Origin of the sequence: Photobacterium galatheae (genome assembly GCF_000695255.1) — a bacterium.
Classification (GTDB): domain Bacteria; phylum Pseudomonadota; class Gammaproteobacteria; order Enterobacterales; family Vibrionaceae; genus Photobacterium; species Photobacterium galatheae.
Genome location: NZ_JMIB01000018.1, coordinates 57,672 through 111,517, shown reverse-complemented (window position 1 = coordinate 111,517; position 53,846 = coordinate 57,672). Strand labels below are relative to the sequence as shown.

Annotated in this window: 50 protein-coding genes and 1 pseudogene (1 of these 51 only partly in view); 20 read left to right on the top strand and 31 right to left on the bottom strand. The window is 48.8% G+C overall.

The genetic code is table 11. The annotated features are described in order from the left end of the window. Nucleotides 1-353: 353 nt before the first annotated feature. From EA58_RS09495 to EA58_RS09475, 5 genes are all read right to left on the bottom strand, one after another. Nucleotides 354-758, bottom strand: a complete 405-nt coding sequence (locus EA58_RS09495; protein ID WP_036751750.1) for a hypothetical protein — start codon at nucleotides 756-758, stop codon at nucleotides 354-356. A 200-nt stretch (nucleotides 759-958) separates the two neighbouring features. After that, complete coding sequence (locus tag EA58_RS09490) at nucleotides 959-1,501, bottom strand: hypothetical protein (RefSeq protein WP_036751749.1); 543 nt, start codon at nucleotides 1,499-1,501, stop codon at nucleotides 959-961. A gap of 244 nt (nucleotides 1,502-1,745) precedes the next feature. After that, the gene (locus EA58_RS09485; RefSeq protein WP_036751747.1) at nucleotides 1,746-2,045 is read right to left on the bottom strand and encodes a hypothetical protein; all 300 of its coding nucleotides are present in this window, start codon (nucleotides 2,043-2,045) and stop codon (nucleotides 1,746-1,748) included. 96 nt (nucleotides 2,046-2,141) lie between these two features. After that, a complete protein-coding gene (locus EA58_RS09480) occupies nucleotides 2,142-2,702 on the bottom strand; it encodes a hypothetical protein (protein ID WP_036751745.1) in 561 nt (186 codons plus the stop codon). A gap of 463 nt (nucleotides 2,703-3,165) precedes the next feature. Then, nucleotides 3,166-3,555: a DUF805 domain-containing protein gene (locus tag EA58_RS09475; RefSeq protein WP_036751743.1), complete on the bottom strand. Its 390-nt coding sequence runs from the start codon at nucleotides 3,553-3,555 to the stop codon at nucleotides 3,166-3,168. A gap of 571 nt (nucleotides 3,556-4,126) precedes the next feature. On the opposite strand from EA58_RS09475, the gene EA58_RS09470 reads away from it, so the two are divergent. Then, complete coding sequence (locus tag EA58_RS09470) at nucleotides 4,127-6,943, top strand: FAD-binding and (Fe-S)-binding domain-containing protein (RefSeq protein WP_036751742.1); 2,817 nt, start codon at nucleotides 4,127-4,129, stop codon at nucleotides 6,941-6,943. A gap of 287 nt (nucleotides 6,944-7,230) precedes the next feature. Here EA58_RS09470 and EA58_RS09465 read toward each other — a convergent pair whose 3' ends face one another. Both EA58_RS09465 and EA58_RS09460 read right to left on the bottom strand, forming a co-directional pair. Then, nucleotides 7,231-8,901, bottom strand: coding sequence for a methyl-accepting chemotaxis protein (locus EA58_RS09465; RefSeq protein ID WP_235199588.1), 1,671 nt, complete (start codon nucleotides 8,899-8,901; stop codon nucleotides 7,231-7,233). Nucleotides 8,902-9,215: 314 nt separating this feature from the next. Continuing rightward, nucleotides 9,216-10,007, bottom strand: coding sequence for a THxN family PEP-CTERM protein (locus EA58_RS09460; RefSeq protein WP_152547978.1), 792 nt, complete (start codon nucleotides 10,005-10,007; stop codon nucleotides 9,216-9,218). Between the two features lie 505 nt (nucleotides 10,008-10,512). Here EA58_RS09460 and EA58_RS09455 point away from each other — a divergent pair. From EA58_RS09455 to EA58_RS09425, 7 genes are all read left to right on the top strand, one after another. Then, the gene (locus EA58_RS09455) at nucleotides 10,513-11,331 is read left to right on the top strand and encodes a phosphate ABC transporter substrate-binding protein (RefSeq protein WP_036751738.1); all 819 of its coding nucleotides are present in this window, start codon (nucleotides 10,513-10,515) and stop codon (nucleotides 11,329-11,331) included. Between the two features lie 93 nt (nucleotides 11,332-11,424). Then, nucleotides 11,425-12,336, top strand: a complete 912-nt coding sequence (gene pstC, locus EA58_RS09450; protein WP_036751736.1) for a phosphate ABC transporter permease subunit PstC — start codon at nucleotides 11,425-11,427, stop codon at nucleotides 12,334-12,336. Between the two features lie 5 nt (nucleotides 12,337-12,341). Beyond that, nucleotides 12,342-13,229, top strand: coding sequence for a phosphate ABC transporter permease PstA (pstA, locus tag EA58_RS09445; protein WP_036751734.1), 888 nt, complete (start codon nucleotides 12,342-12,344; stop codon nucleotides 13,227-13,229). 17 nt (nucleotides 13,230-13,246) lie between these two features. Further along, complete coding sequence (gene pstB / locus EA58_RS09440) at nucleotides 13,247-13,996, top strand: phosphate ABC transporter ATP-binding protein PstB (protein ID WP_036751732.1); 750 nt, start codon at nucleotides 13,247-13,249, stop codon at nucleotides 13,994-13,996. 240 nt (nucleotides 13,997-14,236) lie between these two features. After that, nucleotides 14,237-14,623 carry a hypothetical protein gene (locus tag EA58_RS09435; RefSeq protein ID WP_036751730.1) on the top strand — a complete coding sequence of 129 codons (387 nt, stop codon included), beginning with the start codon at nucleotides 14,237-14,239 and terminating at the stop codon, nucleotides 14,621-14,623. Between the two features lie 80 nt (nucleotides 14,624-14,703). Continuing rightward, on the top strand, nucleotides 14,704-16,374 hold the full coding sequence (locus tag EA58_RS09430; RefSeq protein ID WP_036751728.1) for a mechanosensitive ion channel family protein: 1,671 nt from the start codon (nucleotides 14,704-14,706) through the stop codon (nucleotides 16,372-16,374). A 71-nt stretch (nucleotides 16,375-16,445) separates the two neighbouring features. After that, entirely contained in the window at nucleotides 16,446-16,880 is a 435-nt protein-coding gene (locus EA58_RS09425; RefSeq protein ID WP_036751726.1) for an META domain-containing protein, read from the top strand. Between the two features lie 84 nt (nucleotides 16,881-16,964). On the opposite strand, the gene EA58_RS09420 is transcribed toward EA58_RS09425, so the two are convergent. Continuing rightward, the gene (locus EA58_RS09420) at nucleotides 16,965-18,644 is read right to left on the bottom strand and encodes a CHASE domain-containing protein (RefSeq protein WP_036751724.1); all 1,680 of its coding nucleotides are present in this window, start codon (nucleotides 18,642-18,644) and stop codon (nucleotides 16,965-16,967) included. A gap of 214 nt (nucleotides 18,645-18,858) precedes the next feature. On the opposite strand from EA58_RS09420, the gene metR reads away from it, so the two are divergent. Further along, entirely contained in the window at nucleotides 18,859-19,770 is a 912-nt protein-coding gene (gene metR, locus EA58_RS09415) for an HTH-type transcriptional regulator MetR (protein ID WP_036751775.1), read from the top strand. A gap of 98 nt (nucleotides 19,771-19,868) precedes the next feature. Here metR and EA58_RS09410 read toward each other — a convergent pair whose 3' ends face one another. Both EA58_RS09410 and EA58_RS09405 read right to left on the bottom strand, forming a co-directional pair. Further along, on the bottom strand, nucleotides 19,869-20,057 hold the full coding sequence (locus tag EA58_RS09410; RefSeq protein ID WP_036751722.1) for a DUF4250 domain-containing protein: 189 nt from the start codon (nucleotides 20,055-20,057) through the stop codon (nucleotides 19,869-19,871). Between the two features lie 174 nt (nucleotides 20,058-20,231). Next, nucleotides 20,232-20,903: a hypothetical protein gene (locus EA58_RS09405; RefSeq protein ID WP_036751720.1), complete on the bottom strand. Its 672-nt coding sequence runs from the start codon at nucleotides 20,901-20,903 to the stop codon at nucleotides 20,232-20,234. A gap of 232 nt (nucleotides 20,904-21,135) precedes the next feature. Here EA58_RS09405 and EA58_RS09400 point away from each other — a divergent pair, with 232 nt between their 5' ends. Then, a complete protein-coding gene (locus EA58_RS09400; RefSeq protein ID WP_051641986.1) occupies nucleotides 21,136-22,359 on the top strand; it encodes a GGDEF domain-containing protein in 1,224 nt (407 codons plus the stop codon). Nucleotides 22,360-22,515: 156 nt separating this feature from the next. On the opposite strand, the gene EA58_RS09395 is transcribed toward EA58_RS09400, so the two are convergent. From EA58_RS09395 to EA58_RS09385, 3 genes are all read right to left on the bottom strand, one after another. Next, a complete protein-coding gene (locus EA58_RS09395) occupies nucleotides 22,516-24,180 on the bottom strand; it encodes a S1 family peptidase (protein ID WP_036751718.1) in 1,665 nt (554 codons plus the stop codon). Nucleotides 24,181-24,626: 446 nt separating this feature from the next. Next, on the bottom strand, nucleotides 24,627-25,319 hold the full coding sequence (locus EA58_RS21815) for a hypothetical protein (RefSeq protein ID WP_152547977.1): 693 nt from the start codon (nucleotides 25,317-25,319) through the stop codon (nucleotides 24,627-24,629). A gap of 318 nt (nucleotides 25,320-25,637) precedes the next feature. Then, complete coding sequence (locus EA58_RS09385) at nucleotides 25,638-26,117, bottom strand: nuclear transport factor 2 family protein (protein ID WP_036751716.1); 480 nt, start codon at nucleotides 26,115-26,117, stop codon at nucleotides 25,638-25,640. 140 nt (nucleotides 26,118-26,257) lie between these two features. On the opposite strand from EA58_RS09385, the gene EA58_RS09380 reads away from it, so the two are divergent. Beyond that, nucleotides 26,258-26,656, top strand: a complete 399-nt coding sequence (locus EA58_RS09380) for a winged helix-turn-helix transcriptional regulator (RefSeq protein ID WP_081819608.1) — start codon at nucleotides 26,258-26,260, stop codon at nucleotides 26,654-26,656. A 436-nt stretch (nucleotides 26,657-27,092) separates the two neighbouring features. On the opposite strand, the gene EA58_RS09375 is transcribed toward EA58_RS09380, so the two are convergent. Then, nucleotides 27,093-27,548, bottom strand: a complete 456-nt coding sequence (locus EA58_RS09375; protein ID WP_036751714.1) for a GNAT family N-acetyltransferase — start codon at nucleotides 27,546-27,548, stop codon at nucleotides 27,093-27,095. A 489-nt stretch (nucleotides 27,549-28,037) separates the two neighbouring features. Between EA58_RS09375 and EA58_RS09370 the strand changes: the two genes are divergently transcribed. Next, nucleotides 28,038-28,994, top strand: a complete 957-nt coding sequence (locus EA58_RS09370; RefSeq protein ID WP_036751712.1) for a transposase — start codon at nucleotides 28,038-28,040, stop codon at nucleotides 28,992-28,994. Nucleotides 28,995-29,430: 436 nt separating this feature from the next. Here the strand turns inward: EA58_RS09370 and EA58_RS09365 are convergent, their stop codons facing one another. After that, nucleotides 29,431-30,639, bottom strand: a complete 1,209-nt coding sequence (locus EA58_RS09365) for an MFS transporter (protein ID WP_036751767.1) — start codon at nucleotides 30,637-30,639, stop codon at nucleotides 29,431-29,433. A 113-nt stretch (nucleotides 30,640-30,752) separates the two neighbouring features. On the opposite strand from EA58_RS09365, the gene EA58_RS09360 reads away from it, so the two are divergent. Both EA58_RS09360 and EA58_RS09355 read left to right on the top strand, forming a co-directional pair. Further along, nucleotides 30,753-31,646 carry a LysR family transcriptional regulator gene (locus EA58_RS09360; RefSeq protein WP_036751710.1) on the top strand — a complete coding sequence of 298 codons (894 nt, stop codon included), beginning with the start codon at nucleotides 30,753-30,755 and terminating at the stop codon, nucleotides 31,644-31,646. A gap of 280 nt (nucleotides 31,647-31,926) precedes the next feature. Then, the gene (locus tag EA58_RS09355) at nucleotides 31,927-33,117 is read left to right on the top strand and encodes an amino acid aminotransferase (RefSeq protein WP_036751708.1); all 1,191 of its coding nucleotides are present in this window, start codon (nucleotides 31,927-31,929) and stop codon (nucleotides 33,115-33,117) included. A gap of 106 nt (nucleotides 33,118-33,223) precedes the next feature. Here EA58_RS09355 and EA58_RS09350 read toward each other — a convergent pair whose 3' ends face one another. Continuing rightward, entirely contained in the window at nucleotides 33,224-33,529 is a 306-nt protein-coding gene (locus EA58_RS09350; RefSeq protein ID WP_036751706.1) for a hypothetical protein, read from the bottom strand. A gap of 226 nt (nucleotides 33,530-33,755) precedes the next feature. Next, a complete protein-coding gene (locus EA58_RS09345) occupies nucleotides 33,756-34,151 on the bottom strand; it encodes a hypothetical protein (RefSeq protein WP_036751704.1) in 396 nt (131 codons plus the stop codon). A gap of 359 nt (nucleotides 34,152-34,510) precedes the next feature. On the opposite strand from EA58_RS09345, the gene EA58_RS09340 reads away from it, so the two are divergent. Then, nucleotides 34,511-35,176 (top strand): DUF2982 domain-containing protein, encoded by a 666-nt coding sequence (locus EA58_RS09340; RefSeq protein ID WP_036751702.1) that lies wholly within the window; start codon nucleotides 34,511-34,513, stop codon nucleotides 35,174-35,176. Nucleotides 35,177-35,185: 9 nt separating this feature from the next. Here the strand turns inward: EA58_RS09340 and EA58_RS09335 are convergent, their stop codons facing one another. From EA58_RS09335 to EA58_RS09305, 7 genes are all read right to left on the bottom strand, one after another. Further along, nucleotides 35,186-35,839 (bottom strand): MBL fold metallo-hydrolase, encoded by a 654-nt coding sequence (locus EA58_RS09335; protein WP_036751700.1) that lies wholly within the window; start codon nucleotides 35,837-35,839, stop codon nucleotides 35,186-35,188. Between the two features lie 90 nt (nucleotides 35,840-35,929). Continuing rightward, on the bottom strand, nucleotides 35,930-36,481 hold the full coding sequence (locus EA58_RS09330; RefSeq protein ID WP_036751698.1) for a YcbK family protein: 552 nt from the start codon (nucleotides 36,479-36,481) through the stop codon (nucleotides 35,930-35,932). Nucleotides 36,482-36,636: 155 nt separating this feature from the next. Beyond that, nucleotides 36,637-38,433 carry a L,D-transpeptidase family protein gene (locus EA58_RS09325; RefSeq protein ID WP_081819607.1) on the bottom strand — a complete coding sequence of 599 codons (1,797 nt, stop codon included), beginning with the start codon at nucleotides 38,431-38,433 and terminating at the stop codon, nucleotides 36,637-36,639. A 135-nt stretch (nucleotides 38,434-38,568) separates the two neighbouring features. Beyond that, a complete protein-coding gene (locus EA58_RS09320) occupies nucleotides 38,569-39,690 on the bottom strand; it encodes a DUF1513 domain-containing protein (protein WP_036751696.1) in 1,122 nt (373 codons plus the stop codon). After that, nucleotides 39,671-40,681, bottom strand: coding sequence for an imelysin family protein (locus EA58_RS09315; protein WP_036751694.1), 1,011 nt, complete (start codon nucleotides 40,679-40,681; stop codon nucleotides 39,671-39,673). Before EA58_RS09315 ends, EA58_RS09320 begins: the two co-directional genes overlap by 20 nt. 10 nt (nucleotides 40,682-40,691) lie before the next feature. Then, entirely contained in the window at nucleotides 40,692-42,065 is a 1,374-nt protein-coding gene (locus EA58_RS09310) for a di-heme oxidoreductase family protein (protein ID WP_036751764.1), read from the bottom strand. Between the two features lie 159 nt (nucleotides 42,066-42,224). Next, a complete protein-coding gene (locus EA58_RS09305; RefSeq protein WP_412177940.1) occupies nucleotides 42,225-43,484 on the bottom strand; it encodes an imelysin family protein in 1,260 nt (419 codons plus the stop codon). A gap of 519 nt (nucleotides 43,485-44,003) precedes the next feature. On the opposite strand from EA58_RS09305, the gene EA58_RS09300 reads away from it, so the two are divergent. Together EA58_RS09300 and EA58_RS09295 are read left to right on the top strand one after the other, a co-directional pair. After that, nucleotides 44,004-44,504 carry a MarR family winged helix-turn-helix transcriptional regulator gene (locus tag EA58_RS09300; protein WP_036751691.1) on the top strand — a complete coding sequence of 167 codons (501 nt, stop codon included), beginning with the start codon at nucleotides 44,004-44,006 and terminating at the stop codon, nucleotides 44,502-44,504. A gap of 123 nt (nucleotides 44,505-44,627) precedes the next feature. Next, nucleotides 44,628-45,494 (top strand): LysR family transcriptional regulator, encoded by an 867-nt coding sequence (locus tag EA58_RS09295; protein WP_036751690.1) that lies wholly within the window; start codon nucleotides 44,628-44,630, stop codon nucleotides 45,492-45,494. On the opposite strand, the gene EA58_RS09290 is transcribed toward EA58_RS09295, so the two are convergent. Beyond that, nucleotides 45,424-46,203: a TSUP family transporter gene (locus EA58_RS09290; protein ID WP_036751688.1), complete on the bottom strand. Its 780-nt coding sequence runs from the start codon at nucleotides 46,201-46,203 to the stop codon at nucleotides 45,424-45,426. The two genes, EA58_RS09295 and EA58_RS09290, sit on opposite strands and share 71 nt — an antisense overlap. A gap of 179 nt (nucleotides 46,204-46,382) precedes the next feature. Between EA58_RS09290 and EA58_RS22120 the strand changes: the two genes are divergently transcribed. Continuing rightward, nucleotides 46,383-46,517, top strand: coding sequence for a hypothetical protein (locus EA58_RS22120; RefSeq protein WP_268748942.1), 135 nt, complete (start codon nucleotides 46,383-46,385; stop codon nucleotides 46,515-46,517). A gap of 57 nt (nucleotides 46,518-46,574) precedes the next feature. On the opposite strand, the gene EA58_RS09285 is transcribed toward EA58_RS22120, so the two are convergent. The 5 genes from EA58_RS09285 to EA58_RS09265 form a co-directional block, all read right to left on the bottom strand. After that, entirely contained in the window at nucleotides 46,575-47,426 is an 852-nt protein-coding gene (locus EA58_RS09285; protein WP_036751686.1) for a PEP-CTERM sorting domain-containing protein, read from the bottom strand. A 135-nt stretch (nucleotides 47,427-47,561) separates the two neighbouring features. Continuing rightward, on the bottom strand, nucleotides 47,562-48,008 hold the full coding sequence (locus EA58_RS09280; protein WP_161781026.1) for a globin domain-containing protein: 447 nt from the start codon (nucleotides 48,006-48,008) through the stop codon (nucleotides 47,562-47,564). Between the two features lie 159 nt (nucleotides 48,009-48,167). After that, entirely contained in the window at nucleotides 48,168-48,992 is an 825-nt protein-coding gene (locus EA58_RS09275; protein ID WP_081819606.1) for a tetratricopeptide repeat protein, read from the bottom strand. A 322-nt stretch (nucleotides 48,993-49,314) separates the two neighbouring features. Continuing rightward, on the bottom strand, nucleotides 49,315-50,367 hold the full coding sequence (locus tag EA58_RS09270; RefSeq protein ID WP_152547976.1) for a hypothetical protein: 1,053 nt from the start codon (nucleotides 50,365-50,367) through the stop codon (nucleotides 49,315-49,317). Between the two features lie 313 nt (nucleotides 50,368-50,680). Beyond that, a complete protein-coding gene (locus tag EA58_RS09265) occupies nucleotides 50,681-52,021 on the bottom strand; it encodes an aminotransferase-like domain-containing protein (protein ID WP_036751682.1) in 1,341 nt (446 codons plus the stop codon). Between the two features lie 254 nt (nucleotides 52,022-52,275). Between EA58_RS09265 and EA58_RS09260 the strand changes: the two are divergent. Both EA58_RS09260 and EA58_RS22115 read left to right on the top strand, forming a co-directional pair. Next, nucleotides 52,276-53,184, top strand: a pseudogene (locus EA58_RS09260) (NAD(P)-dependent oxidoreductase); the annotation flags it as partial. Between the two features lie 51 nt (nucleotides 53,185-53,235). Beyond that, entirely contained in the window at nucleotides 53,236-53,358 is a 123-nt protein-coding gene (locus tag EA58_RS22115; RefSeq protein WP_268748941.1) for a hypothetical protein, read from the top strand. A gap of 158 nt (nucleotides 53,359-53,516) precedes the next feature. Here EA58_RS22115 and mukB read toward each other — a convergent pair whose 3' ends face one another. Next, nucleotides 53,517-53,846: the final stretch of a chromosome partition protein MukB gene (gene mukB, locus EA58_RS09255; protein WP_036751678.1), read on the bottom strand. Its footprint extends 4,134 nt past the window's final position; only the last 330 of its 4,464 coding nucleotides appear in the window; its start codon lies beyond the right edge, outside the window; the stop codon is at nucleotides 53,517-53,519.

The window sequence follows — 53,846 nt, the reverse complement described above, 5'->3', positions numbered from 1 at the left end:
AATAATTAAGAATATGTAACTTTTATCAACTTCAATAAATAAACTCTTCCCAATTAATTCCGCAGACACCTAACAAATAACATAGGCTCCCCCTCATCAGAGCTTTGCCACTGGGTAAGTCTGACCACGAAACCACTGGAGGCCACCATGTCACTATCTCTATGCATTGATTTAGCCACATACAGCCTCAGTATCTACGGCGAGGATCATCAAGACAAGCAATTGCTCCACAAAACAATCGCGCGATCGAAAGTCTTTGAAACTTTTGCAAACATACCAGCAGGCCATCATCCACACACCCTTTAGAGTGACTGTCCCGGTAGTTCATTCAAACGAACAAATAAACGAATGTCTCACCGTGCATCCCAGAAAATCATGCCGAGATAACCAACACCAATCAGACTAACTATAACAATCAACCACCAAAAGCATGATGTTTCGCCAAAATCGCACAGAGCTCCGATAATACCAACCAGTAAAATTAGCCCAACTCCTATATAGAAGGCTAATCCAGGAATAAATACTAACATCAATACAGCACCAATAAGCCCAGCGCCAAAACCAACATAATACCAACCTATAATCCCCCCAATAATCGCCAATAGGCATATAATCACACTACATAACACAGATGACTTTTTAAATAAGTAAGGGTAGACGATAAAGAAAGTCGCATAAATCGAACTAAAGACACATACGATCACTACGATAGGGAGTAAACCTTCCTTACCAAGAAGAGTTATAATTATACCGTTCATTGACTCTACTCAGTCATAGAAAAAATGACAAACAAGGACAGGTACCTCAGAGATTACTGCATATCTGTGCTTCCGGGAAAAGTTCTAAAGTAATTGAAAAGGCAGACAGTGAGATCAGAAATGGTCACACTGAACACCTTGCCATGAAGTATCTTTCCTTCACTGTTAACCGTCTACCTCAGAACGTGTTGTCATGTGAATTATGCACGCTTGCCTAAACCCGGCGCACCACCAGATACAAATAGACCACATCTCTTATCAAATTCTCCGCCAAGAGCACTTCCCTGAGTCCGATCTCGTTTTGCTTGACCCTTTACCTTTTTTTGCTCAGCATCTCTCTTTTGCTGCAACTCAACTTCCATTTTTATCTTGACTGAAATCGCTATTTTCTGCTTGAGCAAGTGTGATGCTACGATTTGACGGTTTAAACACTTCTCAGAGTCTGATTTTCCAAAGATAATTTCTCGCTCTAGACGAAGAACTTCTTTTTCTAAGTCTGCTTGACTATATTTTTCATCCATAGCCATTAGAAATTTCTTTGAATTTTTGGGTAACGGCATTCTCAATGCCCACTCAAACGATCCTTGCACTGAAGCTCGCAATTGTCGTTTTTTCTTGGAATGTTTTATTTTGAATGATGGCTCTATTTTTAGAATGTAATTCTGACACTCAGACTGATGCTGATTGTTATCTACTTCCGAAGAAAATAATAAGCCACACCCAGTACATTTAAATTGCTTCATACTACTCCACCACAGAATATTTCATTTAATTTGTCATATATCACGACAAGCAAAAGTACGTATAATCTACTGTTATATAACTTAATCAGCAGCGCTAATCGCAGGACAGGCACCTCAAGACTGCATTTCTTTATGGTGTCTGTCCCTATAATTCAAGATAATGATATTAACTATTGACCGTCCATCTCAGGGCGAGTTGTTAGTTGCCATTTTATTGGCAATTAATGAGGGAAGTAGCTAACACTCAATCTACGTTTTTCTCTAGCGTTTGTTGACTGATTTCAGCCCAACCATTTGCGTGCATCAATATTTTTGATTGTATCTTTGCGTCCCCACTCTCTGGGCATTTTATAAACACACAATCAAGCTCATCAACTGACCTAAATCTAGAAGACCAATTCAAAAAGTTTTGATTACTTCCGTGTTTAGTCCGGTCTTGAATAACTTTTAAAAGTTCATCTTTTGACTTGTCGAAAAACTGCTTATTTCCTGATGCGTAAGCTGTATTAGTAACTTTATGCACCAAGATGACCATCTCTTTCATTTAATCTCCAACTCCTTAGGAACATACTTTGGCAACTAACGCCCTGCTCAGCGGGCAATTGAAGCGCAGCGTAAATTGATCCGCTGCAGCAGTTTGTTATGCATTGAACAGCCCCCGCCTAAACACTCCTAGTTGCTCCGCCCACTTTTTTGAAACTTTGTGTAGAAGATGAGCAAGCTCTCTACAGCACTCTGGAGTAAAAAAAGCATTATCTTCGCCAAAATCAGTATTTATGTATTCAAGAATATTGCCATGGCAAAGATTGTGGCGAACACGCACGATCTCAGTATTGACTTGATTTTGCTTCTTACTTTCTAGCTTTTCTAGAAAATCACCCTCTTCTGGAAAAGCCAAAGCCTCTACTGGCAAACCTGCATCTTGCGCGGATTTTAGAAGCCTGTTGCTCAAAGTTTTAACAGGATCAAAGACTTCCACTCGAGCTGGGTTCTCTACCTGAGATATTGTAACTCTCAGCGAGGCTTCGATACCGTTAATGAAACTTGTACATGCTGGTAGGTAGAGTTCGCTTTTCAGTGCTTGAACTGCTTGCGTAAAAAACCAATGGACTTCAGCGCCCAGGCCTTGTTCAGCGAAGAATACTTTCTCTTGATGTTCCCTACGCCCGCTCTCTATGAATTCCTGAATTTCTTCATCCATTCCCTGACCTCAAGATGCATAACATTTTATTCAACGACATCATGTCATATAACTCTGTCATATACCCCCACAGACCAAATAAAACATAAGCATCTGATAAATAAAGATATAACTAAGAGTATTACATCAACAACTCAATAAGATATACGACATCATGTCGTGTATCTCCTCTTACCCCAAATTCAGCCCAACGCCACAACATCTCAACTCGCCACCAAACACGCTACCGCCCATAACACTGAAGTCACTGAAGAAAATAAAATTACACTGATCACCACACTTTTCAGTTATGGAACAGGTTTCTTCAAAAGGCATATTCGGGATTGCATATCTGTGCTTTGGGGCAAAGTTCTGAGGGGATTGAAAAAGGAAATGATGCGGTTGGCAGCCGTCGTACCAACGTCTTGCCAATGCATAGAGATTTGCGATGAAAACAGGGTTTATAGGGGCACCTGCCGGCAACTCACACCGTCATGTGCCCCATATCGTTCTCTTCTTTTGGATTGGGGCCATATTCGTTGGTGCCGGGTTGGCCGTCCTGTACGAAAAAGTAAAGTAAGATGAGGAAGCCCAGAACCGGGAGCAGGCTCAGCAGCATCCACCAGCCTGTCCGGCCAATGTCGTGCAACCGTCGGACACCGACAGCCACAGAGGGCAAGAGTATAGCCAACGAATACACCCCACCCAGCAACCCGGTGCCTTCTTCCGAGCCGGGGGTACTCAGCAGATGATCGGCAAAGCCCAATACCAGTGTGATCACCAGATTGATCAGGAAGAAGTACCAATACTCCTGTCGCTGAGCGCGTCCTGAAAATACGGCGTACTTTTTGAGTGCGTATAAATACCAGTTCATCTGAATCCCTCTGGGCGATTGACCTTTCAGGTATCTCTCATCACGAGCTGATGGACATTTACACTCAAGTATAGAGGCGGATCACAAATTTATCGGATCTCATGGTTAAAAATAATGAAAAATCGCCTGATATGCCTGACGAATATGTTCAATCAGTCAGCGAATTTTTTGTGATGGCCGGAATCGTCGGGACAGACATCTTCACAGGTCCGCTCAGGCTTTCCCCAAAACCACTCACGGCGTAACGGCTTCGGCTGCTGCCTGACGTGTTTTGCGCCCTGAGACATCGACCACCTGTACAACTAAGATCAAATCATCGGTCTTGCCCATCGGGATTCATCACTTTTGGAATGGATGTTGTTCATTGCATTCATTTATTCCCGAAAAAGAAAGCGATAGGGTTCACAACCACTTCACATGGATGAAAACAAAATGCAAACCTGGGATCCCAAACACTCATTCCTGTTGCAAGCACGCTAGACTCAAAGTCAGCACTGAATATCCATCTGATTCATAAACAAAAGATTTTCTCAGAAAACAGGAACAGCCTCAGAGCAAAGGCAGACCAATCATGACGAACAACGATCAGCAGCTGATTTCCCGGCTGGAAGCAATTCTCACCCCCGAACAAATCTTGACCGACGAAGCCAAACGGCTGGCCTACGGCACTGATGCCAGCTTTTACCGCATGGTGCCCAAGGTCGTGTTACGGCTGAACACGCTGGAAGAAATCATTCAGGTGATTGGCCTCTGTGCCGAGCTGCACGTGCCCTACACCTACCGGGCCGCTGGCACCAGTTTGTCGGGACAGGCAGTGTCTGATTCCGTGCTGATCACCCTGAGCGATCAGTGGCGTCATCATCACATTGAAGAGGAAGGACAGAAAATTACGCTCCAACCCGGTGTGATCGGAGCCGATGCCAACCGCTATCTGGCTCCTTACGGCCGGAAAATCGGGCCGGACCCGGCGTCCATCAATACCTGTAAAATCGGTGGAATTGCAGCCAATAACGCCAGTGGCATGTGCTGCGGCACCGCACAGAATTCCTTCCGTACGGTGAATGGCATGACCCTGGTGCTCACCGATGGCACCGTGCTCAATACCCGGGACGAAACCAGTCAAGCAGCATTCCGGCAAAGTCATGCTGAGTTGCTGACTGGGATCGCGGCGCTCAAAGAAAGCGTCGAATCCAATCCCGACCTGAAAGCCCGAATCAACCACAAATACCGGCTGAAGAACACCACGGGCTACGCGCTCAATGCCCTGACCGATTACAGCGATCCCATCGACATCATCGAACACCTGATGATTGGCTCTGAGGGCACCTTAGGCTTTATTGCCGACATCACCTATAACACAGTCATTGAGCATCCGCACAAAGCGTCCACCCTGCTGGTGTTCAGCACGATTGAGCAGGCCAGCGAAGCGACGTCTGTCCTTGCAAAAACACCGGTCTCAGCGGTCGAAATGATGGATGGCCGCGCCATGCGTTCCGTCGCCGACAAAGCCGGGATGCCTGCTTTTATGGCCGGACTAGATCTCGAAGCCGCGGCCTTGCTGGTAGAAACTCGAGCCGGAACCGAGCAAGACCTGATGAAACAATGCCAGACAGTGATGGACAGTCTGGCAGATTTTCATATTCTCGAATCTGTCCCCTTCACAACCGAGCCGACGACGGTCAATACCCTCTGGGCAATCCGCAAAGGAATGTTCCCTGCAGTCGGGGCGGTGCGGGAAACCGGCACCACAGTGATCATTGAAGATGTCGCCTTTCCGGTTGCCGATCTTGCCCGTGGCGTTCGGGATCTGCAGGCGCTGTTTGATCAGTTCCACTACGATGAAGCCATTATTTTCGGCCATGCGTTAGAGGGAAACCTGCACTTCGTCTTCACTCAGGGGTTTGAGGCACAGGATGAAATCGACCGATACGGTGCGTTCATGGATGCGGTCGCTGAACTGGTGGCGGTGAAATATCAGGGGTCACTCAAAGCCGAACATGGCACCGGACGAAACATGGCGCCTTATGTCGAGCTTGAATGGGGCAAAGATGCGTATCAGTTGATGCTGCGGATCAAACAGCTTTTTGATCCACAGGGGCTGTTAAATCCGGGCGTGATCATCAATGACAATCCGCATGCCCATATCACACACCTGAAACCCATGCCTGCCGCAGATCCAATTGTAGATCGCTGTATCGAATGCGGCTTCTGTGAGCCTGTTTGCCCGTCCAGAACGCTGTCGCTGTCTCCCCGACAGCGGATTGTGCTGTACCGTGAATTGCAACACCGCCGACGCAACGGACAAGCTGAGCAGGCGGCCTCACTCGAAAAGGTCTTCAACTACGAGGGCATTGATACCTGCGCCGCCACCGGCTTATGTGCCGAGCGCTGCCCGGTGGGCATTCATACCGGCGAGCTGGTCAAAAAACTGCGCACTGAAAAATACCAGCGCTTTACCCCGATAGCCCGCTGGACTGCCAAGCATTTTTCAACCACCACACGCCTGGCGAAAACCGGTCTGGGAGCGGCCCACGCGCTGCAATCCATGCTGGGAGAACCCCGAATGCAGACACTCAGCGGGCAGGCAAGAAAACTCACCCGAGGTGCGGCCCCGCAATGGCTCCCAGAGCTGCCGGTGCTGAACCGCCACCCGCTCAGTGAAGCCGACAGCACTCAGGTGCATGGCGAGAAAAAAATTGTTTACCTGCCGTCCTGTGCCAGTCGCATCATGGGGCAGCAGTCGGATAATCCAGAAACCCGCCCCCTTACAGAAGTGACAATGTCACTGATTGAGAAGGCAGGCTTTGATGTCATTGTCCCACCACAGGTAAACGACCTGTGCTGCGGGATGCCCTATGACAGCAAAGGAATGACGGAACCGGCTCTACAGAAAATCCAGCAGCTGGAAGCATCGCTCTGGCAAGCCAGCGAGCACGGTAAGTACCCGATTCTGATCGATACCAGCCCCTGTGCCAAACGCAGCATCGAGCACTTTACAAAGCTGATGAATATTGTCGAACCGGTCGGACTGGTGCTTCACTATTTACTGCCTCATCTGGCGCTCAAGCGGAAGCAGGAAACCGTCATGCTACACATCACCTGCAGCAGCCGCCGGATGGGCCTTGAACATGAAATGATTGAGCTGGCCAATGCCTGCGCCAGTCACGTTGTCGTGCCGGAGCATATTCAGTGCTGTGGCTGGGCGGGTGATAAAGGCTTTACCACACCAGAACTGAACGCTGCCGCGCTGGCACCGCTGAAGGCACAGGTGCCGGACGAATGCACCCGAGGTTTCAGTAACAGCCGGACTTGCGAAATCGGCCTGTCACACCATAGCGGGATTCCTTATCAGTCTATCCTTTATCTAGTCGATGAAGTGGCAAGCTAAGCTGGGCCGCGGCTGTAGCGAAAAGCTGTAGCAGAAAGAAAAGCTATAGCAGAAATTTGTTGCGCTGTTGTACTTTCTGTTCATCGTGGTACACAGCGCTCATTTCTCACCCTTAAGACAGTCAGAATGAAAAGTGACCACTAAGATCAGTAATGCCTTTAGGTCTTACAACTAGCGATAAAAAACCCGCCAATGGGATTCCAATGGCGGGTTTCTTCTTTTACTTTTTTATTTGTTGATTCTGCCTATTGATTTTCCAGTGTTCAGAAACATACCTCTGCGTCGTTTCAGGACACCCGGAAGAAGCTGACCTGTGCCTTCACTTCCTGACTGACCCGCTGCATATCGTCGCTGCACTGCACCGTATCGGCAGCAATCGAGGCTGTTTTGTCTGACAGTGACTGCACGACATGAATATTCTGACTGATGTCCGCAGCCACAGCGCTCTGCTCTTCCGCCGCTGTTGCGATTTGCTGCGTCTGTTCGTTCACTTGATGAATCATATGCATGATATCGTCGAGCAACTGATTCGTCTCAGCCATTCGGGATTCAGCCTGATCCGCTTCTGCGGTACTGTCAGCCATCATATCGACAGCACTACCGCATGCCTGTTGCAATTGTGTCAGCATCTGCTCGATTTCATTTACCGAGGTTTGCGAGCGCTGCGCCAGTCCGCGCACTTCATCCGCAACAACCGCAAAGCCACGGCCCTGTTCACCAGCGCGGGCCGCCTCAATGGCCGCATTGAGCGCCAGCAGGTTCGTTTGCTCTGCGATTCCGCGGATCACTTCCAGAATGCTTTCGATTTTTCTCGACTCGCCATGCAGTTCGTTCACAACGCCCGACGTCTGCTGCAGGGTTGTCACTAAACGTTGCACCACTGACTGTGTGTGATTGGACGATTCAATGCCCCGCTCTGCCAGCCCCATCATCTGATCCGATGCTCGGGCAGAATCTGAGGTATTCGAAGCAATACTTCGGCTTGTGGTCGACAATTCTTCGATGGCCGTAACGGCCTGAATGGTGTGCTCCGACACTTCACCGGCAGCAACCTGAATATTATTGTTCGCTTCCTGCAGAATATGACTGTTTTCCGCAACCAGTGCACTGGAACTGACAATCCCGCTGACCGTATTTTGCAGACGGTGAACCGTGCTGTCGATGGCACTGCTGAGCTGTGCGACTTCATCCCTGCCCTCAACATGAGACAGTACATCCAGATGACCACTCGCCAGCGCTTCAGCCGTGGCTTTCACCCGGCTGATCCCGTTCACCAGTCCGCGTGCAATCCAGTGACTCAACACAAAGGCCATCAGCAGCGCCAGCACAATCGAAATGTAAAACACCATGTTGGCATCACTGATTGCATTGACCGTGTCATGATTCGCGCGAACTGCACTTTCCTGGCTGGCTCGCTGAATGCGATCAAACTGCAGATTCAGTTCGGCATAGCTGTCCACAAATGCCCGGAACACTGGATAAGGCGCCCGGTGATTGGGAGAGCTTTGCATGTCACTGACAAATTGCTGCGTGTTTTTCTGATAAGTATTGAGTTTCGCTTCGAACTCAGAGAACAGCGCCGGATCACCGCTGTAATCTTCTTTTAAGGTTCGAACGAGTGCCGGTGTCTTCGCGCTGTTTTTATCAATGATGGCGCGAAACTCTGGCACCTGCTCTTTCAGGCCGAGCAGGTAAACCACCTGCAATCCCCGGACATTCCCGAGAATATCGGCCTGTGCCTGCCGGATCTGCCCGATCAGTGAAGAGACTTGATAATTGTGCTCATAAAACTCACTGAAATTTCGGCCAATGCGATCATTGGCTGACTTAATAAAAAGCATTGCAACCACAAACAGCAGGGAAACAGCGCTCCCTAAAACAAGAATTTTGTTACGAATAGATAAATGACTCAGCTGCATCGAAGCATCCCAATAACCAGTTGATGTTATTTTGTGCATCAACTATTCATAAATTGGACACTAAAGGCAATAAAATGCTGAATAGGAATGCTGGAATATCCCTCGGGCTCAAATTTTCTTATAAAAATTATCAAATTTATTCATTCGCTCTTGAATATCAGTCAAGCATTTGCTTCGGTATTGTATACAAAAATGTATATGCATCACGCTGATTAAATTTAAAAATTGCAGCCACAGCACCGTGGCTGCTGCACTTAAGGTGAATACAATAGTCGAGTGTAAAGCTTCTGTGCTGACCTCTTTTCAGCGCAATTGATGCGTAAGCCTTCTGTATCAGAGATGCTTTGCTCAAATCATCTTGACTGAAATTTTTGCTTCAGGCGCAGCACAGCCCCACCGATAAAAAATGCGCCGAATATAGCCAGACCTGAAGGCTCAGAGACCGGTGTGTCGATCTGCATCGCCGAAATGTTCGCCCGGATAATGGCACTGTTCGTACTTTTCTCCATGGTTTCAAAGTGGTCGGTAAACAGGCCATTCACCAGGAACCCCTGAATGTTCAGCGTGTATTGAATGCCATTGATCTCCGTCACATCGCTGAAATCTGAAGTGGTCACGGAAATAATATCCGCACAACCATGTGCATTCACACCCTGCCCATTCGCTTCACCATTCGCACAATGTTTGGCGCTGTTCAGGGTTTCGTCATGGTGAAAGTGAAAAACAAACTGCACGTCAATCGGGGCTGCACCATCGATGGCAACCGTCGTGCTGAGCTGCAGATCAACAGTCTTTAACCTGGCCCCGCTGCTGAGAATCATGTTGTTCAGATGTGTAAACTCGCCCAGCAGAAAGTCGTCACTTGTCCCTGTATCCGTATCAAACTGAGTCTGAAACCCTGCTGTTGATTCAAACTGATAACCACTTTGCTTCCCCGGATGATGATATAAAGGCTTCCCCCAGCGAAGCGTTGGGTTCACCGTGCCATTGCCTGAAGTGACAGGCTGCCCTTGACCTGGCTCAGCCACGGCATTGACCCATGAACCGGTAAAGTCCCCAAAATCAACATCCACTATCGCAGCACTCACATGTGCACTCACCAGTAGTATCAGGCCCGACATCACAGCTTTTGCGAAAGACTTCATACATCCCCCCAACCAAAAGATTTTGTTCGGGGAACAGGTATCAACATATATGCCGTTTCTGCCCAGCCTCATCTGCACGACAGATTGGGAAATCAGACATTTCAGAAGAATGATTAAAAAATCATGCAATTAAGTTAGTTATCATTAACGAGATCGGTGATGTATTTCAGACGCCTTTTTCAAATAGCCCGATCTGAAAATTCTTCTTTCTATCGCTGTCAAAAAAGCTGACACCTCACGCAGTAAGCACAACAACACGAGAGATCCTTCCCAAAATGAAACCGCTTTTTTAGAATGAAATATTCTTAAGTGGTATATTTTAAGCGCTTTTCGTAATCTAAGGTTGCAGTTCGACTTGCTTTCCCTTCGCTTTTCAGCGACTTAGATTTCCCTTCATAGAGTGTTCAATAAACTGCAACAAACCTGTCATAAAACTCTCCTAACCTGTGCCTCGTTCGTTAAACACTTGATTGGCAATTTCGCCAAAATCGAAAGGATTAGGAAAATGAAAGCAAAGGTTCTCGGCGCAATCGCACTCGCAGGCTCAATGATTTTCAACCCGGCTATGGCGGCTGAAACAGTTTCTGTCGTCGGTTCATCTTCTGTAAGCCCGCTGATGGAAATTTTTGGCGAAACTTATGCTAAAACTCATGACGTTGTCGTTGAAGTGCAAGGTCCTGGCTCTTCTGCTGGTGTCCGTGCTGCACACGACGGTTCCGCCGACCTGGGCATGAGCTCACGTGATCTGAAATCTTCTGAAAAAGCTTCAGACATCAAAGAAGTTGTGATTGCTCGTGACGGAATCGCTGTCGTGGTTCACAACTCAAACCCAGTCAAAGACCTGACCAAAGAACAGGTTTCGAAAATCTATAAAGGCGAAATCACCAACTGGAAACAAGTTGGCGGTGAAGACAAACCAATCGTGGTTGCAACCCGTGATACGGCTTCTGGTACTCGTGGCGCATTCGAAGACATCATGTCTCTGAAACGTAAAGTCAACGGTAAAAAAGTTTCTGCAATTTCTCAGCGTGCTCAGGTTGCCAGCGGTAACGGTCAGCTGAAAACCATGGTGGCCAGCAACCCATTCTCAATCGGCTATATCTCTCTGGGTTCTGTCGACAACTCTGTGAAACCGCTGGCGATTGACGGCCACAAACCATCTGTTGATGCCATCAAAGCCGGTGACTACGGTGTTCAGCGCCCATTCCTGGTGATTTACAAAGAAGGCCGTCCATCAAAAGCTGCTCTGGACTTCCTGAACTGGATTAAAACAGCCGACGCTCAGAAAATCGTTGCTGACAAAGGCTTCATCGCAACGCACTAATCTGCAAAACCTTTATGTCCGGTCTGATTACAGACCGGACATTTCATTCCTCAGTACCTGAATGTTTTGGTTCAGTGTCTGGAGTAAGTAACAATGACCATCGCGAACAACGTAGAAAGCGCCAACAACAAAAACCCGCTGACCGAAGCGGATAAAATCGACTGGCGTGAACTCTTCTTCAAATATCTGTTTCTGGCAAGTGCCGTTCTGGGCATTTTGTCTCTGATCACCATCGGCTATTTCATCTTCCGTGAAGGCTATGCGGCTTTCGCAGAAGCTGGCGTGACCGGCATTGTGCTAGGTGACGAATGGCTGCCACCTGCACTGTTCGGTATTTTCCCGATGATTGTGGCTTCTGTTGTCTCCACAGCCGGTGCCGTTATTCTAGGGGTTCCCGTCGGTGTGATGACGGCGATTTTCATTGCTGAAATTGCCCCGAAACGTCTGTCGGATGTGATCCGTCCGATGGTGGAATTGCTGGCCGGGATTCCATCTGTCGTCTACGGCTTCTTCGGTCTGGTGATTATCGTGCCACTGATTCAGGACGTATTCAACGTTCCTGCCGGGAACACTGTCCTGGCCGGGATTATCGTTCTGGCGGTAATGATTCTGCCCACTGTGATTACGGTTTCAGAAACCTCCATTCGTGCCGTGCCCCGCAGTTATAAAGAGGGTTCTCTGGCACTGGGTGCTTCGCATATTTTCACCATTTTCAAGCTGCTGGTTCCTGCTGCCCGTTCAGGCATCATGACCGGTGTGATTCTGGGGATTGCCCGTGCACTGGGTGAAACCATGGCCATTATCATGGTGATGGGGAACTCCCCGGCAATGCCACAAGGGATTCTGGATTCCGCACGAACACTGACCGCAAACATTGCGATTGAGATGTCATACGCGACCGGTATCCATGCAAGCGCACTCTACGCGACCGGCATTGTCCTGCTTGTTTTCATCATGATGCTGAATGCTGCCCTGCTCTATCTGAACCGTGAGCGTGCGAGGTAATCACAATGACTTTATCTTCATCAAATACAATCCAAATGGCAGGAAACCCTGCCAGGCAACAACTGAAAGACAAAATCTATCTGGGACTGATCTGGACATGCGCGACCATTACTGTCGGTTTCCTGCTGTGGGTGGTTTGGTACATTCTGAGCAATGGCCTGGCCTATGTAGACTGGACTTTTATTTCCAGTAATTACACCACACTGGGCGAAGAGTCCGGCATCTGGCCGATGATTGTCTCCACAATTTATATGGTGCTGGCCTCCATTCTGGTCGCAGCGCCGCTGGGCATCATGACCGCCATTTACCTGACCGAATATGCCAAAGTTGGCAGTCGTCTGGTGAAAGTGATTCGATTCTGTACCGAGTCGCTGGCGGGCATTCCATCAATTATCTATGGTCTGTTCGGGATGACCTTCTTTGTGGTGGTTCTGGGCTTTGGTTTCTCGATTCTGTCAGGTGCGCTGACCCTGAGTATCCTGATCCTGCCCGTGATCATCCGGACCACAGAAGAAGCCCTGATGGCTGTACCGCAAACCTATCGTGAAGGTTCTTACGGTCTGGGTGCTTCAAAAATTTACACCATCTGGCGTTTGATACTGCCAAGTGCAATGCCAGGTATCGTTACTTCTATCATCCTCAGTGTAGGTCGTGTTATCGGTGAATCAGCGCCGGTCTTCATGACAGCAGGGATGGTGGCGCGACTGCCGGAAAGTCTACTGGACTCTGGCCGAACGCTCACCGTTCACCTGTACAAGCTGACTCAGGAACTCTACACCATTCATGAATGGCACCAGGCTTACGCCACGGCCACCATTCTGATTGTTGTGGTTCTGGTCATCAACCTGTGTACCAAGCTGATTGCAAAACGTTTTAACACTGCGACTTACTGATTTCGAGGAAAGAGAAAATGAACAAATTCAACATTGAAAATCTGGACCTGTTCTACGGTGAAAACCAGGCACTGAAAAAAATTAACCTGCCGATTCCAAACCGTCAGGTCACTGCATTGATCGGCCCTTCAGGCTGCGGTAAATCAACGCTGCTGCGCTGCCTGAACCGCATGAACGACCTGATTGAAGGCGTTAAAATCAAAGGCAAACTCACGATGGACGGTGCCGATGTTTACGGCAACGTGGATGTTTCCAAGCTGCGGATTAAAGTCGGCATGGTATTCCAGAAACCGAACCCCTTCCCGATGAGTATTTATGAAAACGTCGCCTATGGCCTGCGTGCACAAGGTGTGACCGACAAGAAACAACTGGATGAAGTCGTGGAGCGTTCGCTCCGTGGTGCTGCGCTGTGGGATGAAGTGAAAGATCGCCTGAAATCTCATGCCTTCGGTCTCTCTGGTGGTCAGCAACAGCGTTTGTGTATTGCCCGGACGATTGCCATGGAGCCAGAAGTCATTCTGATGGATGAACCAACATCCGCACTGGATCCAATTGCGACCAAAAAAATCGAAGATCTGATGGAGTCGCTGAAGAAAGACTTCACCATTGTCATTGTCACCCACTCCATGCAGCAGGCACGCCGCATTTCAGACCGCACCGCCTTTTTCCTGATGGGTGAGCTGGTCGAACACGATGAGACTTATGCGCTGTTTAATAACCCACGTGATGATCGTACCCGTGGTTATGTGAACGGTGACTTCGGCTGATCCTCCCGAAATCAGCAGTGTTCAAATCAATGATTCCCGGCTGGTTTTGGCCGACTGTCCCGGGAACAACCGAATAATAATAGCGATGGTAAATACTTGCCCCCTTTTCAGGGGGCTTTTTTTTGCGTGATTTTTTACCCATTTCTGACATTGAAATCAATGGCCGGACATAGACTCCAAATGAACACTGATTAATTCCCTGAAAGCCACGTTTCTGGCTCATGTTATACAGGTGAAACGATGCAAAAGAGCCATGAAATATCACATGCAAAGTCCTGGATTGACATGCTCTCAGCAATGGATGCTCAACCGAAACTCACTGGCATTCTCCAGTCCTCAAGAGTCATCACCCAGCAGTTAGCCGCATTTTGCCGGCTTCAGCACCTGATGGCCTTTGCCTATACCCGAAAAAATCACCAGCAGTTACTGGCCGAGACGATCGCAGCTTCTGGCTGCGATACCCTGATCTGTGACCAGCACCACTACCCTGCGCTCTGGTATATGCTGCATCAGGTGAAACGTCCTATGCTGATTATTCTGAATCAAGAGATGTGGACACCAGACTGGTGCTGGCAGTTCAGCCACCACCGCTTTCTTTGTCAGCAAGATCTGCTTTCAGCACAATAACTGTCCACAGTTGAATCGCGGCACGGCTATTGCTGCGATTTCCTGTTTCTACCGCGCCACAAGCATCCGGAACCCATTCAATGATACGCAAGTTTTTACTCCTTTTTACGCTGTTGGCATTGAGCTTCAGCACACTGGCAGAACCTGAAACCGCTCAGTCAAAACTGGATGACCTCGCTCAGCTCAACCAGGAAGTCATGGCGCTGTACCAGACCAGCAAGTCTCGCACTGGCTCCACACGAGATGTCCTGCGAATGCAGGTGCTCAATAAAAATGATGATCTCCGGGACCAGCTCGGGCAACTGATCAGCGCCCCACCAGAGGGTGCCGAAGGCAAGCTGATTGACTATGTGAGACATCAGATCCGCTATACAGCTGCGACGGCAAGATACCTGGATCAAAAAATCAAGGTCGATGAGAAAGCACTGGACAGTGCACCGCAGGAAGAACAGCTTCTCAAACAAAAACAGCTGGATGAAGAGCGGCAGTTATCCGTTCAGATGCTGGGGGATCAGTGGACAAACTACCACTGGCTTGAGCAACTGGGCATCAAGACCGCAAAAGACAAAACCAAACTGGCCAAAGATATCAGCGAGCGGCTGGAATTTGTCTCTGCATCACTGGAGTACAATCACCAGCAGGAAAAAGAGCTGTCGAAGCAACTGAAAGACGCCTCAGACAGTGAAAAATCTGCACTTCAGCTCATGCATATTCTGACTCAGCGAAAAGTTTCCAGTGACATTGATCGCCTCAACTATCTGGCAAGCCTGGGGGACAAGGCAGAGATTGACACGTCTGACTACAAAAAACAGCAATTTGAAGTCACCGGAGACCTGACCAACGATATTTTGAACATTCAGGTCATTTACTCTATTTTTTCCGCCTGGACGGACAACCTGAAAAAATGGCTGGTCGACTATACGCCGCAGGTACTGTTCAAGATTTTCATCTTTATCCTGGTCATTCTGGTGTTCCGGTTGCTGAAAAATCTGACCCGCAGAGTGGTAAAACGGGCGGTCTCCTCACCAAACCTGCGAATGTCACAGCTAATGCAGGACTTTTTCATTTCGATGTCCGGTAAGGCGGTGTTTTTTATCGGCCTGCTGATCGCCCTGTCGCAAATTGGACTGAATCTGGCCCCGGTTCTGACCGGTTTCGGGGTGGCGGGTGTGATCGTCGGTTTTGCGTTGCAGGATACGCTGTCGAACTTTGCATCCGGCATGATGCTGCTGATTTACCGCCCATTCGATGTCGGAGACTTTGTTGAGGCGGGCGGTGTTTCAGGCAAGGTCAGCCACATGAGTCTGGTCAATACCACGATTCGGACCTTTGATAACCAAATCATTATTGTGCCAAACAGCAAGATCTGGGGCGATACCATTAAGAACGTCACCCACGAGCGTGTGCGTCGTGTCGATATGGTCTTCAGCATCGGATACAGTGACAGTATTGAGCAAGCCGAAGCTGTGTTGCATGACATTATTGACAGCCACCCGGCCGTTCTGCGGGCACCGGAAAAAACAATCAAAGTTCATACCCTGAACACCTCATCTGTGGACTTTATTGTCCGCCCTTGGGTAAAAACAGATGACTACTGGGATGTCTACTGGGATGTGACCCGGGCCGTCAAACTCAGGTTTGATCAAGCAGGACTGACCATTCCTTTCCCGCAACAGGATGTGTATTTACACATGGTCAAACAGGAAAACCTCAACGCATCACCAAGCGTGCACAATTCGCTTCTACAATAAAGTGAAGTTGTGTACGGAATTTTTTGCCTCGACACAAGTCATAAGTATTCAAATCCATCAGGGGAAATACAATGAAAAAACACCTGCTGACTGCAATGGGCACCGCCCTGTTTTTATCTGCCTGCGCCGGAACAGGTGGCAGCACGGCCTCTCAATCGTCAGGTGACCTGACTCAGTACGAATGGGAACTGACGAAAATTGATAGTCAGGCGATCACCGTACCTTCCATGGGCGCCGTGCCGACACTGGGCTTTGAAAACCAAACGATGGCGCACGGCCATTCCGGCTGTAATCGCTATTTTGGCAATGCTGAAATGAAAGACGGTCAGTTCCGCATTGAGAAAATGGGCATGACCATGATGGCCTGCCCTGAAGATGCAATGAAACTGGAGCAAGTGATGAGCAAAACACTCAGCCAGTGGAGTAAAGCGGAAATGAAAGGGAACACCCTGACGCTGTCAAACAGTCAGCACACCCTTACCTTCAAAGCGACTCAGCCAATGTAATCTCTGATTGTGCTGGTCTGTCTGCTCCGATATGAGCAAATCCGAGATGAGCAAGACGGCCTCTGAAGCGTAAAAAACATCCCATCAGCTGAGTACTTGCTCAGCTGATGTCTCCCCCTCAACCCGATCCGAACAGATCTTATTGATCCCTTCTTCCTGAGCACGACGGAGCAATGCCTCTGTCTGATGGAATAAGGCTTCCGCCGTTGTCTCCCGGATATCAAACACAGTCAGAACCCCAACCGATACCGTCAGGTACGGGTTGGCACTCATATCAGGGCTGGCGAGATTCAGTCTTTCTGCTGCCGCCCGCAGATAACGTGCGACGATTTCACCGTTATTGGTGTTCGGCAAGACCGCAGCAAATCGGTCATCATCCAGACGCGCCATCTGATCTGCCGGGCGTTTCAGAGTCCGGTCCAGTTCATTGGCCAACTGTCGCAAACTGGAATCCAGTGTCTCGGCTGAGCACTGGCTGGCAAAGTGCGCATAATCATCAATCTCGACGACCAGCAATGCCAGCGGTGTTTTTTCCCGTCGGGCGATCCGAACCGCTTTATCCAACTCTTCTTCAAAGGCACGTTGATTCGCAATACCGGTTAATGGATCAACCCGGCTCATGCGCGCCAGTTTTTCATTCACAAGCAGCAACCGGTCATTCTGCTGATTCAGATTATCCAGATACACCTGGCCACGTTGAAATACAAAGAAGCTTACCAGCGCAGCCAGCACAAAGAACGCATTCACCCCAGCAAATACCCACCATGGCGTTGCGGAATAATGGCTGGTGACATACGCCTGCAACGGAACAGCTTCAATCACCCACCGGCGGCCACCTTTGCTCAACACCTGATGTACATAACGGAAATTTTCATCATATTGCTGTGCCAGCACATCCGGTGTCAGTGTTTTCTGAACATAATGATATCGCTTCTGCTGGCTGACCAGCCCGGTTTCCGCTTCCGGCACCAGACTGAATACCACACGGTGCCCTGAAGGGGCCTGAGTATCAATCAGCGTCAGGGAAAAAGCATTGGCCTCATGGGCACCGGATGAAGATAAAAAGATTTCGGCCGGGTGAAAGACGCCCCCCACAAATCCCAGCAAACTATCCTGACGTTCCACCGAAGTCATGGGCTCCGGAAACTCATAAACAGGCAACAGGCTCATCACACCCTGCGCGTCCATGTTATTTCGGCGAATCTGCAAAGGCACCGTCAGTTGTAGCTGACCACTGTCACGGGCACGTTGTACCGCTTCAAACCGAAATGCGTGTGATCCTAAGTCATACCCCATCACCGCTTCGTTCCCGGCAACCGGTTCAACATAATAAACCGGGTAGTACAGATTCCGATCACTGGCAGCGACCCGCTCACCGGACGCCACCTGCTCGGTAATCACATAGCCCGGCAGCCAGGTGCTGCCCTCGGCTTCATGATCAGCACGCGCCTGATGTTCAACTTCAGGAATCCACTCTAGCGCGGTGATTGCCGGATAACGTTGCAGGATTTTACCGGTCAGGGTCTGAAAGCGCGTTACATCCGGAATGCCCTGGGTGTCCAGGTTCAACTGAAGGGAATACAGCGCTTCAAAATGGTTGTTGATCGCCTGAACAAAAAAATGCGCCGTTTCGGTGACATCCGACTGAAACTCCCGCTCGACCCGCTTTGTTTCCAGGTGAGAAAAAATAAACAGCAGAACCACGGACAACAACATCCCGGCGGCTAACAGTAAACTGATAAAGGTAAGGCGTTGTCGCTTCATTGATTTCCCTTACACGCGCTACATTCCACTCGGCCTACCCCTATTTGTATGCGAGTTACATGATATTTGCCAATGAGTCATCGGAATACGGATCCAAGATCAATATGCGGCAGCCTTTCAGGTCAGATGTAATCATTTGTAGACGTCTAGATGTTTACACTGCTTTCAATAACCAGTACCCTGATTCGCAGAAAACTTCAGGGACTGAGTGGACATGATAGAAATTAAGCACCTTCGTACTTTAGCGGTATTGAGAGACACGGGCTCCCTGACTGCAACTGCCAACACGTTGTGTCTGACGCAGTCAGCGTTATCCCACCAGATTAAAGATCTGGAACAGCGGATCGGTGCGCCTCTTTTCCTGCGTAAAACCCGCCCGGTAAAATTTACGGCAGAGGGAGAGATTTTGCTCAAGTTGTCGGATGAACTGATGCCCCGCATTGCACGGGCTGAGCATGAGCTGGCGAATTTGAAGGAAGACGCCAAAGGCCGTCTTCATATGGCGATTGAATGCCACTCCTGCTTTCAATGGTTGATGCCAGCGCTGAAGGAATATCAGATCCACTGGCCGGCCGTCAGTCTGGATTTTTCTTCCGGCTTCAGTTTCGAACCCATTCCGGCACTGGCTGCCGGGGAACTTGATCTGGTGATCACCTCAGATATCAACCCGCGTTCAGAAGTCCATTACGAACCATTATTTGACTTCGAAATGCGTCTGGTCGTTTCGCCACAATCCCCCCTGGCTGAACTGAGCACCATCAAACCGACCGACCTCGCCAGCCAGACCATGCTGACGTATCCGGTTCATAAAAGCCGCTTGGATGTGGTGAAACATTTTCTGCAACCCGCGGGGATTGAACCTCAGGTATGGAAACAGGCCGACAACACCCTGATGCTGGTCCAGATGGTTTCTGCCGGTTTGGGCGTTGCTGCACTGCCAAACTGGGCGATTCATGATTTTGCCCGACAGGGACTGATTGTCAGCAAACCACTGGGCAAAGGGTTATGGCGCAGACTGTACGCCGCAATTCGGGCGTCTGAACGGGATCGGCACTATCTGCAGGCATTTTTTGCCACTGCCCGGCAACAATGCCAAACCCACCTGGAAGGCATTAAAGCGGCCTGATAGCGAATACCTGCATCCCAGTTTCTGAATCCCTGTACCTGAACTTTCCAACAAAAAACGGGCACCATCATCGGTGCCCGTCCATCTGACATCACTGATTATTTAAACTGATTCGAGATTGGATCATACCGGTAACCCAGCGATTCCATTTTTTCTCTCAGCGCGTTCTGGTCCAGTTCATACCGGGTTGAAAGTTCCTCAATCGTATCGCATTCAAGCCGCAATCTTTCGTTCACGATTCCCAGGACAATGTTGGCATCCATGTTCAGCAGGTTTCTGATTTCCACAGTCCCTCCTTCGGCGACAGCCGTCCGATCATCCGCAAAAGGGAAATGGCTTCCCCACAATGCATTCCAATCATTCAATTGACATGACCTGTTAATAGCATAGTCGCAGATGCGGATATCTCACCAACAGAACACCTTCACAGCATTATTCGCCCACCATTGCCCGGCCAGTCGCTAGAAAACGGCGAGCTGCAAACCTGCCGAAACAGACAGCAGGAACGATGCGCAGGCAAGCTGCCAGAAATGAACGGTTTTTGCCAGAACGATGTGGCCGACCCAAACCAGTTGCGCAACAATCAGCAGTAACAGAGCCGCACAGATCACCAGCAACTGACTCTCAACAACGGCCTGAGGCAAGGTGTAAAGCTGCCACAGCATAAGCAAGACACTCAGCATGGCGCTGACCAGACCAACCGCTGGCAACAAGCGGTGAAATGCCTGCAACCGGGTCCGGGCCTGAGTCAGCAGTAAATGTGCAAAAGAAGCACCCAATAATGCAATGGCAACCAGACTCATGCCAATCGCAGGCAGTGAGAGAGAAGGCAACAACAGCAACCAGTTAAGCAGCGCCAGTCCACAGGACACATAAAGGACCCACAATGGGCCGGCATCGCGGGTTTTGCCGGTTTTCACCTGAAAGGTAAACCAGGCCAGCGTCAGTAACGGCAGCAACGCGGCTGCCTGGCTGACCGCCACCAGAACCCAGCCAAGCAGGAGCACCGGCAGGGTTTTATGAATCCGCCCTCGTTGGCCCGGGCATATTTCGCCCTTCGTCAGGACCAGAGACAGAATGAGCTGCACCCCAAGCAGGGCAGGAATCAGAAAAGTGGTATAAGCAATATTCATGACAGGCTAACAAAGAAGACAAGGAATAAAGCCGCGGATTATATCAGATGGCTGATGTAAATACCCAGTGCTCATCTTTCGTACAGCAACCCGGTTTCACATACATTATATGAATCAAGATCACGGTTTTGGGCTGCATCCTGTAGAATAATTGCCCAATAATAAAAATAAAGGACGAGTAGCGTCTGTTTTTCTTCGTCAAAAACAGGTGTCAGATGGGCTGGAAGCAAAGATGATATCAACCTATAACCATTTTTACCGGCAACTGTGCCATTCCCTCAAGCTCTATGTCCCTGATTTATGGAGTGCAAAGGCACACACGCAAAACTTTCAGAATACCCGAAGCGGTTATTTGCGCAGTCGCATCTCGTTGCTTTGTATCGTCTGGGCGGTCCTGATCATCGCCTGGATCCCGTTTGATTTTTTTTACCTGAACACCGGAGAAGACACTCGTATTGCCACTGCCCGGCTGATTTTGGCAACATTTCTGATTCTGGTTGCTCGGCTGAATGAATCTCACACCACCCTGCGCCAGTCGCAGTTTTGCATGGTCCTCTTGGTCACCGGACTGAACTTGTTTTACAGCTATTGCATCTGGGTACTCGGTTTTCCGAAAGTTTACAGCGGGTTTGAATACGGCTATACCCTGCTCCCCATTTTGCATGTCGCCATTCTGACGATTTTGCCGATCACATTAAAAGAGAGTCTGTGCTTACTGGCGATTACTGCGATCACTGAAATTAGTGTGGATGCGCAGGCAGGCAGTATCCAAACCCCGGAAACGCTGGCCAATTACTGGCTGCAAAATATTCTGGCTGTCATTGTGATCTGGTCACAGCTATCGAAGCTTTACATGCTGATGCGTCTGTACCGTCAGGCAACACTGGATCCTCTCACCGGTATTTACAACCGCCGCATGCTGTTACAGCAAGCCCAGAAGGCCCTTGAGATCTGTCAGGCAAAGCGACAGCCGTTTGCGCTGCTGCTGTTTGATATTGACCGGTTCAAGCGAATTAATGACACCTGGGGACATGGTGTCGGAGACAAAGTCCTGCGGGGATTTGCCGAGCACCTTCAGCAGTCTTCCCGTAAGACCGATCTATTCGGTCGCTATGGCGGTGAAGAATTCATCCTCTGCCTGCCGTTTTGTGACACCTTAACCGCTCAGAAAATTGCTGGCCGCATGCTTCAGGATATCCGGGACTTATCATTACCAACCGATATTGAAGACACCCAGATTTCTGTCACCGCTTGTATTGGCATTTCGGCCTACACGCCGGGTGACAGCCTGATGACCATGATCGACCGAGCAGACCGAGCACTGTACGAATGCAAAGATGCCGGTCGGGACTGTTTTCGTTTTCTTCCGCATGGCTGCGAACCTTCCAGTCGTGATCGGCGAAAACCACTTGAAGTACACACGAAGAAAACCCCAAGAATTGCTGTGGTTGAGTAGGGGGAGGAACTTACTCACCTCCCCTTCAAATCATCTTCGACTCATCAATTGCTCACCTATAAAGAAATACAGGCGTCAATCATTCATCACAACCGGACTTCGGTTAAAGTACATAAGTTGGTATCGAATACCCAGACTTCCTGAAATCGAATAAGCCTATTGATATCGTGAACGACGTATCCAAGCCAAAACGAGTAACCCAAATCCGACGCCGAAATCTATGCTGCCACCGCCACTTTGACTGGCGTTCATGGCACGTAGCAGCTCGAGTTCTTCTCGTATCAGATCAAGTGTGAGCTTTTGATGTTTGATATTCGTTAAACTTACGTGGCTATCTAATTGCTGACTGTATTGATGCCTATGATAGACAAGACGAACAATGTTGCGTTGATCATACATCTCGACCGATTGAGGCCCTCGGTTCAATACATCACCTGATTTACTGCCACGAATCGTTTGGTTGACTACACCATTCACATAAATAGTCAAAGAATCGAGAAACTCAGTAGAATGCACCCAGTAATTAAACGTCAGTTCCCCTCTTGGCAAGCCTTCTAGGACTAACTCTGAAACTTGATCTTTTCCCAAATTGGTAGCACTTCTTAGATCATCACCACTCACTCGCCATACATTGCCATTATCGTATGCTCTGTGGCCGGGCAACGTAGAAAGATATTGGCTGACCTCTTGAGGTGCATCTTGCAATGCGTGATAGTCAAGCCAAGCGGTAACTTTGCCTGCCCTGAAATTGTCCGAATCAAATTCCAGCAGAACTCTTCCCTGTTTATATCTTGGAATCAAATAAGATATTTCGATGCTACACTCAGCATCGGGTTCTAAATCACCACTACATTGATCTTTATTTGGGTCAATATAACCAAGCTCCAGGCCATCCACAGTCACTTTCGGGTTGTTTAGCCTGATCGTTTCACTAGAGTGATTCGTAAACGTAAATGTGTGGAAGTAGTTACCCATTTGAATGATGCCGAGATCTTCACTTTGACGATAAGAGAGCCCTTTTATATGATCGGCAATCCAATCATTGTAGTGACTAACTTCGGTATACACACCAGGGTAAATACCACATCCGTTGCCCCAACTCACGATGCCCATCTGTTTAGGACCATCGTTAGTGTCGAATAAAACAGGGCCACCACTGTCACCCATACAAGTATCCTTACCTGTTTCTCCTGCGCAAAATACACCCTCACGCAAGTTTTGGTAACTACCGGGAAATTTTTTACATTGCGTCAATGGAACAAAGGGAACTCCGACTTGGTGCAAAACTGGCGAACTATCACTGCCTGCTTTTAGAATCGGATCATATTTGCGATAACCAAAGCCGATCGCTGTCAGTAAATAGCTCTCTTTAAGCTCATCAAAATTATTCTGACTCGCTAACTCTATACGTGATTTTTCTACCGATTTGGTTAATTCAAGAATTGCAATGTCATCGCCTTTGGTTTTGAAAGCACTTTGGTAATCTTTATGTTGATAAATATGTTTAATCGTGACACGTTCGGCTGATGACAAATCATTCATATCATAAGCACCAACCACGACTTCAGCGTCGGCTGGCTTTAACCCCTGAACACAATGAGCAGCGGTAAGGACATATCGATCTCCTAAAAAGCTACCGCCACAGAAGGCGTGATTTTTATTGGGGCGATTTAATGCGACCATAAATGGCCAAGTATTTAATTTCGACTTTTGACCGCCAATAATTCGACTCGTGATGTCAGATTCCATTCCAGAAGCAGCAAAGGAGAACGATGCCAACAAGAGTGCTCCAATCACTCCTGGCAAATAGAATTGCGTCATAGATACCTCAAGAAATATCCCACAGCCGTTGTGGGAACGGTACCATAGCATGATTAAATAAAAAGTAAATCAAAGAGATTTAGGCTGAAAAAATTCACGATCTTTATACTTTAATAAAACATATTGATTACGAAATAGTAGGAGAGCCCCTCTGAAAATCAGGAAGCTCTTACTGTTTCAAGTGCTCACTACACTGAGCACTGCAAAATCCTGACTGGATGTTGTGGAAAGCGACCGAATGACAGCTTGAAGACCATGTTCGGCAAAGCAGAGCGGGCGTTGTACAAATGCAAAGATGCTGACCGTGACTGCTTTCGTTATCATCGACATGGTTATCGGCCATCGAATCGTAACCACTGAAAACCACTGGAAGTACAAAAAGAAGGCCATTGAAACAAATGAAATTAGTGTCGCACACTCAGCCTTCCCTCAATAGGAATAGATTTTCATCTACTCAACTCATCAGGCAATAAAGTAATTGTGCCATGATTTACCACGATTTTTCCCGCTAAAATCAATTCTATCGCTTGTTGTGGTGCAATCTGATGTCTTTGCAACCAGAAAGAAAGAGAATTCAATTCAAAATCTTCAAGGTTCTCAGACAATAAATAAAACTCTTCTTTTGTTAGTGTGTCATTAATATGCTTACTCAGCAGTTTCGTTAATTCATGTTTTGATAAATTTGTCTTTTTATAGTTTAAAACAAAATCTACAATTTCATCTGCAGTTGGCTCTTCTTTATGAAATCCGGGGACGTGAGTAGGCCAGAAAATTAAATCAGAGATATCGGGATAAGGAACATTTTTTGAGAAAATTTCCAAGTATGCTTCAAAATCATCATCATTCTCAGGCATACAACGATGCGCCAATTCAACCAACTCATCACGTGTAACATTCTCCGCGGGTTGAATGATCACTGAATATAAAACCAGCCGAACCCAGTCAATATGCTCACCGCCACCGTAAAGGCCCTGGAAGTCTTCAAATTCATGTGATGTTTCAGAGAGTTGATTAAATTCAGACAGCCATGCTTCACTTTCTTCACGTGATGCGCCGTCAATCCAATCTGCTAATTGAGCCAATCGATGTAGTCGCTCATCATCAAGTACGGGAGGTAACAATTCAGCTCTGAGATTCACAATTTGCCTCATGTTTAAAGTTAACCTAAGAGAATAACGGTATGCCAAACAAATACAACCGCCATTGATACCCTTATGCGGCTTCAATGAAGAAAACAATAAGAGTTGCGATCAAAATTCGAATCCACTCAAATGAAAAATGTCGTTAACTACTCTAACTTCAGTTCAATCTATGACAAAGAATGCCGGGTTTAATACAGGACAGACACTAAAGAAAAATACGCCCAGGAATTCAACTCATTGAAATCAGATAACGTCTAAAATTATTTTCCTATCGGATGACTGTCCCATCATTTTATGCACTGGATTCATTCATATTTAAAACACGCCATTTCCATTGCGAATCTGACCACCTGTCATAAGTGCATACAACCGCATTGAGAAACTGATCCCCTGCACCGCATCCCAGTGTTCAACCAATCGGCCGTCTACGACTTTCCACGTATCGACAATATTCAACCCCTGCGTATCATCACCACGATGTTTCGCTTTCAGCGTGGCATGCGAATGTAAAATCACGTAATCGCCATCCACATAAACATGCTTCACGTCATAGCTAAACTCTGGAGCATTTTTAACCAAATTACTCACGGTATTAACCACGCCCTCAATCCCATTCGCAATGTTCCGATTATGCTGTTGATATGGCTGTCCTGCATATCGACGTGTCATTTCGTCAAAATTATGGTCGTTCATCATCAGTTGGACAAACTCGATTGCAAGCGCCGCATTCCTTTTGTCTGTGCTGCTCCAGTGAGATTTTTCCAGCGATTCCAGATTAATTTTTGGGGATGACATCAATTTACTCCTCATCATTTCAAGCGACTTGCCGGTTCGACCGACTGACCTTCAGTTAACTTTCAAAATGCAAGTTAGTCTATTTACTTGCAATGTGCAAGTGTTTTAGACTAAGAAGCACAACAGAAAACGAGGTGAACATGACACGACGCTCAAACTGCCCTATCTCGAATGTACTGGATATCGTCGGCGACAAATGGAGCTTATTGATACTTCGAGATCTCATGTTTTTTGGTAAACGTTCGTATTCCGAGCTACAACATTCAGAAGAAAAGGTGGCAACCAACATACTTTCCAACCGATTAGAACGGCTGGAGAAAGACGGCTTGATCACCAAGCGAACTGACGAAAACGACAAACGAAAAAAACTTTATGCGCTGACACAGGCTGGCAAAGACATGTTACCCATCCTGTTAGAGATGATTATGTGGAGCAGCAAATACGATCCCAACACCAATGCTCCCAAGCAATTAATAGAAAGAGCGAAGCATGACCGCGAAACCCTGATCAATGACTTATTGGCCAGAATAGAAAGTTAACAGACGACTGAGACACCCTCAAATCAGTCTTTAGGGCACCCGACGAAATTTTCCAAGTGCATCCTGCCATTATCTGTTGATGAGCAAAGCATCCAAGACCAGTGAGCAAGTGACCTGCTCACTGGTCATTCGAAGGACACTTAAAAACAACGCCAAGCCGATGACCTCAGTGAGAAAACCACACATCGACCACCTTGAATAAAACACCTATAAATCAATAATTTAAATAGATATCAATTGAACGAGAATAGATTAGCTGGGGGTTGAGATAACCATCAAGTTCATCCGTTTGGGCTAGTTCAATCACACCTCTATGATGAGTGACATTTGGATTGAGTCCAAAAATTTCCCATCTAATTTCATTGCATTTTTCTTTATCGTCGTAATCTCAAAACCAAACTACAGCAACCACAGAGCCAACCTCCTCCCAAACAACTCAAAGTTCGGTATCGCTATCGCTGCTTTGTTCATTGTGAACCAAACGCTTTTGGTAGAAAATTTTATCTACGCCCGATCTTGGATAGTCTGTATATCGACCAACCTCTTTAAACCCAAGCTTTTCATAAAACTGAGGTGCCTGAAACGTATACGTATCAAGGTATATATTGATGGCACCAAACTTTTTGACTTCCGACTCAACATGCTGAATCAGCTTTCTTCCATGGCCTAAACCTCGAATCGATTCAGACAGCCAAAAAAAGTTCACATGGAACGTTGTAAAAAGTAATTTCCCTGTTAATCCACCAAGAATTTCCCCACTTTCATCTCGAATGAAACATGCCATTCCTTTCTCATCAAGATCAGGAAAATGTGGTCCATTAAACTCAACCAGACCATGGTATATTTCTGAGATCTCATCTTCAGACGGTGAAAATGTAAAATCAAAATTCATCTTAACCTCAATATGAACAAACAATTACTTTAAAATCATCACGCGAGCGATATTCATTAAAAACTTGGTAAATATACCATTAGGCAGTATCAGCGTGGAGTCTTATGGATGAATAACAAAGGAAGGATTAAGGGGACAGGTACCTCCAGTAAAAAACACCTCTATCATTTTCATCAATTCCGGACAGATTTCTCGTCTTTTACACTTGTTTATTTACCCGTAAATCAAAACAAAATACTGTATATTCATCCAGCCAAATCCAATTAAGCCCATGACCACAGCACGCAGCCAGCTCATCAATGTCGAAGCGACGCCTTATTACCATTGTGTTTCAAGATGAAAGGATTAAGGGGACAGACACCTCAAGTAAAAAACACCTCTATCATTTTCATCAATTCCGGACAGATTTCTCGTCTTTTACACTTGTTTATTTACCCGTAAATCAAAACAAAATACTGTATATTCATCCAGCCAAATCCAATTAAGCTCATGACCACAGCACGCAGCCAGCTCATCAATGTCGAAGCGACGCCTTATTACCATTGTGTTTCAAGATGCGTCCGTCGCTCATTTCTTTGCGGGTACGATGAACTGACTCAGACTAGTTATGAACACCGTCGTGACTGGGTCAAAAAGCGATTAAAGCGGATTGCTCAAGTCTTTTGTATTGATGTTTGTGCCTACGCAATTATGAGTAATCACTATCATTTAGTGCTGCATATCAACACTGAGCAAGCGAATCGTCTCTCAGAGCACGAGGTCATTCAACGCTGGAGCACTTTGCACCGAACACCCATGTTGATTCAGCGGTTCTTAGAAGGTGAAACGTCAACTGAAGCCGAGAAAAACGCATGCCTCGCAATCATCCAAACCTGGCGGGAAAGACTCTGTTCCATCAGCTGGTTTATGCGTCTTCTCAACCAATATATTGCCAACGAAGCCAATCGCGAAGACGACTGCACCGGCCACTTTTGGGAAGGTCGTTTCAAAAGTCAGGCGTTGCTGGATGAAAAAGCATTGGCCGCCGCCATGGCGTACGTTGACTTGAACCCGGTACGAGCCAGCATTTCTGCAACGCCAGAAACATCCGACTTTACGTCGGTGAAAGCACGTATTAAATCACTTCAAAAAAACGAAATATCAGCACCCTCTCTTTTTCCTTTCGCTGGAAATCCAAGAAATGACATGCCGGATGGACTCCCATTCCGCTTACTGGATTACCTTGAACTGGTTGACTGGACCGGACGACAAATCAAAACCGATAAACGCGGTCATATTGAATCATCGCAACTGCCAATCCTTGAACGACTCGGCTTAGATACCCATACTTGGTTGAAAATCTGCACACAGATAGAAAAAGGCGCACTCATTGGCTCAGCCGCTGCGATTGAATCCGTTTTACCACAATTAAATCGACAGCGACGAACCGGCTTACAAATTCCGTAAACCGCTCACATCGTCATAATCCTCAACTCGTGCTTCATTCTGGTGCTCCCGCTCGCCTGAAAATCAGGTTAAAAGCATAAATTCGAATGTGTCAGTCAAAAATCATGTGAATCGGCATTCTAAAATCTGTTCAGAGAAAGATTCATTGAATTTAACAAGTCATAACATTAGTTTTTCTTTAGGGTGTCTGTCCTGGGAAATAGTTGAAAAAAGGACAGACGAAATCAAGGCGAAATCAAGGGACTGTCACCATAAGAACTTTAGCGTGTCTGTCCAAGTGTTTTCAACGTTTCACCAAACGATGCTTTTCGGGTTGCATATCTGTGGCTAAGCGCAAAGTTGTATGGCGGAACACATCAAGAATGTGTATTGGGACCATTCAAAGCGCCCCGTTCATTAAGAGGCGCAATGAATTTCAACAACTTGAGAGAATGGATTAAGATGAAACGTTAGAGACTGCTGTTTCCGGCACTGGAGTCAGATTCCCCAGTTTCCAGCACAGGCCATAAAGCAGCAGATAGAGTCCGCTTCCGCCCGCCAGCACGCCGTGCCATCCCCAGTATTGCCAGCAGGTGATGAGATAAAAACCTCCGAGGCTGCCTCCGATGTAATAATGCACCAGATAAAGCGCGGTGGCCGTAGCTTTAGCGCTTTTAGCTTTCTGGCTCACCCAGGCATAGGCCAGAGAATGGGTGAAGAATGCGCCAGAGCTAATCAGTAATAAACCGACCAGCATGGCAGACAGCGAATCCAGCGCTGCCACCCACATGCCCAGCACGCTGATGGTCGTACCGAGTACCATGCCGTTGAGCGGTTTATACCGAATGCTCCATCGACCACTCAGTTTAGCGGTCAGGGTGCCACTCAGGTAACACAGAAAAATCATCGAAGCCCAACTGACCGGCAGGTTATACGGCGGAGACACCAACCTGAACCCCATCACAGTGTAGAGATTCACAAACAAAGCAAAATTGATCCCGCCGATCAGCATGGGAATCCATAACGCAGGTTGCTGCAAATGACGGATCACATGCTTGGTGTGATGGCGAAGTTGACCGCGCTGCGGTGTGAAATATTGCTGCGGGGGTAACAGACGGGTGACCACAATCGCACCAATCAAACTCAGGACCGCCATGCCTGCAACAGCGCCCTGCCAGCCCCAGGCATCGGAGGCAAAACCGCCAAACAGACGTCCGGCAATGCCGCCTAAGGAGTTCGCGCTGATGTAGCCGCCAACAGCCAGCGACAATGCTTTCGGTGAAAATTCTTCAGCCATGTAAGCCACCGCGACGGCAGCGAATCCCGCCAGTGAAGCCCCCATCAAGGCTCTGGCTAAGCTCAGCATCAACAGGCTGTTGGCAAATAGCATGATCCCACCCACCAGCGGAAGCAGAAACAGGCTCAGCAGCATCACCCGACGTCGGCCAACCATTTCAGAGCTGACCGCCCAGGGCACCAGCGTCAGTGCCAGCGCTAGTGTCCCCGCAGCCAGCAGCCAGTTCACCCGGGTCGCACTCGCTGAAAAAGCCTCGGTCATCACCGGTAACATGGGTTGAAACAGGTAAAGATTACAAAACACCAGAAATGACCCCAATGCCAGCGCAAAACTGGCACGGCGATACGCAGCGCTATGGATTTCTATCATAAACAGCGACCACACAATAAAAAGATACGCTGACGGTAGCAATTTCCGACTGATAGTGAAAATATATTAAAAATATCACTTCCATAAATTTTATTAATAACAGGGAGTAAATCATGGACATCCGACAGTTAACTTACTTTATTACCATTGCTGAGAGCGGCAGCTTCACCCGCGCCGCTGCAAAACTCCATATCGCACAACCAGCGCTGAGCATCGCGGTAAAAAAGCTTGAACAGCAACTGGAGATGCCGCTGTTTCATCGCGGCGACCGGAAAATCGCCCTCACCCATGAAGGCGAGGTATTGATCCAGCATGCCCGGCTAATTTTGCAGCAAGTGGAAGATGCACGGATTGCCATGGCGGAGCTGAAAGGACTCCAGAAAGGAGAGGTTCGTCTGGGTGTTCCCAGTATGCTGGGCTCCTACTTCTTTCCTGAAATTCTGATGGGCTTTAAATCTCGTTATCCCAACCTGAAACTGACGCTGGTTGAAGCGGGTACACAATCGATTCGTCAGATGTTGCTCAACGGCGAGCTGGATTTAGGCGTTATTCGCAGTGCTGACCTGCCCGACAGTCTGGAAGCCGAGCCATTGCTGACTTCTGAGATGGTTGCTGTCGTCAGTCCGAATCATGACTTTGCCCAACTCCCTTCGGTTTCCTTTGAACAATTCTTCAGTCAGGAACTGGTGATGTTCAAGCAGGGCTACTTTCACCGAGACTATCTGGACTCGGTTTGCCAGACACATAAACTAAAGCAAAATATTGCCTTTGAAACCAATCTGTTGCCGATGATACTCAGCATCATTCGTCAGGAATTTGCAATTTCTGCACTGCTCGAAATGGTGACCCGCCACGAGCCGGGCCTGACTGCAATTCCTTTCGATGAACCGGTCCACCTGAATCTGGCAATTGCCTGGCGTAAAAATGGCTATTTATCATTGGCAGACAGGGCCTTCATGGAGTTTATCAAAGCGCATCAGCGTCACCGCAGACCCCATTCCGTCTGATCGGACTTCAAACCGGAGTTTTTGAGCCGATTGCAAATACGCAATGTGATCTGTATCACGTGATATTTTTTGATAGATGATGTTTGTGTGTCATTTTCTTTTACAATGGAAGCGAGCCCGGAAACCTGATCGCCCCGGAATGTCAAAACCCATACCGGATTTCTGACTGTCTGATCCCTCGCGGACAACAGAATTTCGATCAGGCTCACATGACCATCATATGCTTATGGTCTTTCCGGACACGTCCACCGTATCACTGACTAGCATGGATGATTCACGAATGTTTGAAAAAATCGTTGCCGCACCTGCCGACCCAATCCTGGGCCTGACTGAAGAATTCAAAAATGACCCTCGCGCTGAAAAAATCAACCTTGGCGTGGGCATCTACAAAGATGAATCCGGTAATACACCGGTTCTGGCGACAGTGAAAAAAGCTGAAGCGATCCTGCTGGAAAAAGAAACCACCAAATCTTACCTGAGCATCCCGGGTACCGCAGAGTACGGGCTGGCTGTTCAGGAACTGCTGTTCGGCAAAAATGCTTCCATTATCTCTGAAAAACGTGCGAAAACCGCCCAGGCACCAGGTGGCACCGGTGCCCTGCGTGTCGCGGCTGAATTTATCAAACGCCAGTTGGGTGATGTGACGGTCTGGATCAGCAACCCGACCTGGGCAAACCACTTTGGTGTTTTCGGTGCCGCTGGCCTGCAAACCGAGCAGTACTCTTACTACAGTGCTGAAACCAAGGGCATGGATTTCGACGCCATGCTGAGTTCGCTGGACAATGCGAAAGCCGGCGATGTTGTTCTGCTGCACGGTTGCTGCCACAACCCAACAGGTATCGACCCAGATGCCGATCAGTGGCTGACACTGGCAAAACTATGCGCCGAGAAAAACCTGCTACCAATGTTTGATTTTGCTTATCAGGGCTTCGCGAAAGGCGTTGAAGAAGATGCTGCCGGCCTGCGTATCTTTGCTGAGCACAATACAGAACTTCTGATCGCCAGCTCATTCTCGAAAAACTTCGGTCTGTACAACGAGCGTGTAGGTGCATTCACACTGGTTGCGAAATCTGCTGACGTTGCAGACACTGCCTTCAGTCAGGTAAAGAGCATCGCCCGTGTGATCTACTCGAACCCGCCAGCGCACGGTGCTGCGGTGGTCACTGAAATTCTGAACGATGCCGCCCTGCGTACTGAATGGGAACAGGAAGTCGCAGACATGCGTGACCGGATTCAGGAAATGCGTACCCTGTTTGTACAAACCCTGAAAGACCTGGGTGTTGACGCAGACTTCAGCTTCATTGAACGTCAGAACGGCATGTTCTCTTTCTCTGGGCTGAACAAGGATCAGGTCGCACGCCTGAAAGAAGAATTCGGCATCTACATCGTCGGTTCTGGCCGTATCAGCGTTGCCGGGATGACCAAAGACAACATGATGCCACTGTGCAAAGGCATTGCCGCGGTACTGTAATTCACCCTGAGACAGGCTGAATATCAAAAGGGGCGCCTCATGCGCCCCTTCTTTATATTGATCCTGAATGATTGATTCCTGATGCTTCTTCAATGCCTGAAGGCTGTCAGCCCGATTTGTCCAGAGGCAGCACATTACAGAACAGCTCTCGCTCGTACTGTTGTTCCAGCTGTTCACGCCAGGAACGCTTCGAGATATGAACCAGATAAAAATTTTCCCGTGACGTGTCTGTCACAAATGCCATGCCATATGGCATCAATTCATAGTGAATATCGTGAACAAAACCCAGAGAAAAGCTCTGACGGCCCGTCAGCTGGTTGATATCTTCACGTGTTAAGCACACACCCTGTTCATCCTCGGCAAAACGGCTTCTGAGCCATTCTGAAAACTCTCGAGCACTGATCATCGTCATATCACCTCGTCTGTGAGTGCCTGCATCCGTGAATAATCCGATCCTCTATAAGGTATAGCAGAGTCCTATTGTTTCGTCAGAACAAAACGAAATTGCACAATAAAATCAGCCAACAACGGCAGAAACAAACGAGACAGGAGCGCGTTAACGGAAGGGATAAACAATTGAAAGAGGGAAGAGAAGCAGATACCCGCTCCTGAAACGTCTCAGGAACGGGACAGGACAATTATAGCGCTTTGTATACGACTTTATTGCCAGCCAATTGAAGACGCTCAACGAGGTTTTCTTCAACCAGCTTCTTCAATGCACCTGTTGCCCAGGAAGCGGCTTTACTGTCTTCCTGACCGGCTTCAAGGCCGATGCTTTTCGGGTTAATACCTTCAGCATTTTTAGCCACGATATCCAGCACCTGCTGCTGCTTTGGTGTCAGAGAGACCGAGGTTGCGACTTGCGCCGCTGGTGCCGCTTGCTTCTCTTCAACCTGAGGCTTTGCCGCCGCTGCTTTCGCTGGGGCTGCCTTCTTCACCGCTGCTTTGGTGACAGGTTTTTGAGCAACTGCAGTGGCTGCTTTAATGCGTTTTTGCAGTTTCAGCTGTACTTTACGTTTGTGAGAGATTCTCATTAACTTCCTACTCCGTTGTACTACTTTCAGTCGCCAGTTTGGATGTCCAGCGGGAAAAAAAGTAGCGCGTGTTATACCAAGGATGTCAGAGAAATGCCAGCAAACGGCTATTTTAAGCACGATAAAAGCCAGATTTAAGGGATTTTAAGCGACAAGATCTCATTTTTATCTTTTTTACTGACATGCCATTTATGGCATAAAAAGCATATTTCATGCACACTAACTCGCTGTAAATCAATATGAAGTCGTCAAAGGTTTGACATGATTGACCTACGTTTCTGGTGCTGTAGCACCTGCCGTCAATTTGCCATACTGAATGAAACAAGGTTGTTGTTTTTTTATACTATTTCGGAGTCCTCTTGAATACGGTTTATATTCTGCCCCGCCATCCGAAGCCAGGTGCCTACCTGATCTGGCTCAGTCTGCTTGCTATTTTGAGCCTGGGCATCACCGTATTTCTGTTTCCCGACATCAATGGGGTTGCCATCGCCCTGCTTCTGTTTGCCCTGATCAGCCTGCTGGGAATAGGCATTCACATGAACCAGCAACCCCCTGTGGGTTTTACCCTCACCTTCATGCACCTTCAGTATCACAGCCCACAGGGCGGATGGATCACCAAATGGCAGGATATCTCAGAGATTGGCCGGGCATCAGTCGGTTATGAAGGCTGGTATCATCCTTTGCCCTGGGTTGGCGTGCGGTTGAAAGATTACGATGACTTTCTGGACAGTATTTGCCCACGTATCGCCAGCCAAATCCTGATGGAACAGCGCGGACTGCTGATCATGGCGTACAAGCGGACAGAGAATCCGCCCCATGACATTGAAGACATGCTGTTTGATGATAAGCATTATGTGGGCGAAAACGGAAAAGTAAACAAGGGGCTGCTCGCCATGCTGGCAAACCGGATGCGCTATAACCGTGAGCTGATGGGTTTTGATTTCTTTATTTCAGAAGATTTACTCGACAGACCAGCCGATGATTTCATCGGACTGGCCCGTCGCTTTCTGGCGCAGTCCAGATAAGCGGTTAAATCAGTACAGCGGCATATGATCCGCCACATGCGGGTTACTGGCGCGTTCTTCACCGAAAGTCGACATCGGGCCATGCCCGGGAATAAAACGGGTTTCGTTCCCTAATGGCCACAGCTTGTTTTGAATGGAGGCAATCAGAGTGTTGTGATCACCCCGGGGAAAATCGGTCCGGCCAATGCTGCCGTTAAACAGTACGTCACCCACAGCAGCGAGTTGCGCTTCCTGACTATGCAGCACCACGTGCCCCGGTGTATGGCCCGGTGTATGGTAAACATCCAGTTTCTGTGAGCCGAAAGCGATACTATCCCCTTCCGCCAGCCAGCGATCCGGCTGAAACTGAGTGACTGGCGGGAAACCAAACATCTGGCATTGCTGCAGCAGTGCATCGAGCCAGAACGCATCATCCTGATGAGGTCCCCAGACCGGTACTTCCAGCTGTGCAGCCAGCGGCGCTGTCCCGCCGACATGATCCAGATGACCATGGGTCAGTACGATTTTCACAATCCGGATCCCTAACGCATCAATTCGTGCAGTAATCCGCTCGATATCGCCGCCGGGATCGACGACAACACCTTCCATCGACTGATCACACCACAGAATGGAGCAATTCTGCTGAAAAGGGGTTACTGGCACGATTTCAAACTGCAGACTCATAAACTTGTCCTAACTGTTCCAAAACAGCGCCAGCATAACACACTTCATCCAATACCGAAGGCAACAGCATGCAAGTGATTTCACGCGGACTTACCAGCGGCGTACCGGGCCGGTATCAATATGGACAAAACCACTGCGGGGATAATAGCCCACCCCACCCAGCTTCAGATCCAGTGCGACGCTGCGCACGCGGGACAGAGAAACACCTTCGAGGTTAAAATCGATCGCCTGACCGGTCATATGATAGCTTTTCTTCGCCACCCCTTTGGTACTATTCCGTAGCATTTGATTGGTTTTGGCCGAGCGGTAGCCGGAAATAATCCGGACCTGACCATTGTGTCCCAGTTCTTCCCGAATCTGAGAGAGTGCATCGAACAAGCGTCGATCCATCGGTGCGATTTCATTCTGACGGTAATCGCGGCAGATATGATTCAGGCGTTTCAGCTCACGGTCGAGATAGAACTTCCCGTCAAAGTAACGGGTTTCCAATTCTTCCTTGGTGTGAATGTTGCAAAGATACAGCTCTCGAGGGCTTTTCGCCCGGTATGGGCTTGCCACAGCAATCTGAGGCAACGCCAGGGCGCCTAAAGTCAGCCCGCTCGCAATCAGGAACTGACGACGCTTATTATCTACTTCTGACATCCTGAAAAAACTCAACTGGAAAACACAAAAAACAGGCGCGCAAGCCCGTAAACGACAGCAAGATAGCCGTGTGTTTTCTTTGAGTCAACGCACAGATGTCAAAAAATAGACATCAAAAAGACGTACTTTTGACTAGTTATTGACGAATAAGGAATTTAGTTTTTGTAAACGAATGCAAGTTTTTCTGAGTCTGGTGAATTTTTGCCCTGGTCATCATAACGATAAACATCCTCTCGATAATTCACCAGCCCTTGGTCATCTACCCAGGCCGTCTGATAAATGAGATGAACCTCAATGCGTGGCTTCACCCCCACTGTTCGGGTTGACCGTCTGCCCGCAAGCTGTGTAAACCGCTCCTCTGACACCCCCGCATAAGTCAGCAGCATTTTGGCAAGTTCATCGGCCCCCTGCACACGGATACACCCTGAGCTGAATGCCCGGACATCCTTGTTGAACAGACTTTTAGACGGCGTGTCATGCAGATAAATCGACTTGTTATTGGGAATATTGAACTTGAAGCGTCCCAGCGCATTATGAGCACCGGGTTGCTGCCGCAACCGATAGGGGAAATTTTTCGCAGAGACATAGCGCCAGTTAATACTGCTGATTGGTATCTTTTCGTTACTGTTCCAGCCACGCAGCACATCGTAATGATGACGATAGAGATATCCCACGTCGTAGCGGACTTTCGGCAAGATATCTTTCCTCAGAATCGAGTTCGGGACATTCCAGTATGGATTAAACACCACGGCAGCGATTCGGGAACTCATCACAGGCGTCGGCCGCTTCGGTTGACCAACAATCACCCGGGCGTCAAAAACCGGTTGATTATCCAGCCATAATTTCAGTGCAAATCCCGGGATATTCACCACCAGCCGGGATGGATAATCAGACACCCATACTCTGCTGCGCTGTGCGTTCATCGCCAGCAGCCGGATACGCTGTTGCGGGGTCACGGACAGCCAGGCGCGAGTTTGAGGGCCAATCGCACCATCCACTTTCAGTCCGTGCCGCTGCTGAAAGTGCTTCACCGCCTGAACCAGATCCACGTTATAGTGTTTCTTGCCCGATGACCGGAGCTGTTCAGCCTGATAGGGCGTTAAATCTCCCAGACGTTCCAGAATTGTAATCAATGAATCGGGATTTCGGAGCCAGGCCCCCAGTCGAATAATTCCCCCCTGACTGAACACAGGCCAAGGCTGCTCAGCAAGGCGTTCCATCCGTTGAATCGCCTGCAATAGCTGTTGATATTGTCTGCCTGCCGGTTTCAGTGAGGAGACGAACTGATTCAGTTGATCACGCTCCAGTGCGCCCATCAGCGTACTCATGGTTTGATCTGAAGGGGCGGGAATTTGTGCGGGCACCGCCTCACCAAACAGCCAGTGGGTCCGACTGTCGCGCACGTGTTCAATAAAACTCAGGTACGCCAGCAAGGTGTCTGTTGCCAGTAAATCGTATTGTCGCCAGTCATTCGCCTGTTTGAGGTGCCTGAGCTGACGCAATCTGCGATCGAAATCAGGGCTGACCTGTGCCAGATTCAGCAACCAAAGCTGTTTTTCAAACTCGGTGACGGTAAAGCTGTCCTGCCAGAGCGGGACATAACCTAAACCATGATAAATACCAGCCAACTGATCCCGATACCGCAAGCCGGGGAGGTTGCTGGAGACTTCGTTCACCCAGGCGAGCGATTTTTGACGAATTTTCGCCAGCTCCGCTGCCTGTGCTTCGGCCTGAATCTGGTCTGGTGTGAGTGCCTGGGCTGCCTCAGCAGGCATTGCAGGTCGCATCGCAGGATCCGCAACCGTGGCCTGCTCAGCAACGGAGGCAACCGTCGCCACTGCCAAGCCAACAGTGCGTTCATCCCGGCCTGTCTGTTGGATTTCCCGGGATTGAAGAGGGAGTGAAACGCTGCCCACGAGCAGAAGAAGCCCAATACGACCTAGCCTCGTCATGTGTGCTCTCCGGTTCTGATATTATGATTATGGCAAAGCGAGCCACTTACCGCCTGTTACAAACGGTAAGTGCATACTTTTGAACCCTAATAACAAAGGTAGCGAGAAGTACGGAGAGGCAGCTGTTTCAAAGTTTCAACTGGGCAGCAGATTCCAGTGGTTATCCCACATCACAGCAGACTGGGCAATCTGTCCGGCCTGTTGAGGCTGCCGGGTTAAGATCTTACCTGCCCCGGAGCCTACCACCCATTGTCCCTGGCTGACGGCTACACCGGATGCGTCTGTAAGCGGCTGTAAATCAACCAGTTCACCGCTGGCTTCATGCCAGATCCCATAACAGTTACCTCGGGGCGAAGTTGCCAGTAGATAACCGTCCAGACTGGCAATACTGGCGATGTAATGGCGAAAATGAAGCCATTCCTCGTCTTCGGCCAGTAAGGGCTGGAGTTCCCCACCGCGACGGTGCAAATGCACCAGTGGCGCAGCCTGTTCCGGCGATCCGCGGTATTGTTGCCCGCAGGCAATTTCACCGGTATCCGTCACCGACAGATGACGAATACTGAGCCGCTTATCCGCCAGGACTGCTTTGTCGAGGACTTCCCCGCTTCGGATATCCAGATAAACCAGCGCCGGTTGCATGCTGTCAAGATTCAGAGGCTCACGGCCGTGGGTATGCACGCCACCGACACCCACAGCCAACGTATTGGCGTCCGCGAGCACGACTTCGTGCGGCCCAATTCCAAACCCAGTGTATTCAGCCACTTTGCGTAATTGAGCGGTTGTGTCGTAAACACCGATAACACCTTCACTCGTTGCACTGATCCCTTCTGTCGTAAACAGATAATGGCCATCCGCAGAAAATGTCCCGTGGCCGTAATAATGGCGGCCCCGATCGGCATGGCGCAGCGGCAATGCCACGCCGGTATTCGGATTGAATGCCTGCATATAGTTGCCGGGACGCCTTGCAAAAGCCACGGCCAGCCCACCGCCCGGTTGAATGGCAACACCATGTCCGCGTTCTGGCAAGGCAATCTGATGTAACGGATGCCCGTGTGTGTCTGCCACAACCACCGCAAAATGGCCATCGGCTGTCCGGCTGCATCCAATAATGCGATCACCTTGTCCTGCAAGCTGGTTTTCCTCAGCTTCTGCTAAGACACAGCCCGACAACACACCAGCCGTCGGCAGCAAAATCGCAGTGCCCAGCGCTTTCTTCAGCAGCGCACGTCTTGTTAAATCAGTCACCATCGGTTGCATTAAACCCTACGACAATACCCAACACCGGAGAAACTTCATCATGAAGCGTAAAACGGATGGACTCCAAATCATTGTAAAGACTAATGAGTTCACGATACCCGTCTCTCGATTTCAGCATCGCGCCCAGTCCCGGACTTTGCGGCCAGTCAGCCAGCAGATTTTTAAACTGACCCGAGAGCCGATCGGCCATTGCAACTTCGCCCTTTGCGCGCAGCAATGCATCCAAACCATTACCTTCAGCAAGGTACAGCGCCTGCATCGCTTCGACATTGGCCTTCAAGTTGGCCAGTGATGTCTGAGAACGCCAGGATTCCGCCTGATATGGACGCGGATGCCCCGGTTTCCCCATCGGCAGCGTCAGTTTTTTCATGGCAAAATCAAGCTGGTTTGTCAGCGCACCGACATATTCCCCCAGTGCCAGTTGTGGTGTCATGGCCTGCCATGGGTCGTCTTTCCATGCCTGTTCTAATGCATCCCCGCTTTGCATCAAGCGCTGTCCGATCGCAGTCGCCAACTCACAGCCATGCGGCTGTTTCAGGCGCTCAGGGTGACCATAGAGCAGCCACTCCATCGCACCCACGCCCTGCACCGCCACACTTTGGTCTGCCAGTTCCTGGGCAGTCCAGGCTTTCTCTTGTGCCAGCAACTGTTCCATCTTCCGGCCGGTGATGTCTTTTTTATCCGGCCAGAACTGAATCTGCCAGGAAAGCGATAACGCTGCTTCGCTGCCTTTTTCACGGCCCTGCAACACCATCCAGTCTTTCATCAAGGTCTGCCAGGCTGAACGGCTGGCCTCAAGTGCCTGTTCAGAGGGGGAAGCGCACAGCGATGTCACAGCATTTTCAAGCTGTTTGGAAGATGCATCAATTGCAGCCGCCGCTTGCTGATGCTGCTGGTGAATCACCGCTGTCGTGGACGCTTGTTTATCATCACATCCCGCCAGCCCGGACAGGGCCGGCAGTAAACTGAGGGCAATCATGCTTTTTTTCATGCGTGTGTCCTTACAGTGAATGCAGGAAGGCCATCAGCGCTTCACGATCTTGTTTGTTCATTTGTAAGACTTGTGCACGGCTTCGCTCAGCTTCGCCACCATGCCAAAGTACGGCTTCCATCATGTTTCGTGCACGACCATCATGGAGGAAGTAAGTGTGGCCATTCACTTCCTGGGTATAGCCAATGCCCCACAGCGGCGCCGTACGCCATTCGCGGCCATCCGCCAGGAACTCACCCCGATGATCCGCCAGCCCTTCGCCCATGTCATGGAGCAGTAAGTCGGTATATGGATGAATGGTTTGTTCGGAAAGCGCTGGCAGGCTGTCGACTTTCGCTGTTCTGAGCTGACTTTGGTGACAAGAGCCACAACCACTCTCGGCAAACAATTGTTCGCCTCGCTGCACCTGCGGATCAGCCAGGTTACGCCGAACCGGTACGCCCAGATGACGAGAATAAAACTCAACAAAATTCAGGATTTTGTCGCTGACTTCCGGCGCACCGCCATTTGGCAACGTCTGACAGACCGTTTGATCGCTGCTACAGTTTTCGACCGGGAACAGGCGAGTAGTCAGCCCCATATCACCATTAAAGGCACCTGCATCCTGCTGTTTCAGCGTTGGCTGACCTGCTTTCCAGCCAAACCGGCCAGCGACGGTCTGCTGTTTCTCAACATCCCACACTCGATTCAGCCGGCCGGAAACGCCTTTTCCTTCTTTCAACTGTGCTTCAGCCAAAGACTCAAGGGTCTGCTCTGGGATCTGTTCCAGCAAACCCAGACCAATCATCGGTGGTGCAATACGCGCAGACATCATAATATCCGGATGCATTTCACCGTAATTCAGATCGGTCATCGCCAGTTTTGGTTTACGCAGGGTGACCACTTCCCCATCAGCAAAAATAACCGGGACATCAGTGTATGTGACTTTCACCTGCCCTTCCGGTTTCGCATCTGGTAGTGCAAAGTCTTGCAGTTGACCACCATAAACCGGATCAGGGACCACACCATTCACAATCAGAGATTTTTTCTGCGCTGCCGTCATCGCCGGAATGCTCAGACGCACCAGCATGGACACGCTATTCGTGTCACCGGCTTCAGGCGGATGACCACGGCCATCTTTGATATGGCAATTCTGGCAACCATTGGTGTTAAACAGTGGCCCTAAACCGTCTCGGGCATCTGTTGTCGCCGGTGCCTGTACCCAAGGGTTACGAAAGAAACTGTTGCCGACGCTGAAATCCAGACGGTTCACTAAAGGCAGGTTGGCCGCTGGCATTGAAAATGCGTTCGAGCCAGTCTTCGTCACACTGGTTTCACCACCTGATTTCAACAGAACCGTGTCAACCGAAGGGCTATCACTTGGCTGGGCAAAAGCAGGGAACATCACTGCCAATGGCAGAGAAAATACAGCGATCCTGGCTGCAAAAGTTCTCAATTTCATTGTCATATACTCACATTTTTTCATATTTATTGATCAACAATGACGACAAAAGGGCTCAATTGAGCCCTTGTTTTATTTTTGATTCTGTGACGTCATCACGGATTAAAACTGGTGATCCGCTGTATCCGGGTTCAGGCTCGTTACTCCTAAAATTCCCGCAGCACGTTCGATCTCAGCCGTTTGTTTCACCAGTGCCATAATGGCTTGATTCACAAGCTGGTTTCCAGCCTTATTACCCGCTGCAATCAGCTGATCAAAGTGCTGGTTGTTTTTCTCTGCAGATTCAACCAAGGCATAAACCTGCGCACGAGCCTGATCAAATTCAGCGTGAATCGCTTTCGCCGCTTTCGGATCTTTCTCAGCAACCAAGTCATGAATGCTTGGACCAGACAACGTACTGCCATCTACACGCTTGTAAGTTCCGGTGTAAATGTTGTAGATACCCTGCTCATCATAGAAATGAGAATTGTGGGTATTGTCTGAGAAGCAGTCATGTTCGTCTTCTGTTGAGTTGGCTTCCAGTGCGACTTTCATGCGCTCACCGGCCAGTTCACCCAGTGACAGAGACCCCATGCCAAACAGCATTTTACGCAGGCCATTCTCCGGGCTGTCTGCCAGAAGCTCGCTGCGGTAATTTTCTTTCTCGGTCGCCGACCATTGCTTGGTCATCCAGCCCAGATCCGACAACAACAGCTCAGAAGCAGCCTTCAGATAGGTCCGGCGACGCTCACAATTGCCATTGGTGCAGTCTTTGCCACTTGCAAAGTCGGTATAAGCCCGTTCACCCGCGCCGGCATTGGTGCCATTCAAATCCTGACCCCACAGCAAAAATTCAATGGCGTGATATCCAGTCGCAACATTCGCTTCAGAACCACCAATTTCATTCATGTCTGCCAGGAGTTCTGGCGTGATTTTTGACGCATTGATGGTCACATTACCCACCTGAATCTGGGGATTTGCAATGATATTGGCCATGGCGCCTTCGTTACCCAGCTCATGGTGATACCCCTGCGCGACATAGTCGATCAAACCTTCATCAAGCGGCCAGGCATTCAACTGACCTTCCCAGTCATCAACAATCGCGTTGCCGAAACGGAATACTTCAGATTGCTGATAAGGGATACGCGCCAGTTTCCAGGCTTCTTTTGCCTCGGCCAGCGTCTTTTCAGAAGGATTTGCAATCAGTGCATCAATTGCTTGATCCAGGTTGCGTGCGGTGGATTGCGCATCGCTGAATACGTTAAACGCAATATCTGCATAATGTTTGACAACGTCTTGCTTGGTGGCAGCCTGAGCGTGACCTGTCGCCAACACAGAAGCGGCGAGTAAAGAAAGGGCAAACGTCTTTTTCATTGTGTTCATTGTGACAAGTCGTCCTTGATCAGTTTAAAAGCAATTAAGGCTAAAATTGATAATCATTATTATTCACACGAGCAACAATAACAAGTAACAGACAGACACAATTTGAAAAATTGTGCATGAAAAATATACAAACAGAATTCTGCGGCGATACCTTTTACCTATTTTGCGCACCTGCACGCACATGAGTTCAACAGCACGATTTATCAGCCATTGCCCCATCACCTAAACTCAATAAGAAGCATCATCCCGTTGTACAAAACGGCTGCAAAAACACTTATCGACATACTGAAGCACTAAACAAAGATGAAAAATCGAGCAAATCATGGTTTTTACTGCGTTTTTTGATAGAAGGCTAAACAATTGGCATGCTAGAATTTCGCATCAGCGAAAGGGGCCTGCCTGTATACGCCAATCTCACGCAGCTGTTTACCCTAATATAAGAATCAATCATGCATTTGCCGATCTATCGTCTGTCTGAACTTTGAGGATGGACGAACGGCAGAAAGGTGGGAGAGCAACATGGACAAACATGAAGAAGTCCTTATCGCCCTGCGACAAATTATCCGTGCTATCGATCTGCACTCAAGGCAACTGAATAAGTCAACCGGGCTGACCGGACCGCAGCTTGTATTAATGAAGGCCATTCGGGATTCAGGTGAAGTCACCATCCGCCAGCTTTCCAACAATACCAATATGAGTCAGGCAACGGCGACAACCATTCTTGATCGTCTGGAAAAACGTGGGCTTGTCGTTCGGGAAAGAAGCACCCTGGATAAGCGAAAAGTCCACGCGCATCTGACCGATGAAGGAAGAGCGCATCTAGACAAGGCCCCCCTGCCACTGCAGGAAAGTTTTGTGTCTCGTTTCCAGAAATTAGACGAGTGGGAGCAGTCACTGCTGTTATCCTCCGTCCAACGGATCTCTGCCATGATGAACGCAGAACATCTGGATGTTGCCCCAATGCTTGAAGTGGGCAGCATTACACAGACGCATCCAGACGATACCTCAAACAATCCCTAATCACCCTTCCTGTGCCGCCAGTATGCGATGACTGGCGGTTCATCACCGCCCTATTCCACCCATCCGCTATTCTTTGCTAGAATTCATTCCGTTTTTTCATGAGTCAATCCTCTGGAGGTGCCTGTGCTGCTTGAAGGTGTAGAAACGCTGTTGGTTCTGGCAAAAGAAGGCACCATGAGCCGTGCGGGCAGTCGTCTCTATATCAGTCAGAGTGCGGTCAGCAAACGTATCGCCCGGCTGGAACAACGGCTGGGAAAAAAACTGATTATCCCCGACGGCCGCCATATCAAACTCACACCTGAAGCGCAGGCATTAGTGGCTCAGGTTGGCCCCGGATTCAACGAACTGAAAGGCCGGATTTTCGAGCAGCAATCCGTTCGGGATAACACCCCGATTACGATGGCTTGTTCTGAAACCCTGGTTTCCGGGTATCTGGCGACGCTCATGGGAAATTACCTGAAAACCGACCCTTATATCGTGATCAGCACCCATCACACACCTGTGATCGTCGAGCGGGTTCGGTCTGGAGATGCCACCGTTGGTTTTTGTGCCGGTCACATGCCAAGCCAGCATGGTCTGCAGCGCATTCACCTGATGAATGAACCGTTTACAGTTGTGTTCGACCACCCTTTTGATGAACCGCCCACCGGACTGCTGACCAATGATCTCAGTAATCCAGCAAACGCTTATCAGGCTGGCCTCCTGCAACAGGCCGGAATCAAGCCATTAATGGAAATGGACTCTTACACCGCAGCAGCCAAACTGGCACTGGCGGGCACAGCTCCTGCCCTGGTGCCCTTATCTGTAGTTCAAACCCTGGCCATTGCACCAGAACATTGTCATCACTTTCCTTTTCTGGATGATCTGTGCCGCCCGATTTATCTTTGCTACCGCCAACACAGCTACCACGCTGAACGGGTCAGAACACTGATTGAAACCATTGCGGATTTTGTTCCCAAAGCAGCTTTACTGCCATCAGCATTGACATGACAACCACCAGCGGGCGAATCAGTTTTCGTCCCTTACTGACCACCACTTTTGCACCCAGCCGCGCACCAATGAAGCCACCTGCGGCCATCACCAGACCAACTTTCCAGACGGGCAATCCGGCCAGAATAAAAAACAGTAGTGCGGCAATGTTCGAGGTGAAATTCAGGACTTTCGTCCGTGCCGTAGCCTCGACGATTCCCAGTCCTGCCAGCGTCACAAAGCAAATGGTAAAGAGTGAACCGGTACCAGGCCCAAAAAAGCCATCATAAAACCCAATCCCTGTACCCACCGTAAAGGCAAACAGGTTGTCAGAAATCCGTGCCTTGCCCCCATGAATACTGGCCTGAGGCGCCAGCAGAAAATAGAGCGAAATGGCGATCAGCAGAACCGGGATCAGCATGGTCAGAACACTCGCATCGATCTGCTGGACCCACTCAGCGCCAACCGCAGAGCCAACAAAGGTACAGGCAATCGCCAGTCCCATCTGCTTTAAATTCACCATCCCGTTTCGGACGAAATAATAAGTCGCTGAAAAACTGCCAAAGGAGCTTTGCAATTTATTGGTTGCCAGTGCCTGTGTCGGCGGAATTCCTGCCGCCAGCAACGCTGGCATCGTAAGCAATCCACCACCTCCGGCGATCGCGTCGATAAATCCGGCCAGTCCGGCCACAAAAAACAATAACGCTAGAAGGTCAATTGATATGTCCATACTTCTCCCTGAAACCAAGCACTTACGTCAGGCAGGAAAAGTAACAGCCTTCTGATACTGATAACAGCGAAACCTGAGCCATAAACTCATTCCAAAATGGAATTGGTGTAAGGACAGTGAGCACAGCAAAACGAAACTCTGTTGGGAAGGGGCTACACTGAATATGGAGGTGAAAATTTATGGATTTCTATCTGTTTGCGAAATCACGCAATTCAATGATTCCTGAAACTGAAACCTTGCAGGAATGGGTCGAAGCTGCCATTCAGGCCATCGAAGACCTGTTTAAATCACCTCAGGATACCTCAACGCTCTGAATGCACACGGTGAAAAAAAGGGAGCCGAAGCTCCCTTTGGCGTGTTTTACAATGCCTTCAGCAATTATCGCTGTGTTTCACCTGACTTACCTGACGCCTGCGTACGCAAGCAGCCACAGTGAGTAAACCTAAACCCAGCATTGCCATACCTGAAGGCTCTGTCACCCATGTGGGGGGTTCAGTAAACGCGATGGTGTCATGCGCCCATTCTTCATAGCCAGAATCAAACTCATCAAAGCTGGCATACAGCACGAAGTTATTCTGACTGGCAGGGATGGATGAAAAATAATCGTCATTGATGAAAAAGGCTAAATCGGTTGCACCGCTACCGGGTCCGTTGTTGTTCTTACTGGCATCCAGCCGGATCGAATTATCCTGAAAAGCACCATTATCATCCCAATCCAGACTCCACAATAAGGTACTGTTTTGCAGGTTGTTGATGTCATCCACATTCTGAGTGGGTGTGCTGGTCGAAAATAACATCAAATTTGTCAGTACAATTTCGTTGTCATTCCCGGTTTCATTCACATCCAGAATGAAGGCAAAAAACCCATTCAAAGACTGAAGCTCGGAAAAGAGAACATCACGTGTAAAATTTCCTGACGGGTGCTGATCCATCATATAAGGGTCTGTGGTACTGGTATTAAACCCTTCCTGAACCCCATTCCCGTCCCCGTTGCTGTTTCCGTTCCCGTTTCCATTGCCGCCTTCCTGAATGCGAAGGAAAGACCCTAAATTACCGGAACCCGCCCCGGTTTGCTGATAAACAGTGACATAGCTGTTGCCCTGATTCCCCATATTCAACACAGCTAAATCCATCCCTGGAGTCGCCAGATTAATCTCATTGGCATTCGCCGAGACTGCAAAACAACAGGTTGCAACAAGTGTTAACCTTTTCAACAACTTCATGCTTTTTATCCTCTGTGACTACAACTTTCAGGTAAGAGATAAAAAGCAAGAACTAGACCAAAAGTTAACCGACTGTTTTTCAGCCAAAAGTATTAGTTCGAAAAGATGAAGTGTAAAAATTTCTGACATCAAACCTTAGTTTGAAGGGTGACGCATCATTTCCGCAGCCAGGGTCAGCTGCACCATGACATAACGCTTAAACACTTCATCATAAGGTTGAGCATCCAGAGCATATTGCATGCAGTTCAGCCAGGCTTGGTTTTCAGCACCGTTTAACCGGAGCCGCTTCGGGCTGGCAGATAAATAACGCCTACCATTGGATTTGCTGTACAACGGGGTTTCTCCCGTCATCCAGATCGTGAGGAAAGAGATAAGAGAGCTTCGAAACTCTGACAGATCTTCAGGGTATTTCTGACGGATAATCTTTGCTTCCGAAAACGCATCCAATGCATTGCAAAATGCATCCGCAAGTAAACCGATCCCAACTTCTCCACCGACAGCTCGCATGCGATTCTCGCCAGAGGAATAATCTTGACTGTCCAGGCTCACAATGCCGGAAATATCTTGTTCTCGTGGTATCACAACAGCGAATATTCCGAAAATCATTCATCTATTGATTATCGTGCCAGCTGACGTGAATTTCTGTATTTGAAATGGGACAAAAAGAAAGCCTTCACAAAATGGTGAAGGCTTGATATTGCATAACAGGAGAAGAAAGATTGGTGTTATGCGAAAAGGGAATTACAGAGAAGCGCTGTAAATCGTCTGATTTTGCTGGTACAGCTTCAAACGCTGTGTGAATTTCGCAATTCGCTGCGCCTCGGCGTCCTGCTCCAGCTTGTCCAGCGCAATTTTCTGCGCTCTGACAGCCTGCGGGAATTGGCCACAAGCAGCATAGGCAGCAGCAAGATTGTCATAGTCGCCTGCGTCAGCACTGGTTTTACTGATGACCTGCTTGGCCAATTTCAGCGCCAGGTGACCATCACGTTCTTTTTCGTCGTTACAAGTTGCGTAAAGCCAGACCAGATTCCGCTTTGAGTCCAGTGAGCCACCATTCGATGCTTGCGTGAACCAGTGAATCGCTTTGCCACAGTCAACCTTGCCGTCAGCACCCGAGGCATAAAACATCCCCAGCTCTTCCATCGCAGGCAGGTCGCCTTCCTTTGCCGCTTTCGTGTACCAGTGAACAGCCATTTCGCTGTCCTGAGGCACTAACTGGCCATTCTTAAACAGATCGCCAATCATGGTTTTCACTTCCGGCATATCCACGGAAGCCTGCTCCAGCCAGTACAGGCCTTTCAGCAGATCGGCTTTGATACCGCTTTTCCCTTCAAGGTAGGCACGGCCCAGGAAAAGCTGCATATTCTTATCGCCTTCCTGTGCTTCCAGCTCTACGTACTTCAACGTAGACTGCAAATGATTGGTTGGTTTCGTGGTTACAGATGCCTGTGCAGGTTGAATGCCGTACCCTAAGACAGCAAGACCAAGCACTGAACCGAATGCAAAATTTTTAAAAGAAGTGAGTCCGTTCAAAGCCGGTGAAAGCAGTTTGCCACTGAATGTCATAGCTGTTTCTCTTTGTTCCTAATATGCGATGCAGAAGGAATGTAATGAATGAGAGGTCAAAAAACAACCAGTAAAAGCTAGGCAGATACGCATAAAAATAGCGACATTCACAGCAAAAAACACTGGAATCAAGATGTTGGAATTCAACGATTCCGATAATTTTTCCGCAAAAATGAGATATTGATCTTGCTCGAAAAGCTAAAAATGAACATTGCCAGCATGATCAACTAGTCATTCAGCGAATATTCAATCTCCTCCCTGAACAGCAAACCGGCCAAACTAAGTTGGCCGGTTGATCCGAACGTCGACAAGAGCACAAAGGTTAATTCGTTGAATCGTACAGGTCGTAGTTACCCGATGCATTATCGGTCACTTCAACATCATACTTACCGTACCCGGAGAACTCTGGTATCGCATCATCAACATCACACATGATTTCGAAGTCATAGTACCCTTTCGGAATACGGGACATCCCATATGAGTAGGTACCGTCGCCATCATCATTGGCCATGGTGATGTAATCCGGATAACCACCTGAACTTGGGCCGTCAGAATCAGATTTGAACAGATAAATCAGTTTCATGGCATTCTCAACACAAGCCGACTCCAGTACATCGCCCACAACATCGACCGCATCGAGTTTGTTGACCAGCCACATACCCTTACCAGTCAGGCCATACGCACCGTTATCCTTCATTTCCAATGCGCTGTATGGGTCAATCATCATGGAATAGGTTTGCGGATAACCATACTTGTCTTTCAGATTGAAGCCGGCGAATTCCAGCTTACCGCCCAAATTGACTGCTTTATAGTCGCCGTCGTATTCCTGCACATAGGAATACGGGTTACCTGAACTGATATCGACATCACCGTCAAAGTCGATGTCAAAACCACCGTAGGTTCCCTCGTCATTAATTTTCAGCGTCACACTGACATAATCATCGACAGGTAAACCAACCCCTTTCAGCAAGTACACCAGGTCATCACTCATGTGCAGTAAATCAACCAGCACCATGCCATCCGGCAATGCATCCCCCACAATATCTGATGGCGGCACACAATCCGGATCTGATTCCAGCGCTTGCTGAATCACCTGATTGGTATATTCAATCACATTACCGCTGCTCCCTTTCAGCTCCAGACCCGTAATCGCCAGACACACTTTGCGAGGGCCATCATAGCCATCCCCCGGATTGCCCGGGTCAGCAGGATCGGCAGGATCCGTATTCGGATTTTCTGGCACCTCGATCGTGACAGGCACTTCCTGCTGACCATCTGAGTCCAATGGTGTATTTGCAGCATTATTTGCACTATCTGAATCACTACAGCCCGCCACTGCCATCATAGCGAGCATTAAAAGAATTATATTTTTCATGTCATTACCCCTACGACAAAACTGAATGAATCGTTTTTCTTCACCCAATCACGGCCGCCCAAGCTTCGCTTCGTATTGAGTGGTTAGTCAGATGGCCGACTCCAACACTAAAATTCTAGGCACTCAGTCACGGTAAAAAGCGCTATCGTCCGCGACACTAACGATTGAGAAAGGGGTCTTAGGAACAAGACAAGGTTGGATGAACAAAAAGACAGGCGTTGTAGCGTTCAATTCCGTTTCAAATGGCGATTGGAATAACTTTATGAATGAACACAGCCCTCGCACAGAGGGCCGCTTCAGAGAAGGAGAAACATTAGAAATGAAATAAGGTGTTCATTTCAGACTGCAATAACTGGTCAAGTTTGCCTAATCCTTCTGCCAGTCGCTGATCAGAAGAAACAGACATCAGGGATAACCGGATATGATCAGATTCCTGCGAGTCCGGACAGAAGTAACTCCCGCTGCTCACAATCACATCCCGGCTTTTTGCCTCCATCACAAACCGCTCTGCGCGCCAACCGTCAGGCAACGGCAACCAGATATGATACCCGTGAGATGCCGTATAAGGGGCATGCAGCACCGACTGAGCAATACGCTGACGTTGCCGGGCAATTTGCTGCTGCTGTTCTGCCACGTGAAAGGCGCTGCCATGGGTGATCATTTCAGCCGCAGCAATATAGTTGATTGGCGAAGACAACCAGATGTTAGCCCGGATATGCGCATTGATCACAGACACCTGACTGTCAGGAACTTTGACAAACCCGCAGCGCAGTGCAGGACTGATCGCTTTCGACAGACTGGTGATATGGAAGCATTGGTCGGGGATCCAATTACAAATCGCCGGTATCGTCTCGCTGTTTAAAAACGCATACACATCGTCTTCCACCAGCCACACTTCTGAGGCTGCAATCACCTGCGCGATTTGCTTCCGGCGTGCTTCCGGCATCGTCACCCCTGTCGGGTTCTGATGGGATGGAATCGTCACCACCAGCCTGGGCTTCTCGTGCCGGATCACCGCCTTCAGGTGCTCTGGCAGCATGCCATCTTCATCCATATCGACCCCGACAACCCGTCGCCCTAACAAACTGGCAATCGCCAGAATCCCCGGATACGTCAGCCTTTCAACCGCAATCGTATCGCCGGGCTTTGTCAGCGCAATGATCAGCAATGACAACGCGTTCTGCGCACCATCCACCAGCAAGGTGTTTTCCGGGGTTCCGTTTTCCAACCCGTATCTCGCTGCCCACTGTACACCCGCCGCTCTGTGCGCCGGATGGCCGGAAAATTCCGTATAGCCGATCAACTCCGTACTCAGTACCTTTGACGCCTGTGAAAATGCTTCCTGCAGCATCGGCAAGCTCTGCGCTAAACAGGGCTGTAATATTGAAAAGTTATAAGCGGTTTCGAGATCAGGCGCCTGAATCACCTGCGCCAGCTCAGTCTTCCCCTTCACAAAGGTACCCCGCCCCACGAAAGATTCCACATAGCCCTTTTCGACCAGTAATTTATAAGCTTTCGCGACCGTTGCCGGAGTTGTTTCCAGATCGTCAGCCAAATCACGATGCGTTGGCAATCTTGAATTCGGCGGATACTGACCCCTGTCAATCCTCGCCTCTATCGCACTGGCAATCTGCCTGAATTTGTTTTCACTCACGCCCAAACTCCATGAGATGACCACTTCTTATCTAAGCCTGCCAGTTTAATCACGATTGAGATCATTTGAAACTCACACATTGACATATGTCAATCAAGTTGGTTAAAGTGATGCCCAGTGAAAATAAGAATATGTCAATGTCATCAGATGCCCGGATCGAATTGGAATAAGGATACACAGGAAAATGCTGCCATCTGTATAACTTAAATTGACATAGCTCATTCGAACAAACTGAACACAAACATAGATCAAGGGAGATCATCATGAAAGGAAAAAACATCGCATTTATTGGCTTGGGCGTTATGGGCTACCCCATGGCAGGTCATCTGTCCCGTACGGGTCATCAGGTCACCGTCTATAACCGCACCGGCAGTCAGGCCGAAAAATGGACACAAACATACACGGGCAAATCCGCTCAGACGCCAGAAGAAGCAGCCCGAAACAGCGATATTGTGTTTGTTTGTGTGGGGAATGATGACGATGTCCGGAGTGTTATTTATGGTGAAACAGGCGTGCTTGCATCGCTGAAACCGGGCAGCATTTTAGTCGACCACACCACAACCTCAGCTCAGTTAGCGATTGAACTCGCACGGGCCTGTGATGAAAAAGACGTCCATTTCATCGATGCCCCGGTTTCCGGCGGTCAGGCGGGTGCCGAAAATGGTGCACTCACCGTGATGTGCGGCGGTGAACCCGCGGTTTATGACAACATTGCAGAAGTGATTCGCGCCTACGCAAAACATTCGGTGCTACTGGGCGGTCACGGACAAGGCCAGCGATGCAAAATGGTAAACCAAATCTGTATTGCCGGTGTGTTACAAGGTCTGAGTGAAGCCCTGCTGCTGGCAGAAAAGTCAGATCTGGATATCGCGCAGGTCACCAGTGCGCTGACACAGGGTGCCGCCGGCTCCTGGCAAATGGCTAACCGCGCCGTCACCATGGCAGCGGATTCCTTCGACTTTGGCTTTGCCATTGACTGGATGCGCAAAGATCTGCTGATTTGTCTGGATGAAGCAGATCGCAAAGGTCTGACACTGCCGATGACACAGGATGTGAATCAACGCTACCAGCAGTTGATCCAGCAGGGTCTGGGCCGCATGGATACCTCTGTTCTGATTCAGTCTTACAAAACCGCATCCGCTCCTGTTCATGAGGAGGCGTAACCGATAGATAGGTTTCTGAACGAGTTCTCTTGGTGGATCATCGCCGCTTTCATGCTCGCCGTACTCGCGACCGGGTTTATCGACAGCGTCGCTGGTGGCGGCGTGCTGATCCTTGTGCCTTCATTCATCCTTGCGGGCTTACCCCGCCAGTTGCACTGGGTCAGGAAAAAATAGACAGCACCTTAAGCACCATTGCAGCCATTCGTAACTTTGTTCAGAGCCAGAATGTTATCTGGGCTATAAGATTCTGATGACCAGATCCCAGCCATTTCAGGTATAAAAAAACCAGCATGTTGCCATGCTGGTTTTTCTCACTTTCCGATGAAACCTGATCAGGCCGGATCCAGTTCCAGTTGTCGGCCGGTCTCCGCTTCGATGGTTTTCGGCTCCTGACCGAAGCCACGCAGACCAACGACATGCACGTGCTCGCGATCTTTAAAGATCTTCCGCACCAGCTTATACGTTGTTCCTTTCTCCGGACTGATATTCTCCGGTGCGGCAATCAGCAACTGCATGTCCAGACGTTCACACAGCTCGAACAACGTCGCGATCGACTTGGCGTCCAGACGGGCTGCCTCATCGAGGAACAACAGACGGCATGGAATGATATCTTTCCCACGCAGGCGACGAGCTTCTTCTTCCCAGCTCTGAACAACCATCAG

What these genes read in the sequence shown, in the direction of transcription:
- EA58_RS09485 (WP_036751747.1), bottom strand. Translation starts at nt 2,045, where the DNA reads ATGAAAGAGATGGTCATCTTGGTGCATAAAGTTACTAATACAGCTTAC.
- EA58_RS09395 (WP_036751718.1), bottom strand. Translation starts at nt 24,180, where the DNA reads ATGACGCAATTCTATTTGCCAGGAGTGATTGGAGCACTCTTGTTGGCA.
- EA58_RS09460 (WP_152547978.1), bottom strand. Translation starts at nt 10,007, where the DNA reads ATGAAGTCTTTCGCAAAAGCTGTGATGTCGGGCCTGATACTACTGGTG.
- EA58_RS09475 (WP_036751743.1), bottom strand. Translation starts at nt 3,555, where the DNA reads ATGAACTGGTATTTATACGCACTCAAAAAGTACGCCGTATTTTCAGGA.
- metR (WP_036751775.1), top strand. Translation starts at nt 18,859, where the DNA reads ATGATAGAAATTAAGCACCTTCGTACTTTAGCGGTATTGAGAGACACG.
- EA58_RS09385 (WP_036751716.1), bottom strand. Translation starts at nt 26,117, where the DNA reads ATGTCATCCCCAAAAATTAATCTGGAATCGCTGGAAAAATCTCACTGG.
- EA58_RS09270 (WP_152547976.1), bottom strand. Translation starts at nt 50,367, where the DNA reads ATGAAAAATATAATTCTTTTAATGCTCGCTATGATGGCAGTGGCGGGC.
- EA58_RS09490 (WP_036751749.1), bottom strand. Translation starts at nt 1,501, where the DNA reads ATGAAGCAATTTAAATGTACTGGGTGTGGCTTATTATTTTCTTCGGAA.
- EA58_RS22120 (WP_268748942.1), top strand. Translation starts at nt 46,383, where the DNA reads ATGGATTTCTATCTGTTTGCGAAATCACGCAATTCAATGATTCCTGAA.
- EA58_RS09330 (WP_036751698.1), bottom strand. Translation starts at nt 36,481, where the DNA reads ATGTCAGAAGTAGATAATAAGCGTCGTCAGTTCCTGATTGCGAGCGGG.
- EA58_RS09305 (WP_412177940.1), bottom strand. Translation starts at nt 43,484, where the DNA reads ATGAACACAATGAAAAAGACGTTTGCCCTTTCTTTACTCGCCGCTTCT.
- pstC (WP_036751736.1), top strand. Translation starts at nt 11,425, where the DNA reads ATGACCATCGCGAACAACGTAGAAAGCGCCAACAACAAAAACCCGCTG.
- EA58_RS09365 (WP_036751767.1), bottom strand. Translation starts at nt 30,639, where the DNA reads ATGATAGAAATCCATAGCGCTGCGTATCGCCGTGCCAGTTTTGCGCTG.
- pstA (WP_036751734.1), top strand. Translation starts at nt 12,342, where the DNA reads ATGACTTTATCTTCATCAAATACAATCCAAATGGCAGGAAACCCTGCC.
- EA58_RS09430 (WP_036751728.1), top strand. Translation starts at nt 14,704, where the DNA reads ATGATACGCAAGTTTTTACTCCTTTTTACGCTGTTGGCATTGAGCTTC.
- EA58_RS09470 (WP_036751742.1), top strand. Translation starts at nt 4,127, where the DNA reads ATGACGAACAACGATCAGCAGCTGATTTCCCGGCTGGAAGCAATTCTC.
- EA58_RS09275 (WP_081819606.1), bottom strand. Translation starts at nt 48,992, where the DNA reads ATGACATTCAGTGGCAAACTGCTTTCACCGGCTTTGAACGGACTCACT.
- EA58_RS09480 (WP_036751745.1), bottom strand. Translation starts at nt 2,702, where the DNA reads ATGGATGAAGAAATTCAGGAATTCATAGAGAGCGGGCGTAGGGAACAT.
- EA58_RS09350 (WP_036751706.1), bottom strand. Translation starts at nt 33,529, where the DNA reads ATGACGATGATCAGTGCTCGAGAGTTTTCAGAATGGCTCAGAAGCCGT.
- EA58_RS09465 (WP_235199588.1), bottom strand. Translation starts at nt 8,901, where the DNA reads ATGCACAAAATAACATCAACTGGTTATTGGGATGCTTCGATGCAGCTG.
- EA58_RS09435 (WP_036751730.1), top strand. Translation starts at nt 14,237, where the DNA reads ATGCAAAAGAGCCATGAAATATCACATGCAAAGTCCTGGATTGACATG.
- EA58_RS09400 (WP_051641986.1), top strand. Translation starts at nt 21,136, where the DNA reads ATGATATCAACCTATAACCATTTTTACCGGCAACTGTGCCATTCCCTC.
- EA58_RS09380 (WP_081819608.1), top strand. Translation starts at nt 26,258, where the DNA reads ATGACACGACGCTCAAACTGCCCTATCTCGAATGTACTGGATATCGTC.
- EA58_RS09320 (WP_036751696.1), bottom strand. Translation starts at nt 39,690, where the DNA reads ATGCAACCGATGGTGACTGATTTAACAAGACGTGCGCTGCTGAAGAAA.
- EA58_RS09375 (WP_036751714.1), bottom strand. Translation starts at nt 27,548, where the DNA reads ATGAATTTTGATTTTACATTTTCACCGTCTGAAGATGAGATCTCAGAA.
- EA58_RS09370 (WP_036751712.1), top strand. Translation starts at nt 28,038, where the DNA reads ATGACCACAGCACGCAGCCAGCTCATCAATGTCGAAGCGACGCCTTAT.
- EA58_RS09455 (WP_036751738.1), top strand. Translation starts at nt 10,513, where the DNA reads ATGAAAGCAAAGGTTCTCGGCGCAATCGCACTCGCAGGCTCAATGATT.
- EA58_RS09355 (WP_036751708.1), top strand. Translation starts at nt 31,927, where the DNA reads ATGTTTGAAAAAATCGTTGCCGCACCTGCCGACCCAATCCTGGGCCTG.
- EA58_RS09290 (WP_036751688.1), bottom strand. Translation starts at nt 46,203, where the DNA reads ATGGACATATCAATTGACCTTCTAGCGTTATTGTTTTTTGTGGCCGGA.
- EA58_RS09425 (WP_036751726.1), top strand. Translation starts at nt 16,446, where the DNA reads ATGAAAAAACACCTGCTGACTGCAATGGGCACCGCCCTGTTTTTATCT.
- EA58_RS09315 (WP_036751694.1), bottom strand. Translation starts at nt 40,681, where the DNA reads ATGAAAAAAAGCATGATTGCCCTCAGTTTACTGCCGGCCCTGTCCGGG.
- pstB (WP_036751732.1), top strand. Translation starts at nt 13,247, where the DNA reads ATGAACAAATTCAACATTGAAAATCTGGACCTGTTCTACGGTGAAAAC.
- EA58_RS09405 (WP_036751720.1), bottom strand. Translation starts at nt 20,903, where the DNA reads ATGAATATTGCTTATACCACTTTTCTGATTCCTGCCCTGCTTGGGGTG.
- EA58_RS09420 (WP_036751724.1), bottom strand. Translation starts at nt 18,644, where the DNA reads ATGAAGCGACAACGCCTTACCTTTATCAGTTTACTGTTAGCCGCCGGG.
- EA58_RS22115 (WP_268748941.1), top strand. Translation starts at nt 53,236, where the DNA reads ATGCTCGCCGTACTCGCGACCGGGTTTATCGACAGCGTCGCTGGTGGC.
- EA58_RS09335 (WP_036751700.1), bottom strand. Translation starts at nt 35,839, where the DNA reads ATGAGTCTGCAGTTTGAAATCGTGCCAGTAACCCCTTTTCAGCAGAAT.
- EA58_RS09345 (WP_036751704.1), bottom strand. Translation starts at nt 34,151, where the DNA reads ATGAGAATCTCTCACAAACGTAAAGTACAGCTGAAACTGCAAAAACGC.
- EA58_RS09360 (WP_036751710.1), top strand. Translation starts at nt 30,753, where the DNA reads ATGGACATCCGACAGTTAACTTACTTTATTACCATTGCTGAGAGCGGC.
- EA58_RS09300 (WP_036751691.1), top strand. Translation starts at nt 44,004, where the DNA reads ATGGACAAACATGAAGAAGTCCTTATCGCCCTGCGACAAATTATCCGT.
- EA58_RS09310 (WP_036751764.1), bottom strand. Translation starts at nt 42,065, where the DNA reads ATGTTCCCTGCTTTTGCCCAGCCAAGTGATAGCCCTTCGGTTGACACG.
- EA58_RS09325 (WP_081819607.1), bottom strand. Translation starts at nt 38,433, where the DNA reads ATGACGAGGCTAGGTCGTATTGGGCTTCTTCTGCTCGTGGGCAGCGTT.
- EA58_RS09285 (WP_036751686.1), bottom strand. Translation starts at nt 47,426, where the DNA reads ATGAAGTTGTTGAAAAGGTTAACACTTGTTGCAACCTGTTGTTTTGCA.
- EA58_RS09495 (WP_036751750.1), bottom strand. Translation starts at nt 758, where the DNA reads ATGAACGGTATAATTATAACTCTTCTTGGTAAGGAAGGTTTACTCCCT.